We start from the raw sequence: 57,671 nt of genomic DNA, 5'->3' as shown, positions 1-57,671 counted from the left end.
TTGGTTTGCAGGCTATGCATGATCGGCTTGAGGGCCGGATACAGCTTCAGGTACTCGGCAAACGCCCGGTCATACGTCATGACATTCTCGCGCTTGGGCTGCGCCCGCAGTTCCAGCTGCACCCAGCCTTTGTCCATCTCGTCATCACTCACCAAGCCCACCGTATGCGCCGCCAGCAACGCTGCGCCCAAGGCCGCTTCCACCTCCTGCACAATGGTGTAGACCGGGTAGCGCGTGACATCGGCAATAATCTGCATCCACAAATCCGAATGGCTCGCGCCTCCCACCACAATCAAGCGCGGGTCCAGCGAATGCGCGCCCTGGGTACCGGCTTCAATGTTGTGGCGCAGGGCAAAACTCACCCCTTCAAGCACCGCGCGGTACAGGTGAATACGGCTGTGATACAGGTTCAGCCCGACAAAGCTGCCGCTGGCGCGGTCGTCCCATACCGGGCTGCGTTCGCCCATCAGGTACGGCAAAAACAACAAACCTTCGCTGCCCGCCGGAACCTGGGTGGCGCTCTGCTCCAGCAACACCAGGCTGTCCTGGCCGGTGGCCTGGGCCTGCTGTTCTTCGGCCTGGCAGAACTGTTCGCGAAACCAGCTGACCGACGCCCCGGCGGTGATCGCACCGCCAAAGATGTACAGGTCTCGATGGCCGTTGTAGACGTGAGGCATGCTCACCAGGCCGTGGTGTGCGTCCACGTGCTGGTTCAAATACCCCCAGCACATGCTGGTGCCGATCATCGCCACATGGTTACCCGGCTGCGTAACACCCGCTGCCAATGTCGCCATCGCCGCATCCACACCGCCGGCGAGGAGTGGCGTGCCTGCCTGCAAGCCCAGGCGCGTGGCCCAGCTTTCGAGCAAACCGCCCACCACCTCACCGGAATACACCAACCGCTCGGGCATCATGGCCTGAGGAATGCCCAGTGCATCGAGCATCTCGGCGGACCAGCCGCGCGCTTTCACGTCGTAAACCCCGCCAATATTGCCGGCGCTGCTATGGTCCACCGCCAATTCGCCGGTAAGGCACCAGTTGATATAGCTGTTGGGCGGCAGCAGGTAGCGCGTATCAGCCCACACCTGCGGCTGATGCTGCTTGAGCCAGAGCATCTTGGTGAAGCCGTAATAGCTGTCCACCGAGTTACCCGTTACTTCGAACAAGCGTTCCTGGTCCAGGTGCTCACGCACCCACGCCACCTGCTCGCCGGCGCGCCGGTCCATCCAGATAAGGCACGGGTGCAGCGGCGTCATCTGCGCGTCAACGGCAATCCCCGAACCGCCATACAGGCTGCTGATGCACAGCGCCTTGACCTGCCCGGCCGCCACGCCGGATTTGGCCATGCACTGCGCCACACACGCCTCGACGGCCTCCAGCCACACCTGCGGCCATTGCTCGGCCCAGCGCACTTTCGGGGTATCGACGCGATACCCCTGGCTGTGCTGGGCGATGATCGTACCTTGACCATCCACCAGCAGCGCCTTGGTGCTCTGGGTTCCTATATCGACACCCATTACGTAGTTCATAGATCAAATCACCGGCTTCAACAGCACCTTGATCGACTTGGTCGAGTTGGCCAACGCGAAGGCCTCGGCAAAATCATCCAGCGGGAAGTCATGGGTAACAATGCCCTTGGACGTCACCAGGCCGCGCTCAAACAGGTCGATAGCGATCGGGTAGCAATATGGGCCGAGGTGCGCGCCGCGTACGTCCAGCTCCTTGCGGTCGCCGATGATCGACCAGTCGACGCTGGTTTCGGCGCCGAACACACTGAACTCGACAAAACGCCCGAGCTTGCGGATCAGGTCCAGGCCTTGGGTCACTCCGGCGGGCACGCCCGTGGTTTCGATGTACACGTCGCAGCCATAGTTATCGGTGAGGCCATTGATAATCTCGCGGGCATTGTCGCGGGACGGGTTGATCACCACGTCGGCGCCAAACTGCTTGGCCAGTTCCAGGCGCTCGTCGACCATGTCGATCACCACCAGTTTTTTCGGGGTTTTCAGCGCCGCCACCTGGACCATGCACAGCCCCAGCGTACCGGCACCGGCGATCACCACCACGTCATCGAGCTGGATTTCGCCACGGTTGACGGTGTGGATCGAACACGCCATCGGCTCCACCAATGCGGAGTCTTCCAGCGACACCGACTCGGGAATCTTGTGCACGATGGCGGTCTTGGGAATGCGCATGAACTGGGCCATGCCGCCTTCGGCGACTTCACGCTGGAAGCCGAAGATATTGTGCACTTCACACATCCAGTACTTGCCCGACTTGCAGAAGCGGCACTTGCCGCACGGCACGATCTGCTCGGCGATCACCTTGTCGCCCACCGCGACTTCAAAGTGTTCCTCGGCGCCCTCACCCACCTCTTCCACGTAACCGAAAAACTCATGGCCCGGCACCACCGGTGCCTTGACCCACGGGTTATCGCCACCCCAGAACATGGCCGCGCCGGAATGGCACTTGCAGTCACTGGCGCAGATGCCGCAGGCGGCGATACGGATCACCAGTTCATTGGGGCGCGCCTTGGGTTTGCCGATTCGCTCCAGGCGGTAGTCTTTCGGGCCGTGGCAAACGACGGCTTGCATCTCGGTGTGCTTGTCCATGTGTTCGGTCCTTTCTTGTCAGGTGTTTATTTATGGCGCTGACGGCTGATGAAAATCGCCAGCAAAATGATCCCGCCCTTGATCACGCTCTGGACGTAGGGCGAGACCCCGAGCATGTTCAATCCGTTATTGAGTACGCCCAGCAGCATCGCGCCGAGCAAGGTGCCGACAATGACCCCGCGCCCGCCGGCAATCGACGCACCGCCAAGGACCACCGCCGCAATCGCATCCAATTCGAACGACACACCGGCATTCGGCTGGCCGCTCATCAAGCGTGAGGTGAGCACCAGCCCGGCAATCGCTGCGGTCAGGCCGCTGATGCCGTACACCAGCAACTTGAAGCGCGCCGCCCGCACGCCCGACAAACGCACCGCTTCTTCATTGCCGCCGATGGCGTAGATGTAGCGGCCGATGCGCGTGTGTTGCAGCAACACATAGGCGGCAAAGTAGGTGACCAGCATGATCAGGATCGGCACGTCGACGCCGAACAGGCTCTGGCGGCCGAAGAAACCGAACCACTCCGGCAACCCCGAAATCGGGTAGCCGTCGGTGTACATCAGGCCCAGGCCACGGGCGATGCCCATGGTCGCCAGGGTGACGATGATCGGCGGCATGTGCAGGTAGGCGACGAACACGCCATTGCCGATGCCGAAGGCTACGCCGATCAGCAGGCCGGCGCCAATCGCCAGGCCCGGCGGCAGGCCCGCGACCATCAGCCCTGCGGTCAAGGTGCCCGACAGCGCCATCACCGGGCCTACCGACAGGTCGATGCCACCGGTGAGAATCACGCAGGTCATGCCCACCGCGATAATCGCGTTGATCGACACCTGGCGCGCAATGTTCGACAGGTTGCTGGTGGTGAGGAAGTTATCGCTGGCGAAGATCATCACCAGGGTCACCACCACCAACCCGACGAAGGGATAAAACGCCGGCGAGCGCACCAGCCGTGCCAGGTTCAGGCGCAGTCGGCGGGTGTCGCCGGTATTAATGGACATATTCACTTGAGCCCCCTGTTGCATGGCGCATGACCTCTTGTGGGTTGACGGCGGCCGCTTCCAGCAGCTTGACGATGGCGCCCTTGTGGAACACGGCGACGCGGTCGCACATGCCAATGACTTCGGGCAGTTCGGAAGAAATCATGATGATCGCGTAGCCTTGTTCGGTGAGGCTGCGCATCAGGGCGTAGATCTGCGCCTTGGCGCCGACGTCGATGCCGCGTGTGGGTTCATCGAACACCAGCACGTCGCAGTGGTGGTTGATCCAGCGTGCGATCACAACCTTTTGCTGGTTGCCGCCGCTGAGGTTGAACACCCGGCTTTCGCCGCTGGGCGCCTTGATCGACAGCTGGCGCATCAGCGCGTCGACGCTGGCGCACTCTTTGCTCTTGTCGATCAGGCCCGTGGCGTTCTGATATTTGGGCAGGTTGTTCAGGGAGATGTTTTCGCGAATGCTGAAATCGGTGATCAGCCCTTCGCTCTTGCGGCTTTCCGGGAGCAGCCCGATGCCGTGGGCCAAGGCTTGCGCCGGGTCATCCAGGCTGACTTTCTCGCCGCGCAACCACACGTCTTTGCTCACCGACGGCAGCGCACCCATCATGCCCAGCGCCAGTTCGGTACGACCGGAGCCGACCAGCCCGGCAAAGCCGAGGATCTCGCCCTTGTGCAACTGAAAGCTGTTGCGCGGGCCATTGCGTACCAACTGGATGTCCTTGACCTCCAGCAACAACGGACCACGGTCTTTCGTGGGTTTGGGTGGAAAGCTGTTTTCCAGGCGGCGGCCGACCATCATTTCGACGAGCCGGTCGATATCGCTGTCGGCCACATCGGTCACGCCTACGTTACCGCCATCGCGCAGCACGCTGATGCGGTCGCACACCTGGAAAATCTCCTCCAGGTGGTGAGAGATAAAGATCACCGCCACACCCTGACGCTTGAGTTCGCGCATGATCTCGAACAACAGTTCGGCTTCGCTGGGCGTGAGCGTAGCGGTCGGTTCATCGAGTACCAACAGGCGCGCATCCAGGGCCAGGGCCTTGGCGATTTCGACGAATTGCTGCTCGGCCACGCTCAGGTGCTTGACCGCGCATTGCAGGTTGATACTCACGCCCAAGCGCTTGAACAACGCCTGACTGGCCTCGACCATTTCACGTTTGCGCAGCAGGCCGAAGCGGTTGCTCAACTCATGCCCGAGGAAGATGTTTTCCACCGCCGTGAGATAGGGAATCAGGCTGAATTCCTGGAACACAATGCCGATACCGGCGGCGATCGCATCGCGGTAAGTGGCAAACTTTTGCACCTGGCCATCGATTAAAATCTGCCCTTCGTCCTGATGCTCGACGCCGCCGAGGATCTTCATCAGGGTCGACTTGCCCGCGCCATTTTCACCCAGCAACGCATGGATTTCGCCGCGTTCGACCTGCAGGTTGATGGACTTGAGGGCTTGTACGCCCGGATAGCGCTTACAGATATTTTCCAGCTTCAGAAGACTGCTCATGCCGCCGACCTCGTATTCAGAAGGAGACCTCAAGCCCCACGGTTCACGTGGGGCCGGGGCGATTTACCAGCTGAAGTCCTTGGCCTTGGCCTGGTCGATCAAGGTGATGTCGACGGGAATGGTGGCCGGCACTTGCGAGCCCCACTTCTTGGCCAGGGCGATGCCCAGAGCCAGGCGGATCTGATCGCGCGGGTATTGCGCCGAGGTGGCGATGAACTTGCTACCGGGCTTCTGGATCGCCTTGATGGCTTCCGGTGCGCCGTCGACGCTGACCAGTTTTACGTCCAGGCCGCTGGCTTCGATGGCCGACAGTGCGCCGAGGGAGCCGTTGTCATTCACGCTGAAGATGCCCTTGAGGCCCGGCTGGGCCTGCAGCATGTTTTCGGTGACGGTCAGCGCCTGGTCACGTTCCTGCTTGCCATTCTGGATGCTCACGATCTTGATGTCCGGGTGCTTGGCCACCGCTTCTTTGCAGCCGCGCACACGCTCAAGGATCGGCACCACGGCGATGCCGTCGAGGATCGCAATATTGCCTTTGTCGCCGATGTTCTTGGCCAGGTATTCACAGGCCTGGAAGCCGGCGTCGAAGTTTTTTGAACCGACGAAGGAGTCCAACGGGCCGTCGGCCTGGGCGTCCACCGCGACCACGACCACACCCGCGGCGTGGGCGGACTTCACCGCCGATTGCACGCCAACCGAGTCGGTGGGGTTGATCAGCAGGATATCGATGCCCTTTTGCAGCATGTCTTCGACATCGCTGACCTGCTTGGACACGTCGTGACGGGCATCGGTGATGATCAGCTTCGCACCGATGGTTGCGCCGGCTTCTTCCAGGGCGTTTTTCATGGTGACGAAATAGGGGTTGTTGATTTCCTGGAAGGAAGCGCCGATGCGGATCGGTTTGGCGGCGTCGGCAAACGCTGCGCTGGTTGCGCCGAGGGTGATGCTGACAGCCAGTAAACACAGGGTTTTCGGGAGCATTTTCATGGCGTGGTTCTCTGTTTTGTTTTTATTTTTAGAGCAAATGTTATCGATAACATTTTGCGAGAAGCTAGCAAGTAAATCAGGCCTGTGCAAGCCCCCGTCGGTCGCCCGCGGTTCAAGTGTGGGAGCTGGCTTGCCTGCGATAGCATCTACTCGCTCTACCTGACACACCGAGGTGTCTGCATCCCAGGCAAGCCAGCTCCCACAAAAGCCTGTTTCCACACAAGCCAGCTCCCACACTTGAACCGCGTACTGCGCAAAAACTCGCACTATCTCGCGTACCAACTAAGCTCAGGCTCCAACAAAAAAACCAGAGCTTGCCGCCATGGCCCATCCCACCGAGACCTTCCGCGCCGGCTACCGCGCCGCCGTGAGCGCCCGATACAACCCCTGGCTGCACGCCAGTTTCGTGCTCGGCTACGGCATCGTCTGCATCGCCCTGGCCTGGTCCTCCACCACGCACATCACCGCGCTGCAGTGGCTGACCGTGCCGCTGACGCTGGTGTTTTTCAACCTGTGCATCTACCTCGTACACCGCCACCTGGGTCATCACAAACACAGCCTGGCCCGGCTGTTCTATGCGCGCCACACGGGTGACCACCACAGTTTCTTTACTCCAGGCCACATGACCTATGACAGCCCGCGAGACTGGCGTGTGATTCTATTCCCGGCCTGGCTGATCGTGCTGCACAGCCTGACGATCACCCTGCCCGCCTGGTGGCTGCTCAAACAATTGAGCCCCAACGTCGCCGGGTTGTTTGCCGGGTGCATGATCCTTGGGTATTTACTTTACGAAGTGTTTCACGCCTGCGAACACCTGCCCGCCGAGCACCCGGTGGCGCGCTTGCCATGGATTCGCCAGATGCACCAATTGCATGCCCTGCACCACCGCCGTGAGCTGATGCAGGGGCGCAACTTCAATATCGTCCTCCCCCTGATGGATTACCTGTTCGGCACCCTGCACTGGGAGCCGAACGCCCACGACAACCAGGAATAGTCATGAGTACCCGCCCCAAAAAACTGCGCCATTTGCTGTTCGTACTGCTGCTTGCAGTCATCGCTTTTCTGCTGCTGATGCCCACCAAGGTGCAACCGGTGAACTGGTCGCCGCCCAAGGCGCCCTCGCTCAAAGACGGCGCCTACGCCGAAAACCAGCGGCTCAAGGGTATTGAAAAAATCGGCGCGCAGAACATCGCCGGCCCCGAAGCCTTGCTGCTCGACCCCCAGGGCTTTCTGATCAGCGGCCTGCAAGACGGGCGCATCATCCGCACCTCGCCGGACAGCCACACCCTGGAAGTACTCGCCAACACCGGCGGCCGCCCGCTCGGCCTGGCGTTGCACCCAGATGGGCGCTTGATCATTGCCGATGGGGTCAAGGGGTTGCTTGCCCTGGATGCCAATCGCCAGCTCAAGCCATTGAGCAGCAGCGCTGACGGCGTACCCTTTGGCCTCACTGACGATGTGACCGTCGATGCCAGCGGGCGCTATGCCTACTTCAGCGACGCATCAAGCCGCTGGGGCTATGGCCAGGACGGCACAGCAGTGATTGAGCATGGTGGCGACGGCCGGTTGCTGCGCTATGACTTCAGCAACGGCACCACAGAGGTGTTGCTGGACCGGCTGCAATTTGCCAATGGCGTGACCCTGGGGCCGGATGAAAACTACGTACTGGTGAATGAAACCGGCGCCTACCGTATCAGCCGCTACTGGCTCAAGGGCGAGCGCAGCGGCACCCATGACCTGTTTATCGACAACCTGCCCGGCCTGCCGGACAACCTCAGTTTCAATGGCCGCGATCGCTTCTGGGTTGCCCTGTATTCGCCGCGCAACCCGTTGCTGGACGGTTTCGCCGGCTACCCGCTGTTGCGCAAGGTGATGGTGCGCGCACTGATGGTGATGCCCAAGCCCATCGAGCGCAAAGCCTTTGTGCTGGGGCTGGACATCGATGGCAAGGTCATCGCCAACTTGCAGGATGGCAGTGCGGGCAATTACTCGCCGGTCACTACCGCGCGCGAATACGGCGACTGGTTGTACCTGGGCTCGCTCACGAGCACCAGCATGGCGCGCCTGCCGTTGAAGCTGGCGCTGGCCGGCGAATAACCAAAAGGGGCAGCCTGTTCAGGCTGCCCCTTCTGATTTACATCACGGTATCAATGGATGATGTCCTGGGTGCAGATGTGCCCAAAGGTCACATACTGCACGTTATCACCGCCGACACCCACGCCCGGGAACTCGTCCAGCTCGATACGCCAGCCGCCGAAGTTGAAGGTGGTGTCCCAGGTGTACTGCACGCCGGTGCTGCTGTCCGGGTACTGCACACGGTTATCGCCAAAGCAGGTACCGAGCGCAGCACTGGCCTGGGATGTGCCGGCACTGTTGGTGGTGGCCTTGAAGTCGGTCCAATGAAACTCGGTGCCCTCAAAGCGCTTGTCGACACGCAGCACAGGTGTGACGCCCAGCAGCGGCGCGCCCGTGGAATCGGACCAGTTGGTGGTCCAGTTCAATGTGCGCCCCGCCTGAGTCGCCATCCAGAATATCGATGCCGGCACCCGCACGATGTTGTCACCGGTTACCTGCGAGGTGTTCAGCCGTGGCGCAGAACCGAGGCTCAACTTGTAATATTTGCTTGGATCCTGCGTCACGGCCGGGTTGGCCCGCACACGCACCTTGACCGTCGTACCCGGCGTGACGCTCGGGTAGGTGGACGTAGAGCCGGCCGGTACGACGATCCAGTTGACGCCATCAAAGCGCTCGAAGATCCACTGGTTACGGCTGCCACTGTCATCGCCTGCCAGGTACATGCTCACGGCCTGGCCACGCACGGCCTTGAAGTCGAAGTAATCGACGTCGTTGGCGTTGTCCAGGTTGCCGCTCACCTTGTTCATGGTGTCCGGCAGCGCAAAGGCGTCCTGCGGCGTGTCGTTGGGCTCGAAGGCGTCGATGTTGGTGTCTGCCGCTACGCCAAAACTGAACTGCGCATTGGTTGCGGTCTTGGCCACCATGTACCAGTAGTAGTCACCGGCCGGCAGCACGCCGTCGATGTATTCATCGGCATTGCCGGCGTTATCAGCGGTGGCCAGCAGTTGCAGGTTGCCTTGGCCGTCGTCGCGGAACAGGCTCAGCGACATGTCGGCGCCGGCACTCTGGTTGATCAACTGCACCAGCACCCGCGCGCTTTTTGGCAGGTTGAAGTGGTAAGGGAAATCCTGGCCCGTTTGCACTTCGCTGATGGTGTAGAGGGTGTTGATATCCAGGGTCGGAAACAGCGGAACAAAGTCGGCGACCGCTGCACTTTTCAGCTCGCTCTGATTCGGCTTTTTCAACGTGCCGATGACGGTGTTGAACGGTGCGGACCTGGCCGCTTTAGTGACCGCCTTGGTCTTGCGGTCCCGCGCCTCCAGCAGCTTTTGCCGCAGCGCCTCCGAAATCGGCACCGCAGTGAGCGTGCCGCCAGGTTTGAGCGCGTCAATCTCGCCTTGGCTGACTGTGCCGGGGGTGAGTTTGGGAAGGTTCAGGTCGGCCAGGGCAGAGGCCGAGATAAAGCAGGAGGCCATCATGGCCGCGCCCAGCATAAGGGCTTTGGTTGGTTTCATTTTTTATCCATCCATAGTTAAAAAATTGAAGCTCAGGTGATCGGTGACATCCGGTCACCTGGGATGGAATGTAGAACAATACTGTATGCATGAACAGTATTTTTTAGAAAAAATTAACCTCCTTCAAATAGGTAAGTCACCCCACCTGCGCCAAACGGACCAGACCACGGTTGTGATCAGCCAGGTAAACCCCAGGTAATAAGGCCATAACACCCAGCGTTTGAGCGCTAAAGGCACAGACGCCAGTTCGGCCTCGGTCACAACACCGGCTTTCACGTGGCGCTTTGAATCGGACAGAAACTCAAAAATCAGCAACATGCGGTACTGCCTGTCAATCCACTCCTTTCGTCTCCAAAAACGTTTGTTGCCACGAACCCGCTCGTTGTGACTGAAGTAACTTTCCACCTCATCGAGTTTTGTATATTCGGCAAAAAGCATCAGCCCCAGAACGACGAACATCCAAACAAACCACACAATTGAGTAGACCAGAAAAAAATCCATGGTTACGCGCCCTCTGGCTCGAAGATCAAATCACCATTGACCTCCAGGATTTTCCCACCCAGAAGCGCTCCATAATCACCACCTTCATTGCCTACGCCATACCCTCCAGCGGCGCCTCCAATAACGCCACAGGCAAGCGCACCATTCCCCTTCATAGAAATACCCAACACGATGTTGCATGCACGACGAGCGATGGCTGCACCATATTTTCCGCCCACAGCGGCACCTGCCACCGCCCCCACCAACCTTCCCGTTTCCACATACCTCGCCCTTCTACATTGCGCCTCCCTTCCCATCCCGCACGCCTCCTTGATCTCTAATCCTGCTGCTCCCACATCCAATGCCAACCCCACATAAGTGCCCTTCCCCAACCACTTCGACACCTGCGCCACGTCCCCGACCCGCTGCGCATACCCCGCAATCTCACCCTTATGCAGAAAGCTTTTGGTCGATATCCCTAGCACCTTCTTCAACGACTGATTGCCCCGCAACCCCGTGCCAAACCGCGCCGCGCCTTGCAGTTGCGCGTCCAACTGCCGAAACAGCCCTTGGCGCTGACGAGCAAACTCTCCCCGCTCCAACCCACCGCCCTTCAACCGCTGATGCAAGCGCTCAATCGCTTCCAGGGTCTGCGCCACCTCATCCAGATGCCGTGCCCACGCCGACGTGGCGCTGCCGATACCAATCGACCCGTTCGCCAGCAAGCTCTGCAGCAAATCGTAGTTATTGATTACCGCCGAACCGGCCGATGGCTCCAGCCCCCAGCGAATCTGCTCGCCATAACGCATCAACCAAGCTTCTTCACTGCGACAGCTGAAGCTGAAGTCGTCAGGGATAATTACCAGTTGCCCCGGTGTTACCAGGCCAGCACGTAAGTGCCGGTTCAACACGTCAAAGTGATCAGAACGCTGACGATTTGGCGCCCCGCCCATCGCCCTGGATTTCAAACTGCCGTAGTCCGTTGTGCGGTCATTGATGAACCCCTGCGCCATGCCTTCCATCCCGGATGCAATGAAGATGGCGTCGGAATATAGGCAAGCACAGGCGGCCCGCACACAAGGGCGGGCGCGGGAAATCACATTTGGGAAGTTGCCTACTCGGCAGAGAAAAATCGCCTACAAAAACCCGCGATTAATACCCGGTCATCTCCAGATACCCCACACCACCTTCAAACTGCACCGGCCCTTCCCAGTACGGGATGCTCAGGTTCATCCACGCCTTCGGGTTGACGGCCTGGGGCGTGATATCCAGTTGCTTGCCGGGAATTTTCAGTGACCAGCGCGTAGGAACAGTGCGCCCGTCAACCTCGGTGGTGGCCAGCGGTGTGAGTTGAATATCGGCGTTATGCAGGGTCTGGGTGTGCCCTTGCTGGTCGATCCAGGTGCCGGTCAGGTAACCCGCGCCGTCCTTTTGCCGCACGCGAAACAGCATCAACTGCTCGCCACGGTCCAGGTGCAGGGAGAACCAGTCCCAGCCGGTCTGGCTCGCGGCCAGGGGCTGGCTGCTCCATTCGCGGTCGAGCCAGGCCGGGCCGCTGACCTGGTAGGTGGTGCCGTCGAGCGTGACATTGCCTGCTGCGGTAAAAAACGGCTGGCTGTAGTAGTAGGACGCCTGGCCTTGATCGGATTTGCGGCTGTAGCCGTTATCACCTTGCAGCACCAGCGGGCGGCTGGAAGTCAGGTGCAAGTCGTAGGCAAACTGTGGGCCTGTGGCCTTGAGTTGCATATCGGCCAAGGCGCTGGCGGCATCGGGCCGGGTGGCAAAACTCCAATCGTCGAGCCAGGCAGTGAATGGCGCTGCCTGGGCGCCGGCCTGGCCAACACCGCCACGGGCGTAGCGCTCGGCGGCGTAATGCCGGGTGGCGGAGGTGACGGCGGCGTGGCCCAGCCAGATCGTCGAGTCACGCCAGCCCGCATGTACCGGCCCGGCCTTGAGCGCGTTGCGAAACAACGTCCATTGCACGCCGAACACATGGCCTTGGGCATCCTTGAGGTTGGCGGTGACGTACCACCATTCGATGCGAAAGCCGGGGTGCGGGCCGTGGTCTTCGGGAAAGCTGAAGACCTTGCCAGGCACCACCTGGGCGAAATCCGCCGCTTCACTGCCAAGGCCGGCGAAGCTTTCCTGCGGCGCGGGGGCTTTGTCGCAGGCGGTCAATAGCAACACGGCGGCCCAGCACCAGGCGTTAATCTTCATGGGCAAAGGTCCTCAGCAAATCCGCCGGGCGGCTGCGGTACAACTGCCACAGTGGCCAGGCCGAGGCCAGCAGCGTGGCAAGCATCGCCAGCCCCAGCAATTGCGCCAGCTGCCATGGGAACACTTGCAGGGGCAAGCGCCAGCCGAATGCCTGCACATTGATCACCGCGTCCAGGCACCACGCCAGCAGCAGGCCCAAGGGTAAGGCCAACACCAGCGTCAACACCGCCAGCAGCCAGGTTTGGCCGAGGTTGAGCAGCATCAATTGCCGGCGCGTCACGCCCAGCGCCCACAGCGGTGCGAGTTGGCCAAGGCGGCTTTGGCTCTGGGTCAGCAGGCTGATAAACAGCGCCACACCGGCGACACCCAGGGTCAGGCTGTTGAGTGCCGCGGTGGCGGCGAAGGTGCGTTCGAACACCTGGCTCGACCAGCCTTTGAGCTGCTGCTGATCGACGATGCGGCTGTCCTCCAGGGCAAAGGCGCGCCGCACCTCCTGCACCAGCGCCGGCACATTGCCGGGCAGTACGCGCAGGTTGAAGCGCGCCGGTGCCAGGCCCGGCCAGTGCGCCAGCAGGTGTTGCGAATTGACCAGCAGATGGCCCTTGGGGTTGCCGTAGTCAGCGTAAACCCCCACCACTTTTGGCGACCACACGCCTTGCGGCGTGGGGAGCTTGATGGCGTCGCCCAGGCCCACCTTCAAGCGGCGCGCCAATTGCTCGCTGAGCATCACGCTATCGCCCTGCAACAGTTGATCCCAGGGTGTGCTGGCGGCTTGCAGCAGCGGCCAGTGCTGGCGATAGGTCGGATCGTCGACCACCCCGAACACATCCGCCGGCCAGCCCTGCAATTGCACCGCCACCTGCCAGGTGGGCAGCACCGCCTGCACCAGCGGTTGCCGCGCCAACCAGGTGGAAAGCTGCTCGGCCTGGGCCGGGTTTTGCGGGTTGAGGTACAGCTCGGCGGTAAGGCGTTGTTCCAGCCAGTTATTGAACGTCTGGCGAAACCCCGAAGTCATGGAGCCCGCACCAATGTTCGCCGCCAGGGCCAACAGCAACGCCATCAGCGCCAGGCTCAAGGCCGGCAACTGCTGGCGGCAGTCGGCAAGAAACCACTGGCCCAACACCGAACGGCTACCTCCAAGCACCGCCGTCAACAGGCCATTGAGCACCACCGGCAGGCCGAGCGCCGCGCCCAGCAGCAAGGCTGCCATCAGCACAAACCCGGCGGCGAGGCTGTTACCCCACCACAGCGCCAGCACTGCAATCGCCAACGCAGTAGCCGCCACCCAACCCTGACGTCGCAGCCAGCGCCCGTGTGCCTCATGCCAGGCCTGGGCATTGGCCAGCGCCAGCAAGGGCAAACGCGACGCGCGCCACAGGCTGCTGGCGCCCGCCAGCAGCGCGCCGAGCAGGCTCAAGCCCAAGCCGGCCAGCCACCACCACGGGCTGAGGTTTAATTGGCCCGCCACCTCGGCGCCATACAGCCCGCGCAGGCTGGCGGCCACATCCGGGAGCAACAGGCTGGCCAGCAGGTAACCACTGATCACACCCAACACGCCACCCAGCAACGACAACACGCCCAGCTCAACCGCCAGGCTTACGATCAGCAGGCGCGCGCTGACCCCACAGGCACGCAAGGTACGCAGCAAGCCACGGCGTTGCTCCAGGGCCAGGCCGATGGCGGCGTGGACAATAAACAGGCCGACTACAAAGGATAAAAAACCCAAGGCATCGAGGTTCAGGTGAAAGCTCTCGGTGAGGCGCGAGAGGTTGTTGTCCTCGCCTTGCTTGAGTTGCAGCGCGGCGGGAGGCGTCGGGTGGGTGGCGGCAAATGCCTTGTCCACCAGCAGGCGCGACAGACGCCCCGGCATGTCCAATAACGGTTGGGCGAAGCCGATATCGGTCAGCAACAGGCCGGGAGCCATGTCAGGCTGAACCTGCAATGGTGGCAACCGTTGGCCGTTCGCCGTCAACGGTCGCGCACCGGCCTGCAACCCCAACGCCTGTAAAGTTTGCGCGGCGATCCAGGTTTGCCCAGGCGGGTTGAAAAACCCGAGCATCTGCGCCTGGCTCAAGCGCTGCCCCGCCACCGCACCGCCAGCGGGCAAGGACAACGGCTCGATGCCCATCAATTGCAGGCGCAGATCTTCATGCCCCTTGAGCTGCAGCCGCCCCTGCACCACCGGCGACACCGGCCAGCCGGCGCGGCGCAGCTCGGCAAACAGTGCTTGCGGGAAGCTCGCGCTGTCCGGCGCAGTCAGGCTGGCTTGGGGCTCACCGCCGATCAATTGGCTGGCACGTGCATAGCTGTCGCGCGCATGGCTGTTAAGGGCTTGCACGCCGGTCAACAACGCGGTGGCCAGCCACAAGCCGGTGAGCACGCTGAAGAACTGCACCGGGTGTCGTCGCCAATGGCTCAACAATGCGCGCAGTGCCCAATAAAATACCCTCATCTCATGCGACCACACGACCACGCCGCAACACCACCTGGCGGTCCAGGCGCGCGGCGATGCGCGGGCTGTGGGTGACCATCAACAGGCTGGTGGGGCTGTCTCGCAGCAGGTCCAGCAGCAATTGCAGCACGTCATCGCTGGTGGCCTCGTCGAGATTGCCGGTGGGTTCATCCGCCAGCAACAAGCCGGGGCGCGAGGCCAACGCACGGCCCACCGCAACCCGCTGCTGTTGGCCGCCGGAGAGTTGTTCGGGATAACGCTTGAGCAAATCGCCCAGGCCCAGGCGCTCAACCAGTTGCGCCTGCCATTGCGGGTCGAAGCGCCCGGCCAGACGTGCCTGGAACGCCAGGTTGTCGTCGACACGCAAACTGCCGATCAGGTTGAACTGCTGGAACACCAGGCCGATTTCGGTACGCCGCCAATGCGCCAGTTGCGCCTCGCTCAGTTGGTCCAGGCGCTGCTCGCCCACCTGAACAGTGCCACTGTCCACACGGTCGAGCCCGGCGACCAGATGCAGCAACGTACTTTTTCCGCTGCCGGACTCGCCCATCAGCGCCAGGCTGCTACGCTCTCCCAGGTACAGGTCGACACCCGCCAGCACCGGCAGTGGACCTTGCGGGGTGGCGTAGCTTTTAACAACACCTTGCACCTGCAACATAAACACGCTCGTTTAAAGGACTGCAAACGAGCATAACGGCTGGTTGACGGCCCCACGCAAATTTTTCACATGGATTTCACCGCTTGCCCACCCTCGCCCCTCTAAATTGCCCGCCATGCGTCGCTAGACGGCAACTTGTTAGTTACCGCCCACGGCAACTTTTAACCGTCGGATGTTCAGCCAAAAGACAGCAGCGCTATGACACGCTCCGCTTCAACTACGGGCATCCGTCAGTGCGTTGCGCCTATTTGAATAAAACACTGAAGACAGTGCCCATGGTGAATGATGTGGTTGACCTTACCCTGACCAAACCGCGCTCACGCCGGGGCTATCTCAAGCGCCTGCGAAAGTGGTGGGCGGGCCTTGCCGTTATCGGCTTGCTGCTCGCCGGTTTCCTGGTGTGGCCGTTCTCGCCGCGCGACCTGAGCGTCGGCAATCGCCTGCTGACCTCGCAAGTGCTGCCGGCCTGGCGTAATGGCGACCTGATCGTGCTGGTGCGTCACGAAGAGCGCTGCGACCGCTCGCCCAATGCCTGCTTCGGCGCACCTGAAGGCCTGACGACCGTCGGCACCCAACGCGCTGAAGAAGTGGGCAAGGCCTTCAAACTACTGGGCCTGGAAAACAGCGACATCGTTGCCAGCCCGGCCTTGCGCACGGTACAGACCTCGCACTTCATGTTCGGCAAAGCCGAGCTGACCGCTGGGGAAAAGACCATCTGTGGCGAGGACATCGATGAAGAACTGCTCAGCCGCAAACGACCTGGTCGTAACCTCGTCTTTGTCACCCACAGCGGCTGTATTGCCGACTTCGAAAGCGCCCTGGGCTACCCCCATGCGACGTTCTCCGAGTACGGCAGTGCCCTGTTCGTGCGCGTACTGGCCAACGGCAAATTCGAGACGCTTGGCATCATGAAAGGCCCCGCCTGGGCCGCCGTACTTAAAAAGCTATAGACACTTTTTTACCTATAACTTTCTTCATGTTCAGCAAAACGACAGCCCTGTTCTGGCATGTTCAACTGCGCCCGCTACTATTGGACGTCATGAATACTTTCATCGACTTAGTGAACTTAGTGATTCTTCCTACAAACTTTTACACATCTGCTTACTTCGCCATTAAACGTCAAGGAGCGACGTTTTCATGACTCGACTGCTTAAACCCTTACCTCTATTGCTATTGGCCTTCGCGGTATTCTATCTACTGCCCATGGGCCTGCACGGTTTGTGGATCCCGGATGAAACCCGCTACGCCCAGATCAGCCAGGAAATGCTCCAGAGCGGCAATTGGGTCGCACCGCACTTCATGGGTGTGCGCTATTTCGAAAAACCCGCCGCCGGCTATTGGCTGATCGCCCTCGGGCAGGCGGTGTTCGGCGAAAACCTGTTCGGTGTGCGTGTGGCTTCGGCCTTGACCACCGGCCTGAGCGTGGTGCTGGCCTACCTTATCGCTCGCCGCCTGTGGAACGACCCGCGCAAAAGCTTCGCCTGCGCCCTGCTCTACATGAGCTTCGGGCTGGTGGCTGGGCAAGCAGGTTATTCCAACCTCGATCCGCAATTCACCTTCTGGGTCAACCTCAGCCTGGTAGCGCTGTGGTTTGCCCTCGACAGCCGCACGCCGCGCAGCCGTCTGGGTGCCTGGGCAGTGTTGGGCGTGGCCTGCGGCATGGGCTTTATGACCAAGGGCTTTCTGGCCTGGCTGTTGCCCGTGCTGATCGCCGTGCCCTATATCCTCTGGCAGCGCCGCCTGGGCGAATTGTTGCGCTACGGCCCGCTGGCCATTGTGGTCGCCGCGATCTTGTGTGTGCCGTGGGCCTTGGCCATTCACTTGCAGGAGCCTGACTACTGGCGTTTCTTCTTCTGGCACGAGCATATCCGTCGCTTCTCTGCCGACAATGCCCAGCATGCGCGGGCCTGGTGGTTCTTCCTGCCGATCATGGTGGTCGCCTGCCTGCCCTGGGCGGCGTTGCTGCCAGCCACACTGATCAAAACCTGGAAAGACAAAGCCCAGCCGGCCATCGTGTTCCTGGCCCTGTGGTTGCTGTTGCCCCTGGCCTTCTTCAGCATGAGCCGCGGCAAATTGCCGACCTACATCATGCCGTGCCTGCTGCCACTGGCCTTGTTGATGGGCCACGCGCTGATCGACTTGATCCAGCAAGGCAAGGCCCGCGCGATCCTGATCAACGGGCTGGTAAACGCCGTGATTGGCCTGGCGGCGATGGTGGCATTGATCTACCTGCAAATCAGCAACCCGATGTACGGCAACAGCCACGCGGAGATGTTCAGCCTGTCCCTGGCGTTTATCGTATTGCTGGCCTGGATCCTCGCCAACCTGCTGCAAGCGCTGCGCCCGCTGACCCTGTGGGCAATGCCGGCACTGGGCATCGGTTTGCTGGTGGCGTTGCTGCCGGCGGGCATGCCGGAAATGATCACCGATACCGAAATGCCCGACCAGTTCGTGCTTGAGCATCTGGACGAATTGCAACAAACCCATGCTTTGATCAGCAACGAGTTGGGCTCGGCGTCGGCCTTGTCCTGGCGCCTGGGTCGCACGGAAGTGGCGTTTTACGACACCGAAGGCGAGCTGCGTTATGGCCTCAAGTACGCCGACTCGGTGCACCGCAAGGTCGACCTGGACAGCGTGCAGACCTGGCTTGCGCAGGCGCGCCAGCAAGGTTCGGTCGGTGTGCTGATGCGCGTGCGCAGCACCAGCGAACACCGCGAAGAAGGGCAACTGCCACCGGGTGGCAAGCGCTATCGCAAAGGCGCCCTGCTCTTGATTATTTATCCGCAGCTTCCTTAACGTTACGTCTGCCTTGAGAGCCGCCCATGAGTGTCTTCAAAACCGAACGCGGCGCCCTGGTGCTGCTGCTGGGCGTCTCGGCGCTGCTCCTGCTGCTGGGCCTGGGCAGTCGCGACCTGTGGGGGCCGGAAACCCGCTGGGCCAACATCGCGTTGCAGATGCTGCAAAGCGGTGATTACTTCGACCCCTACCTCAAGGGCGCGCCCTACTACGACAAACCCCTGCCCTCCTACTGGCTGATCACCGGCTTCGCCAACCTGATGGGCGGGCTTGGCCCCTGGTCGCTGCGTTTGTCGTCGGTGATTGCGGCGTGGCTGAGCATCTGGCTGGTGTACCTGATCGGCGAACGCCTGTTTCGCAAAGGCACCGGGCTGATTGCCGGTTGGATGCTCGCCACCACCTTCTACTTTCTGTTCTGGGCGCGCGTGGCCACGGCCGATATCCTCACCGTGTGCGGCGTGCTGGCGGCGGTGTGGTGGTATTGGCGCGGGCCGGACGACACGCGGCTGGGGCGCTACACGGTGTTTTTCCTGCTGCTGGCGGCCACCTCGCTGTTCAAAGGTTTGATCGGTTTTGTGCTGCCGGGCCTGGTGCTGCTGCCGCACCTGCTCAGCGAGCACCGCTACAAGCGCCACCTCAACCTGCGCCTGCTGCTGGCCATGCTGATTGCAGCGGCGTTTTATGCGATTCCCTTCGTGCTGTCCCACCTCTACGGCGCGCCGACTTACGGCGAGAGTGGCCTTGAACTGGTGTTCAAGGAAAACGTCGTGCGTTTCTTCGACCCGTTCGACCACATGGGGCCGATCTACACCTACCTGATCTACCTGCCCGCCTACACCTTGCCCTGGGCACCGTGCTGGTTGCTGGGCCTGTGGCTGGCGCTGCGCAACTGGCGCCACACGCCACCGAACGTGCGCTGGCTGGTGTGGGGCCTGGGCCTGCTGTTTGTATTCTTCACCGCCAGTGGCAGCCGGCGCAGCTACTACGTGCTGCCGCTGGTGCCTTTTGCCCAGTTGTTGGCGGCCTGGTGGTTGAGTGAACGCCTGGAGCAAAAAACCGCCAGCTGGCCGCGTTGGCAAAAAGGCTTCGGTTTCACCGCAGGCCTGCTGTTGCTGGTGCTCGGAGGGATCTATCCCTGGGTCAACGGCAATGGCGGCGTGACCCGCTTCGCCGACGACGTACAGGCCGAGGCGGTCAAAAGTGCGCCGTGGGCTCACTGGCAGATGGTGATGGTAGAAGTCGACAACAAGGTGCCGATGTACCTGCAAAATGGCGGCAAACCGTTCTACTACGTCAGCGAGACCCAGGACTTCCCGCGCCAGGGCGACAGCGCCGCCTTGATGGCCTGGCTGGAAAAAACCAGCGGCCAGGGCTTCGACCCGCAGCACACCATTATCGTCGCGCAGTATTCCAAGGAAGACCCGACGCCGCTGGCCTACCTGGGCGCGGATCACACGGTGATCACCACTCAGCCGGATAATGGCGAGCGGTTGTTCCAGAAGCGCTCGGGTGGCAGCGTGGCGTTTGTTCCCATAGGTAAATAACGTCGCGCGGCAAAGTCTGACTTAATTTGTTGGCAAGCTTGCCGCGTGAATAAAGGCCTCATCCAGGCTTTTGGCGTCATACGCCCCCATGAACCCTCCTGCGTCAGTAAAGCGGTTAAAGCGTTGCTGACTCAGCATGTAAAAGTCATCGCAATGATTGACGATTTCGTCAACGTTATGTGACGAGACGAGAACAGCAACACCCTGCTGCGCAGCGCCTTCCAAACACCTCCAAATATGATAACGAAACTCCGGATCCACGCCCGCTGTAGGCTCATCCAGAATGACCAGATCGGCCCCTACAGCGAGCAGAGACAGCGTAAAAAACCAACGCTTTTCTCCATAACTGCAAAGCGAGGATTTTTTGTTCCAGATGTCGCAATAGCGCTCGGCAACCCCCGGGCTCCACATTTCGATTTTTTCTAACGCATGCTTTTGAGTAACCGGCACATCAGCACAAAAAATCATCATCATTTTAAACACATCAAACATTCGAAGCACTGGAGGCGTAGTGATAACTTGAGACAAGTAAAGAAACGTTGAGAACGAATTGACTATCTCACCGGCCTCCATTTTCTTCAGACGGCAAATCACATCAAAAAAAGTAGTTTTTCCAGATCCGTTAGGCCCCAGTAAGCCTGAGATGGAGCCCGCTTCGACCACCATTGACGCCTTACTAAATACCGTATGGCGCTCATACCGGACGCCTAGCGAATTCACAATCAAGCGTTTCATCAGTAACGACTCCAAACCGGATTGACGAGCAAAAATTTATAGACCACAGCCAGCGACAAAACAAACAGAACTACAATGGTCATCACTACAGATAAAGATTCAAAGACACCCCACTGCATAATCTGGTTAGCCCACCACATCGGATTGAAAAACTTCACCACTTCGATCACCGGATGGGACGAGCTTATACTCACAATCCCCAGCGCTAACATCAGGAAAGACAACACTGAAAACACAGTATTCGCATTTTGAAACCCCAGCGGAACCAGCGTCAATAACAGTGACGGTATCGAAAACAGCAAAAAGCAAATGTAGAATCTTCCAGCGACAACAAGAAATTCAACAAAACTCATCTCACCAAAGTACACCCGCGTCAGAACATAGAACACCAAACAATAAACCATTGACATAATTGAATAGGCCAAAAACTGACCAACAAGAAAGACCCTCTTCGTGCGATTCGTATAGACAAACGATCGAAGAAAACCGCTCTCTCTTCTCCCCACTATATAAAACGCCAGCCCAAACATGGCGACACTCGACGATACGAAGGCATAGAACCATGAGGTCACCGAAATGTAATCAGCCGACATTTCCGCACGGGTCATCCGGGCATACATAATTAAGTAAAAGGTGACAACTGGGGAGAGGACGATCCAAAATAACGCAAGAGGCTCCTTCAATTGTTCTTTAATAAAAAGAGTCGCTAACGCACCCGACCTAATTAATAAATAGACGTTCATTAATCACCTCATGGAAAAGGCACCATCGCTTTCAAGCGCGAAGGCAGCATAGAAGTCTGACCCACCAAGTCTGCCGCCATATGATGTAAAACCAAACTCACCATAAAAAACCGACTCGCAAAACTCTTCAACAGTTTTCATCTTCTTTCTCCAGAGTAGTTATGAATGGGTTGTTTTTCAATCTTCTATTAAAATTAACAAAGCCAATTTAGCTCTACTGCAAAAAAATGCAAACCTCTCACGCCGCAGACGTAGGAGAATTCGGACCAAACAATAGGAAATATCTTTCAATCAAATCAGATGACTAATAATTGCGCACTACCAATAACAGGCAACCAACCTTCAACGCCAAGTTATTATCCGTACAGAATTAATACCTTATAAACTATCAATCTACAAACACCCTCAGCCCCTCATTCAAAAAGACGCGTACAACAGAAGATATCCCTCTCAAAAACAGTGCACTCATCCGATAAACGGTATTACTTGCCTCTCACACGTGTTCCACTTCAAACATCCCGGCGATGCCCCTTGCAACACAACACACCAGACATGCGCTGGTGTTAATTTGCGCAGTGATGCAACAGGATATTGAACGCCAGCAGTACGTGCCCGTCGGCAACACGGCTAGCGCTTCTCAAACACGGCATAACCGACATAAGCAAAATCCGACAGCCGCCGCGCTTCAGAACCGGGGTAAGTGAAATGCTCACGTGTCAGGTAAGACGCAGGAAGGTCAGGAACGTCCTCCACCCTTCCGTCTATTTCGCCGTTACTGGCCGTGGAATGGGCGCCGCCTTGCTGATCAATGAATTCAAGGAGGTGTTCAGCATTCGCGGCACTGGCTGCACGAACATCGGCGGGTAACCGGGGGTCGTTCCAGTCACCGCCTACGAGCACTTTGAAGGCGAGCCGTTCGTTCGCGTCGAGCACGTTATCAAGTGCCTTGAACAAGGGATTCACAGTGATTGCCTGCACCGCGCGTCGGTCACCTGCTGCGCGGCCGTGGGGGGCAGGCTTTGGCCAGACGACCCCACGACCGCCCTCCACCAGTACGCGGTAGCCTTGCTCGGCGAACTGAGTCAGGCGGTCCACCTCGGACGCAAACCCTTTTATACCCTGCACGTCCAGGCGCCCATCCCCTGGATAACTGCCTTTGACCCGGCGCAGACAGGGGTCGTTGTCGATGTGGTGGATCACCCGCGCCAGGCGATACATGGCGTCGGCGCGCGACACGGGGTCTGGGTTGGCGGCGGTAAAGTCGCCCACCTGTCGCTTCAAGTGGGTGATCAATCGGGTTTGGCGCTCACGCCTTTGTGGGTTCCAGCCATAGGCGCGTGACATGATGCCCGTGCCCAGCATGGGGTTGTCCTTGTAGATTTGCGTCGCTGAGCGTTGATCATCCGCCGGCCGTGTTTGCGCGCGCGTCGGCAGGCTGGAGGTGTCGGCCTCAGTGCGAGGGGCAGGCAACGTCGGCGCGCGCGTCTGTATGAAAGGCTGAAAGTGTCCAAGCGTTGGGGTCATGAGCCAGGTTGTCCATCAAAATCCAACGGCGTCGAAACGCTGACGCCGACGTTTCAGGCGAAACTGCACAGTGTGTTGGTGGTGACGGCAAAAAAGGTTCCATCGGAACCTGCGGTTGATGGCGATCGTTCCCACGCGCAGCAAAGGAACGCCTCTTGGGACGCGCTGCGTCTCTCCACCATTGCGCACTTGCGACGCGGAGCGTCGCGGGCTGCATTCCCACGCGGAGCGTGGGAACGATCAAATCGGAACCTGCGGTTGATGGCGTTTGGTCATGGTTTGTAAAGGGCCAGCAAGGCGTGTCTCTTTTAATTGCAGGACGTTTCCTAGACAATCCCTGCCGCCTTGTGCCCGTTGGAATCGGTGGCTAGTCTGCGATCCGTCACTGCTTATCAGTGATCGGGTTTAGTCGCCCGACCTTCCAACGCGTGCATGGTCCTCCATGAGGTTTTATGGTGGCTGTGCGCAGGGCACCTTCGGGTGCGCCGGATTTTGCGTGTTGGGCCGGTCGACTAACCTGCGTACAGCCGCCACCCTCGTTTAGTCGCGAAGGGTGTCCGTCCCTTATCTAACGCGAAGGTACACCATGAAAAAAGTCGTCCCCGACCCACCCCGCAACGCCGCCAAAGACCGCGCCGCCTTCAATCGCGCCATCGACCATTACCTGCCCTCCAAGGGTGTTCAAATCGAAGACCTGAGCTTCGAAGACGCCCTGCTCTACACCGCCAGCTTGCTCGACAGCGCTTCAGCGACCGCGCTCAATTGCGGTGATCTGCTGGCCAGTCCCCAGCGGGCGAAGATTCTGGCGGTGTGGCATTTGCTTGAGGTGGCCAAGACCACGGTGGACCGCTCTATCGAGTGCCTGAATCCTTCAAAAACAACTGCCTGACTGTGATCTAAAAGTGTGGGAGCTGGCTTGCCTGCGATAGCCATAGGTATCCACACAACCGGTTAGAGCTGTTGTGGCGAGCAGGCTTGTCCTGCGTTGGGCTGCGAAGCGGCCCCAGTAAAGGCACTGCAGTTTTCCTGAAAGAACTCAGCGTCTGGGTTAGGGGCTGCTTCGCAGCCCAACGCAGGACAAGCCTGCTCGCCACAGGTGAAATTGGCTGCCTTCAAACGTTGTGTAGATACCCATGCTGCGATAGCGGCGTATCAGCAACAGAGGCGTTGCCTGAACTACCGCTATCGCGGCGATGCGGCGACCCGACAAGCCCGGCTCCCACATCGCCCGCCTCCAGGCTTCAGATCCGGCGGCGGCGGTTGAGTTGGGGGATCGCGGTTTGCGGCACTTCTACGCGCTGTACCTGAGCAGTGGTGCAGGCCGCCAATTGCGCCAACGTCGGCTGGCTGAACAAGGTGCGCGCATCCACCTCTAACCCGGCCTTGCGCATCCGCGCCACCAGGTTCACGGCCAACAACGAATGCCCACCCAGCTCGAAGAAGTGGTCGTGACGCCCTACCCGAGCAAGTTTCAACACGTCGGCCCAGATGCCCGCCATCAGGGTTTCCACCTCACCCTGCGGCGGCTCATACGCGCGACTCACCACCGCCTCCAACCCAGGCTCCGGCAAGGCCTTGCGGTCGAGTTTGCCAGCCGGGTTAAGCGGCCATTCATCAAGCTGCACAAAGGCCGCCGGCACCATGTATTCAGGCAACTGTTCCAACACGTACGCACGCAAGGCTTCCAGGCTTGGCGCTTGCCCGCGCAGGGTAAAGTACGCCACCAAACGCTCATCACGAATCAGCACCGCCACGTCCCGCAGCGCCGGGTGCGCGGCCAGGCGCGATTCGATTTCGCCCAGCTCCAGGCGCACGCCCCGCAGCTTGACCTGAAAGTCATTGCGCCCCAGGAACTCAAGGTTACCATCGGGCAAGTAACGCACCAGATCGCCGGTGCGATACAGCCGATCACCGGCCACAAACGGGCTGTCGATAAAGCGCTCGGCGGTCATCTGTTCCAGGCCCAAATAGCCCCGCGCAACGCCGACGCCGCCGATATGCAGTTGGCCGCTGACGCCAATGGGCACCGGCGTATCATGTTCATCCAGCACATACAGGCGGGTGTTGTTGATCGCCCGACCAATCGGCAGTTGCAGGGCCGGCACGGCGGCGCCGGGTTCCAGGGTCCAGGCGCTGCTGTCCACCGTGGCTTCGGTGGGGCCGTAGACGTTATGCAAGCGCACGTTGGGCAAGCGTGCCTGCACGCCTCGGGCCAGGGCTTCAGTGAGCTCACCGCCGCCGCAGAGCACGTCGGTGAGGCTGGTGCACAGCGCGGACTCTTCCAGTTCCAGAAACTGCTGCAACATCGCCGGCACGAACTTGATCACGCTGATCTGTTGCTCGCGGATCACCTGGGCCAGGTACGCCGGTTCACGGTGCCCATCGGGCCGTGCAAGCACCAGGCGCATGCCATTGGTCAGCGGCCAGAACAGCTCCCACACCGAGCCATCGAAGCTGAACGGCGCACGTTGCAACAAGGCGCCGCCCTGGGCATTCGGGCACAACCGGGAGCCCCAGTGCATCAGGTTGCTTAAGCCCCGATGCTCGATCATCACGCCTTTGGGCGTGCCGGTGGAACCGGAGGTGTACATCACGTAGGCCAGGTTGGCGACGCTCAAACCGGGCACCAACGGGTTGCCGCCAGGTGCCTGGCTCCAGGCGCAGCGGTCGAAGTCGATTACCGGCATCGACACCTCGCCGGGCAAGTCACGGGTGGCCGCGTGCACCAGTAACGCGACGGGCTGACTGTCGCTGAGCATGTAGGCCAGGCGTTCGCGCGGGTAGCCAGGGTCCAGCGGCACATAGGCGCCGCCCGCCTTGAGGATCGCCAGCAACCCCACCACCAGTTCCAGCCCGCGCTCGACGCACAGGGCCACACGCGAATCCGGCTGGACGCCGCGCTCGCGCAGGTGAAAGGCAAGCTGGTTGGCACGCTCGTTGAGCTCGAGGTAGGTCAACTGCCGTTCGCCGGCCTGCACCGCAATGGCATTGGGAATCTGCCGCGCATGGGCTTCGAACAGGGCTTGGACGGTGAGGGTTTCGGGGTAGTCGGTGTGGGTCGCATTAAAGTCCAGCAACTGCGTTTTCAGTTCGCTGGCCGGCAGCACCTGTACCTCGCGCAGGGGTGTGGTCGGCGCGTGTTCAAGGGCTTCCGCCAGGCCGCACAACACCGTCTCGATATAATCCAGCAAGCGCTCGGCACCGACCTTGCGCGGCGCCTTGGCCGTGAGGCGAAAGCCGCTGGCGACGTCGTCGACCGTCAGCATCAGCGGGTAGCTGAGGATGTCTTCGCTGCTGAGCAGCGCAATGCCCGGCACCAGGTTCAGGTCCCTGTCCGCCGCCGTGTGCCGATAGTTGAGCAGGCTGTTGAACAGCGGCGATGCACCGCTGCAACGCTGGGCCAGGGCCAGCGATGCCTGTTCATGGGCGACCAGCGCGCTCAGTTGCGCATGGGTGTCTGCCAGCGCAGCGACCACGCTTTGCCCGGCCAGGCGCACGCGCAGCGGCAAGGTGTTGATGAACATGCCCAAGGCACGGTCGGCGCCCTCGCCGGCTTGCAAACGGCCGAGCAACACGGTGCCGAACACCACATCATCGCGGCCCGCGACCCGGCTGAGTACCTGGGCCCAGGCCAGGTGAAACAGGCTCGCGGCACTCACCCCAAGCGCTCGCGCCTGGGCGCGCAGGCGCAGGTTGAGGGCGTCTGCCAGGGGCCGTTCGGCCGCTTCGATGTCGGCGCGATTGGCCTGGCGCTCCTGCAAGCCGAACGCCAGGGTCGGCTCGTCAACGTCGGCCAGGCGCTCGCGAAAGAACGCCTCATGGGCCGCCTGGCGCGCTGCCGAGCGGGCCTGCGCGACCACGTTGCGGTAAGGCACCGGTTCCGGCAATTGCGCCTGCTGGCCCAGCAAGTGGGCGCGAATTTCATCCACCAGCACAGTGGTCGAAGTGGCGTCATTGACCAGGTGATGGAAGCGCAACTTGGCGACCCAGCGCTGGTTGTGCGGCTCCTCGGCGTAATCCAGTGCCATCAGCGGCGCCTGGCGCAGATCCAGCGGTGCGTGCTGATCGTGCAGCGGTTCGACGCGCAACTGCGCCTGGCGCCACACCACTTGCATCGGTTGTTCAAGCGCATCCCACACCAGGCTGGTGCGCAGAATATCGTGACGGTTGATCACCTGCTGCAACGCTTGGGCAAACGCCTCCAACTGGTCGCGACGGACAAAACTGAACAGCGCATGTTGCTGGTAGGGGTCGCGCGCGTCCGTGAGGTGGTGGTACAGCAAGCCCTCCTGCAACGGCGCCAGCGGGTAGATTTCCTGCACATTGGCAGCCCCACCGGGGATGCCGGCGACGATACGATCCAGGCTCGGCTGGTCGAGTTCGGCCAGTGCGAGCATGTCCGGGGTGATGTGGCTGCAACCTGGCGCAATACGATTGCCCGGCACCTGTACCTCACTGCCTCCACTGACCGCCGCCAGCGCGGCGAGCGTCGGCTGGCCGAACAACACCTGCACATCGGCATGCAAGCCGGCCTGGCGCATGCGCTGCACCAACTGCACCGCCAACAGCGAATGGCCGCCCAGTTCAAAGAAATGGTCATGGCGCCCCACTTGCTGCACCTGCAATAGCTCAGCCCAGATCTGCGCCAGAAGGGTTTCCGCGCCTTCGTACGGTGCTTCGAACTGGCGCGTGACAAAGGCTTGCTGGGTGGGCGCAGGAAGCGCCTTGCGGTCGAGCTTGCCGTTGGCGGTCAGCGGCATCGCCTCCAACTGCACATAGGCCGCCGGCAGCATGTAATCGGGCAGCGAGGCTTGCAAATGGGCGCGCAACGCTTCGATTTCGACGTTGTGCCGGGCCACAAACCAGGCCAGCAGTTGGCCTTCGCGACACTGCACCACGGCTTCCTGGACCGCCGGATGGCTGGCCAGCGCGGACTCGATTTCCCCCAGTTCGATGCGCACGCCACGGATTTTCACCTGGTCGTCATTGCGGCCCAGGTACTCAAGGTTGCCGTCGGGCAGCCAGCGCACCAGATCACCGGTGCGGTACATCCGGCCCGCGGTGAACGGGTCATCCACAAAGCGCTCGGCGCTCAGTTCAGGCTGGTTCAGGTAACCCCGCGCCACACCCTTGCCGCCGATATACAGCTCCCCCGCCACGCCAATCGGCACCGGGCGCCGCTGTTCATCCAGCACGTACACCGTGGCATTGTCGATCGGCGCGCCGATGTGCAGCGCATGGCCCGCCTCGACGCGCCCGGAGGTGGCGACCACCGTGGCTTCAGTGGGGCCGTAGTTGTTGATCACGTCGAAGGTTTGTGCGCGGCTGAAACTGCGCAGGCGGTCGCCGCCGATCAGCAGGGTGCGCAGGGTCGGGTGTTGCAGGCGCTGGCTGAAGGCGTACTCGGCCACCGGCGTCGGCAAAAAGCACACGTCCAACGGCTGCGCACGCCACCAGTTGAGCAGCGCATCAATGTCCTGGGCGTCGTCCTGTGCCGGCGGCAAGTGCAAGGTCGCGCCCACGCACAACGCCGGCCACACTTCCCAGGCCATTGCGTCAAAACCGAAGCCGGCCACGCTGGCCGTCTGGCTGCCCGCGTGCAGGTTGAAGGCGCGGCAGTGCCAGTCCACCAGGTTCGACACGGTGTGGTGCTCAACCATCACGCCTTTGGGCAAACCGGTGGAGCCTGAGGTGTAGATCACATACGCGAGGTTCGACGGCGTGACCGCCACCGGTGGGCTGTCACTGCGGCCATGCGTCGGCAGGTCCAAACGGATTATCGGCACGTCGAGCATCGGCAGGCGCGCCAGCACGTTGTGCTGGGCCAGCACCGCCACCGGGGAACTGTCGTGCAGCAGGTAGCTCAGGCGCTCGGCCGGGTGAGCCGGGTCCACCGGTACGTAGCAGGCGCCGGCCTTGAGGATCGCCAGCAACCCGGCCACGGTGTCCAACCCGCGCCGCGCCACAATCGCCACACGGTCATCCGGCTGCACGCCATGTTCGAGCAATTGGTGGGCCAGGGCATTGGCCTGTTGATCGAGCTGGGCGTAGGTCAATTGCCGGTCCTGATGCACCACCGCAATGGCGTCAGGCGTGCGCGCTGCTTGCGCCTCGATGCGCCGATGCAGTGTTTGCGCGCTGGCAGGCGCTTGTGCGGTGGCATTCCACTGCTGCAACCGGAGCTGTTCGGCCGGCGTCACCAAGGCAAACTCAGCCAGCGTCAACGCGGTATTTGCCAACCCCTGCTCCAGCAGCCAGGTAAAGCGCTGCGCCAACGCCTGCACCTCGTCCTCGCGAAACCACGCCTCGTTGTACACGCAGTGCAGGCAAGCAGTGTCCTGGTAACGGTTGCTGCGCAGGTGGAAGGCAATCGGCAGCGGCTCGTGGTAGTTGGATACCTTGACCGCGCGGGCCTGGACCTGGCCGAAGCGCAGGTCGTGATCGTCCTGCTCAAAGGACACCGACAAATCAAACAACTGGCCGCGATCGGTACGGCGCAGGCCTAGTTCACGGTTCATCTCGCTCAGGGGAAAACGCTGGTGGCGAAAGTCCTGCTTGAGCTGGTCACGCACACCGCGCACTACCGCGCTGAACGGCAATTGCGCATCGAACTGGAAACGCACTGCACTGACCTGGGTGAACAAGCCCACGGTGGAACGAAAACGCGCGTTGGAACGGTTGAGAATTGGCAGCCCCACCACCCACTCTTCACGCTGGCTGGTGCGGGTGAAATACACGTACAGCGCCGCCAGCAACACATGGAAGGCCGAGGCCTGGTAACGGTTGGCGACTTGCTCCATGCGGTTGAGCAGCACCACCGGGAACGGCTCCACCCAGGTGTTGCTCGACGCCGGGGCATTGTGGCGCGGCGTCAGCAACGGCTCGGGCAGCACCTGGTATTTGTCCAGCCAGTACGCGCGGTCACGGGCGTAACGGGCCGATGCCTGGTAACGCAGGTCCGTGTCGATAAAGTCGATATAGGACGGGGCGTACGGCTCCGGTTGCCGCCCCTGTTCAAGGTCCGTGTACAGCCGGGCCAGGGATTGCAGCACCTGGCCAAAGCCCCAGCCATCGAGAATCAGGTGATGGGCCTGGATGCCGAGGCGGTAGTGGTCGTCATCGAGCTTGACCAGGACAAACCGCAATAACGGTTCACCACTCATCGCATAGGGCCGGGCCATTTGCGCTTGCATCAGCGCCTGGCTCGCGGCCTGCGGGTCTTGCAGCGCGCAGAAGTCGTGCCGTTGTACCTGCACCGTCAGCGCAGCGTCGAAGGTCTGTCGAGGCAAGCCGTCGGTATCGGTGTGCAACTGGGTGCGCAAGGCATCGTGCTTGGCCACCAGCAGCTCGGCGGCGCGCTGGATCAGTTCCGGCACCAAGGGGCCGGCGAAATCCATATAGCCGCCAATGTTGTACAGCGGCGAGTCGCCTGCTCGCAGTTGGTCGAGCCAGATGTCCTGCTGGGCGGCAGTCAGGGGGAAGCTTGGGGAATGCTTCATAAGATCCTTCTCAATAGGAGTCCGGCACGGCCGCACACGGGCCCATTTCGCCAAAATTGCCGGATTTGAGCATGGCGACCCGAAGGTGTCTGTCACCCGAAACCCGGACATTCATATGGATGGAAACGGGCTTGGCTGATGGTTGACTGCTGAAACGATTAAAGCGCTGTAGGAAATTGACTACACATGGCCGCAGTCAGTTTTTCTCAACACGCCCCAATTACTTATTTTTACTATAAATATCAATTGGTTAATCAGCTCTAATTTTTAGCCATGGTTTTTCGTTGGCGGAATTCTCCGTCTGAAACGTCGAATTAATGACGTAGTTTTTATGGCAGCTTGTGTCCCTCGTTTCCGCTACATACGTAGGACAAATCGCTATGGCTAAATAAAATCTCGAACGCCGAATGACGCTGAAGAAGAGTCACGTTCAAGGAGTACGGGCCGCCCCACACAGACCCAGGGCACCCGTTGACGGTTTTCGACATCAAGGATGAGATGGCTATGAGTCTGACTTCTAGTATTGGCGGCGCCCACAGCCCGCAGTTCTACGCCGAAATGGGTGAATTGATTTCAAACAGCGGCCAGGAAAATTTCGCCGCCAACATGCTGCATCTGGTGGATAAATGGGTGCCGATTCACTTGGTCGACCTGAGTGAATGGACACTCGACGAACTGCGTGACAGCGCGATCGATATTCAGCTGCTGGGCAGCGCCGGGTTGAAAAAACACCTGCTGGCGCCCCAGCCCGTACATGCGTTGAACGACCACCCGCTGCTACGGGAAATGCTGCGCATGCAAGACCCGTTGCTGATCCAGATGAAGGCCAAGGCCAACAGCGCACACCCACGCGGCACCTCGCACCAGTGCAACCTGGTCTCGCGCCAGGGCAACCGACGCTGCGTGATTTCGTTCTACCGCCCGCCGACCCAACAAGGCTTTTCCCTGGCAGAACTGTCGTTTCTCAAGTGCTTGTCGGACACCCTGTTGCCGTTGATGGAACGGCATGCGCGGATTTTGCGCCAGGCCCCTCACAGCCAGGCCGAACCAGCCCACAGCCAGCTGGAACAGTCACAGTTGCAGCGCGAGTTCTACAAGCGCCTGTCCCTCAGCGATATCACCCTGTCGGCGCGTGAGCAGGAGGTGTGCCTGGGCCTGTTGACCGGCGGCACCGTGCCGCAAATGGCGGAAAAACTCAGCGTGAAAAACAGCTCGATCGAAACCTACCTCAAGCGTGCCGCCGCCAAACTGGGCGTCAGCGGGCGCCATGGCCTGGCCAAATGGATGGTTGGCGCCTGATGAAAAAATTCACCCTCACCACCGTTGGCATGGCCTGGGTGCTCGGCGGTTGCTCGCTGATCCCCGAGTATCAGCGGCCCGCTGCGCCGGTGCCGGCGCAGTACCCACAAGGCGGGGTCTACAGCCTGGCGCAAGCCGGCACTGTGGCGGTCGAGCCGGGCTGGCAGCAGTTGTTCCACGACCCGGCGCTGCAACAGCTGATTGGCGCAGCACTGGCCAATAACCGCGACCTGCGGGTAGCGGCGCTGAATGTGCAGGCGTTTCAGGCGCAGTACCGCATCCAGCGAGCGGACCTGTTCCCGGCGATATCGGCCAGCGGCGCCGGCAAACGCCAGAAAGTACCGGGCGATCTGACCGGCACCGGCAAGTCGGCGATCACTTCCAACTATTCGGCCACCCTGGGCCTGAGTGCCTATGAGCTGGATCTGTTCGGACGGGTGCGCAGCCTCAGCGAGCAGGCGATGCTCACGTATCTGGGCACCGAAGAGGCGCGGCGCAGCGCGCAACTGAGCCTGGTGGCCAACGTCGCCAATGCCTACCTGACCTGGCGCGCCGACCAGGAGCTGCTGACCCTGGCGCAGCAAACCCTGACCGCCAACGACCACAGCTGGCAGCTCACCAGCCGCAGCAAAACCGCGGGCAAGGCCTCGGCACTGGATGTGGTGCAAGCCCGCACGGCAGTAGAAAGCACCCGCGCCAGCGTGGCCCGCTATAAGCGCCAGGTCGCCCAGGATGTCAACAACCTGGCCCTGCTGGTGGGCGGCCCGGTGGATGAAAACCTGCCGTCGCGCCCGCTCGCTGATGACCTGGTGGCGCGCCTGCCCGCAGGCTTGCCCTCCGACCTGCTGCAACGGCGCCCGGATATCCTCCAGGCCGAATACCAACTGCAAGCCGCCAACGCCAATATCGGCGCGGCGCGGGCAGCATTTTTTCCGTCGGTGACGCTCACCGCCAACGCCGGCAGCACCAGCAAGGAGCTGTCGGGGCTGTTCAAGGGCGGCGCGGGCACCTGGACCTTCCAGCCGCAAATCAACCTGCCGATCTTCAACGCCGGCAGCCTGCGCGCCAGCCTCGACTACGCCAAACTGCAGAAAGACATTACGGTGGCGCAGTACGAAAAATCCATTCAAACGGCGTTTCAGGAAGTCGCCGACGGCCTCGCCGCCCGGCAAACCTTTAACGACCAGTTGGACGCGCAACGGGATTTCGTCGCCGCCAACCAGGCCTATTACGACCTGGCCCAGCACCGCTACCGCAGCGGTGTGGACAGCAACCTGACGTTCCTCGATGCGCAGCGTTCCTTGTTCAGTTCGCAGCAGGCGCTGATTGTCGATCGGCTGGCGCAACTGGTCGCGGAGGTGAACCTGTACACGGCTCTGGGCGGCGCCTGGAGCGTCAACCCATTGATTTCGCTGACTGATCGTTCCCACGCTCCGCGTGGGAACGCATCCCGTGACGCTCCGCGTCGCAGCTCACAAGGCTCACATAAGCGCTGACATCGGGACGCGAAGCGTCCGGGGCGGCATTCCCACGCAGAGCGTGGGAACGATCAGTTCTGCCAGCGCAACGCCAATGCTGCCGGGCGGCGTATGACCTGCTCCACCGTTACTGTCCACAGCCGTTGGGCGCCCTCGAACCTGGCCACTTCAGGCCCGTCGAGGATCAGCGAAGTGCGCCCGGCAACCTGCAACACATCGCCCGACTCAAAATCAATAAACAGCAACCCCGCCACCGGGTTGAGCTGCAAATTGCCCAGGGTATTGAAGAACAGGTTGCCGGCAAAATCCGGGATGGTCAGCACGTCACCCTCAACCCGCACAAACCCCGTATTACCGCCTCTGTGTGAAACGTCCACCGAGCGTGCGCCATCCACGTCGGCGTAGCTGGCGACGAAGAAAGTGTCGGCGCTGCGGATCAACATTTGTGCCGCAGCGTCCAGGCCGTTGAGGCGCTCGACCGTGGTGCCGGGCTTGCGGGCGATGCCGTCGACGGGCCGCAACTGGATGTATTTGGGGCAGTTGCCATAGGTGTGCACCACATCGACCGAAAAACCTTCGTGGTCCAAACCACCGATGCGGCCGTTCATGCGGTTGCGGCGCCGGGTGTTGAGGTCAATGCCGAGCAAACCCACGCTGGCACCTAAGTGCAAGGCGCCAAGCGCCGGGTCGCTTTTGGACGGCAAACTGTCGATCTGCAAGGTGTGTGGGTCGGGTGAATGCGCAAAGCCCGGCGCGCCTTCAAGCATGGTCGCCCAGGGAATGCCCTGGGGATCCACTACGCCGAGCATCAGGTAGGGCAACAGCGGGTAGAAGTCGCGATGCTGCTCCGGCAAGTGATCGCGAATCACCTTGAGCCCGACCACGGCCATGCGCTCAGCCGCGCCAGCGCTTGCTTGCAGGTGCCGTTCGCCGGCATGCCAGGGAGATTGTTCGACTGGGTTCATGTTGAGCACCTCAGGTTGGATGCGCCCATGCTGCGCCCCACCTGCCAACGTGAGAATGCCCACACTTGGCAATCCACTATTTCACCGACTGAAATGCCGGATGCTCACGCAGCGCCGCCACACAGTGGTCGACAAAACTGCGTACGCGCATCGGTGCGTTGCGGCCCTCGCGGTACACCACATGCACCGGCAACGGTGGCTGTTCAAAGTCAGGCAACACACGGCGCAACTGACCGCTCTGCAGGTGCTGGTGCAGCGGGTAACTCACGCAACGAATCACCCCCGCACCCTGCACCGCCGCATTGATTGCACCTTGCACGCTGGCACAGCTCAAGCGCGCGCGGGCCTTGAGCTGCAAGCCTTGGAAATCCCAGGCCACCGGGTCGGCACTGGCAATCAGCCGATGCTTTTTAAGCTCGCTCGGATGTCGGGGTTCGCCATGGGCGGCGAGGTAATCGGGGCTGGCGCAGAGGATATGCCGCACCTGCCCCACCGGCCGAGCGATCAGCGATGAATTGGGCAATTCGCCGACCAGGATCGCCACATCCAGCCCCTCTTCGTGCAGGTTCGGGTAGTAGTCGTGGTAGCGCGCCACCAGGCGGACGTCGGGGTAGTTGTCCATATAGCTGGCCAATACCGGCGCCATCACATAACGGCTGAACAGAAACGGCAAGAACACCTGCAAATTGCCCTGGGCCTGCACGTGCAGCCCCTTGGCCGAAGCCTCGGCGGTATCGACGGCTGCCAGCAACCGCACGCAATCGGCCAGATAGGCGCTGCCCGCTTCGGTCAGGCTCACGCCGCGTGTGCTGCGTTGCAACAACGGCACCCGCAGGCGGGCTTCCAGGCGAGCAACCGCACGGATCAGGGTCGGGCCGGAAACCTGGGCCTGGCGCGCCGCCGAAGCCAGGCTGGGCTGATCAGCCAGCGCTGCAAACAGCTGCATGTCGCGATAGCGTTCCATCAGCCGCGGCGCTTCATCGCCGGGTTCAGGGCAGCGTCCTGCCCGAGGCGATGGGTGAGGAAGTCCACAAAGGTGTGGACCTTGGCCGGTACGCGGCCGCTTTTCTGGAACACCACCTGGATCGGCAGCGGTGGCGGTTCAAAAGCCTCCAGCACAACCTCCAACTCCCCCGCCGCCACCGCTGCCGCGACCTGATAAGACAGCACCCGCGTCATGCCCCAACCCAGGCGCGCCAGGTTGATCGCCGCATTATTTGCCGTGACCACCAGACGCGGCTCGATGGGTACCGTCAACGGCTGCCCGGCGTCGACGAACGCCCATTCACTTACCAGCTGGCTGGAGGATGACGTGACGATCTTGGCTTCACGCAACTGCTCAGGCCGTTGCGGCCGACCGTGCTGGTCGAGGTAACCGGGCGATGCACACACCACCCGGCGCACTTCCCCGACCTTTATGGCCTGCTGTCCAAGTTCTTGCAGATGACCGATACGCACGGCCACATCGACGCCTTCGTCGGTCATGTTAACCACACGGTCGACCAGTAAGGCGGTGATATTTACCAAGGGAAAGCGGTCCAGGTAATCCCCCAGCACCGGCGCCACATACAGCTCGCCGAACAGCACCGGCGCGGTCACCGTCAGGTGGCCGCCGGGGATGGAGTAGCTGCCCGCCGCCGCTTCCTCGGCTTCATCGAGCTCGGCCAGGATGCGTCGGCAATCTTCCAGGTAACGTTGGCCGGCTTCGGTCAGGTGCAGGCTGCGGGTGGTGCGTGCCAGCAACTGCGTGCCGATACGCTGTTCCATGGCGGCAATCGCTCGGGTCACGCTGGGCGGCGAGGTTTTCAGGCGCCGCGCAGCGGCAGCGAAGCCCTCCTCCTCGGCCACCGCCAGGAATACCTGCATCTCATGAAATCGATCCATCGGCACGCCTTCTCATTAGCTGAAAACTACTCACCCGTGGCGAGGGAGCTTGCTCCCGCTGGGGCGCGCAGCGGCCCCCAAAAAAATGACCGCGTATTGCCTGAATTAACGCGCTGCCCTTATTGGGGCTGCTGCGCAGCCCAGCGGGAGCAAGCTCCCTCGCCACAGGGGGTTCACATTACTTTGCTTGCAGACCCACGGCGCTGCGCGGCATGCCGACAAACCCCGGCAACGCCTCGATGCGAGCAAGCCAGGCACGCACTTGAGGGTAGTCGGCCAACGACACATTGCCTTCCGGCGCGTGGGCCACGTAGGTGTAGAACGCCACATCGGCGATGCTCGGCTGCTCACCAACCAAAAAGCGGCTTTGGCTCAGTTGTTCGTCCACCAGCTTGAGCAGCGCATGGGAACGGCTGATGGCCGCGACGGTATCGACTTCGGCACCAAACACCACCGCCAACCGCGCAGCAGCGGGTCCGGCGTGCAGTTGGCCGGCAGCCGCCGACAACCAGCGCTGCACGCGAGCCTGGCCGACAGGGTCGCTCGGCAGCCACTGGCCGTTGCCATATTGGTTGGCGAGGTACACCAGAATCGCGTTGGAGTCGGCCAACACCGTGCCGTTATCGTCAATCACCGGCACCTGGCCAAAGCGGTTGAGGTGGGCGATAAAGTCCGGCGCTTTTTGCGCGCCTTGCTTGAGGTCGACCAGGATAAATTCACTGGGCAAGCCCAGCAACGACAACATCAGCTCGACCCGGTGGGAGTGGCCGGACAAGGGGAAACCATAAAGCTTGATCGCAGGCTGGGACATGAGAGGCTCCAAAAGTGGGGGTGTTGACGCCACACATACTCCACCGCTGCCCTGATCGATGGAATCACCAGACTTTACAATCGAGCATTTCACTCGATGAAACAATCACTCGCCAAACAATTCCACGATCAGGTTGAACAAGGTGGTCTTCACCGCACTGTCCAACTCGGTCCAGGCCAACCCCGTGGTGGCCTGAAACCCACCCAATTGCAAAGGCCGCGACACGCAATTGACTGGCAACGCCCGCGCCGCCTGCTGCGGCAACACGCCGATACCCAACCCGGCGGAGACCAGCGCGAGCATGGTGGTGAACTCACCCAGTTCGCTGGCGATGTCCAAGGGTATGCCGACGGCCTGGATAAGCTCATCGTAGAACCCCGGCGCGTAACGCCTGGCGAGGATATACACCGGCCACGTGAGCAGGTCGGCAGGCTGGATGGACTCCAGGGCGGCCAAAGGGTGGTCCATCGGCAGCGCCACGCAGAAACTCTCACGCAAGACCGCACGGGTCTGCACGCCGGGGTGGGCGGCCGGCAGGCGCATCAGGCCGAAATCCAGCTGGCCATTCTTTAACGCGGCGGCTTGGTCGGGGCCGGGCATGTCCTTGAGTTCCAGTTCGATACGCGGGTAACGCTGATGCACCGCGCGGATCAGTTGCGGCAGCAATTGCGGCAATACCGATGACACAAACCCCAGGCGCACCCGGCCGATTTCACCGCGGCTGGACGCCCGCGCCGCCTCTGCCGCCCGAGCGGCCTGGTGCAAGGTGGCCTGGGCCTCAGGCAAGAACGCCCGCCCCGCTTCGGTGAGTGTGACCGAGTGGCGGTTACGATCCAGCAGGCGCACGCCCAAGCCGCTTTCCAGCAGCTTGATCTGCATGCTCAGCGCCGGTTGCACGATCGACAGCTGCGCCGCTGCCCGACCGAAATGCAGCTCCTGGGCGAGCACCACGAAGGCGCGCAAATGCTTCAACTCCATTAAATTCTCTCAGCCATTAGAAACGGTTATCACAAACGGTGATCACCCGATCACAAATGAAAATTGGACGCTGCCCAGCGCCTGGGGTGAAGTAAGCCCAATTCATACACGATATGACGGGGCGTGGCCTATAACAATCCGAACACGGACCCCACGTATCTGCTGCGGGTCGCGCTGATCACGATTATCGGATAGATATTGTTGATCACCCACCTCAAGGTCCATCCCTTTGTCGCCCTGGAGTTCATCATGCTGCTGTCGTTGGTAGTGTGAAGCGTTAGGAGAGGTAGCCATGCAAAGCGTTCTAGACAACTTCCGCCTTGATGGCCGGCTGGCGCTGGTCACCGGCTCCAGTGCCGGTATCGGCCTGGCAATTGCCCGTGGCCTGGCCCAGGCCGGGGCGCAGGTGGTGCTCAACGGGCGCAACCGCAGCACCTTGCGCGATGCGGCGGCGCTGCTGGCGGCCGAAGGGTTGACGGTGCACACCCAGGCGTTTGACGTGACCGACAGCACGGCGATCCAGGCCGCCGTGGCGGACATCGAAGCGCGCCTCGGCCCGCTGGAGATCCTGGTGAACAACGCCGGCATGCAACGGCGTGGGCCGCTGGAGGACTACAGCGAACAACACTGGCGCGAGTTGATCAGCACCAATCTGGACAGCGCCTTTCTGGTTGGCCAGGCCGTGGCGCGGGCGATGATCCCGCGCAAGCGTGGGCGCATCATCAATATCTGCTCGGTGCAAAGTGAGCTGGGCCGCCCCGGCATCGCGCCGTATGCGGCCAGCAAAGGCGCGCTGAAAATGCTCACCAAGGGCATGGCCATCGATTGGGGCCCGCATGGGTTGACGGTCAATGGCATCGGCCCCGGTTATTTCAAGACGGAACTGAATGCCAACCTGGTGGCCAACCCCGAGTTCAGCGACTGGCTGGTGCAACGCACGCCGAGTCGTCGTTGGGGCGACGTGGCCGAACTGGCCGGTGCCGCCGTGTTCCTTGCCAGCGATGCTGCCAGCTTCGTCAACGGCCATATTCTGTACGTCGACGGTGGTATCACCGCTTCGCTGTAATCCGGAGAATTGTATGCACGCTATCGTCTGTCACGCCTCCAAAGACCTGCGGGTCGACCCCCAGGACGAACCGCAATCCCTCGCCCCCGATCAACTGCGCGTGCGCATTGCGCGTGGCGGCATCTGCGGTTCGGACCTGCATTACTACCAGCACGGCGGCTTCGGCACCGTGCGCCTGCGCGAGCCGATGGTGCTCGGCCACGAAGTGTCAGCGGTGATTGATGCCGTGGGTGCGGACGCCGGGCTGTTCAAGGTCGGCCAGCGCATCAGCGTATCGCCCTCGCGCCCGTGCGGCGGTTGCCGCTACTGCCATCAAGGCCTGCCGAATCACTGCCTGAATATGCGTTTCTACGGCAGTGCGATGCCGTTTCCGCATATTCAGGGCGCGTTTCGCCAGAGCCTGGTGATCGAGACGCATCAGGCACATCGGCTGGCCGACCACGTGAGCCTGGCCGAAGGTGCGCTGGCCGAGCCGTTGTCCGTGGGTTTACACGCGATTCAACGCGCCGGCGCGGTGTTCGGCAAACGCGTGCTGGTGACCGGCTGCGGCCCGATCGGCAACCTGCTGATTGGCAGTTTGCGGGCTGCCGGGGCGGGTGAAATCGTCGCCGTGGACCTGTCTGCCAGCGCCCTCGCCTGCGCCGAAAAAATGGGCGCCACGCGCACTCACAACATTGCCGACGGCGCGGATGCGCTCAAGCGCTACACCGCCGAAAAAGGCTATTTCGAGGTAATGTTCGAAGTCTCCGGAAGCGCCCAGGCCTTGCGCAATGGCCTGGAATGCATCGCGCCACGGGGTGTGCTGGTGACGGTCGGACTCGGCGGCGATGTGTCGTTGCCATTGAACCTGCTGGTGAGCCGCGAGATCGACTTGCGCGGCACCTTCCGCTTTCACAGCGAGTTTGCCCAGGCGGTGGATTTGCTCAATCGCGGGATCATCGATGTGAAACCGGTGATCTCCCACACCGTGCCGTTTGAACAGGCGGTGCAGGCGTTTGAACTGGCGGCGGACAAGACCCAGGCGATGAAAGTGGTGCTGGATTTTGGTGTGGCTGACTGAGCTTGATTCACCGTTGTGGCGGCCTTCTGGCAGGACGGGGCCCGGTCAAATGTGGGAACTGGCTTGCCTGCGATTGCATCACCTCCGTGTACCTGATGTACCGAGGTGCCCGTATCGCAGGCAAGCCAGCTCCCACAGAAAAGCGTCATGTGGGTTGAGCAGCGGGCGTCAGGTGACGGGACGGCCAGACCAGCACCTGAGGCTCAAGCGCGTTCCTCTAGCCGATCGCGCAAAAACCGATGGCTGTTGGAAAACAACCGACGGTAGGTGAGCAGCACCGCACCTACCGTGCCCAAGGCCGAGGAGGCGGCGATCAGAAACATGATCACGATCTGGTAACGCACCGCGTCCACCGGGCTTTCGCCGGCCAGTACCTGGCCAGTCATCATGCCGGGCAGGCTGACGATGCCGACCACGGTCATCTGGTTCAGCGTCGGGATCATCCCGGCGCGCACGGCCTGGCGGATCGCCTCCTGGGCAGCCTCCCAGCGTGAACCGCCCAGTGCCAGGATCATCTCGATGGTGTTGCGCCCCGAGGTCAGTTCCTGGGTCATGCGCTCAATGCCCAAGGACACGCCGGTGAGGGTATTACCGAGGATCATGCCGAGGATCGGAATCGCATACTGCGGCTCGTACCACGGATGGATACGGATCACCGCAAACAACCCCACCGCCGTGACCAGCCACGAACTGCCCCACACCGACAGAATGCTGTCGACCCGTTGCCCACGGTAAGTGCGGCGCCCACGCCCCGCTGCGGATAACCCGGCGATCAAAGTCATCGCACACATCAGCGGCAGCACCACATACCAGTAGGCAAACTCGAACACCCAACCCAGCAGGTAACCGATGGCCAGCAATTGCACCACGGTACGCACGGCCGCCCACAGCAATTGGCGGCCCAGGCCCAGACGCAGCAACAGCGACAGCGCGCCGTTAATGAGGATCAGCGAGGCGGCGATGCCCATGTCCAATGCCGTGAGGTTTTGATAGTTCATGGCTGGGCGGCTCCGCTCAGGACACCGGCACTCATGTGCAGGTGAATGGCGCTCATGCGCCGGGCCTGGTCGAGGTCGTGGGATACCCAGATATAGGCGCGGGCATTGTCGGCGGCATACCAGGCGCTGATCAGTGCCTCGACATCGCGCGAGGACGTGGGGTCGAGGGCGGCCGTCGGTTCATCCAGCAACAGCACTTCGGGGTTCAGTTGCAAGGTGCGGATCAGTGACACCACCTGGGATTCACCACCGGACAGGTCGCCGGCGTTTTTGCCCAGGAAGTCCGGGCTTTTACCGGCATGTTCCAGCAGTTTGGTCACCGCTTGCAGGTCGAAGCTGCGCGTGCGCAGGGTCTTGAGGCTGAACGGGAAACGCAGGTTGTCCTCCACCGTGCCCTCCAGCAGCGCCGGGCGTTGCGACAGGTAGCTGATGTGGCTGCGATAGTGGGGAATCTGCGCATTTGCGATCGGCTGGTTGTTCCACAGGATCTGCCCCGACGTGGGCGCATCCAGCAACGCCAGCGCGCGCAGGAACACGCTTTTACCGGAGCCGGAGGAGCCGGTGATGGACACACGGTCGGCGCGTTTCAGGCTGAAATCCGTGGGTTGCAGCAACGCCACTTGGCGCCGCTCGTCCCTGCGCGTGAGGGCGCGGGTTTCGATCAATACGGTGTCTGTCATCAACTCGGTACTCGGCTCGACGGCTTGCAATCCACAACTCCACTGCCTATATTTCGTGCCTGGCGCACTCCACGCCACCTTCCGCGGAAAGGGCTGCGCCCAGGATCCTGACTGAATATCACATTTCTACGACTCCCAACCTGAAAGCGGAAAAGGTTTGTGCAAGGAGATCGTATGTCGCAACGCCTCTTATCCTCGACTACCGACGGCCGCCTCAACCTTGAGCAGCAGCGCAAGCGCGCCAAGGAACTGTTGCCACGTCTGAAAACCCTCGACCCGCACGCCACCTTGTCCCAGGCCCAATGGCAGGTCGCCAGGCAGCTGGGTTTCAGCAGTTGGCCCAAGCTCAAGGCGCATGTCGACGCCATCGACTTCGCCGCCCGCCACCCGGACTTTGCTGCCAGCGATGAAGCCCGCACCACCCACTGGCGCTGTGGCAGTGACATTGCCCACAGCCTGCAACTGGCCGGGTTCAAGGGGCAGTTCCGCATGCTCAGCGATCCGTTATGCATGGGGCCGGTGCGCGACCTGCCCAGTGAAGATTTCCGCGCGATGCGCAGTGCCTTTATCAGCCAGGCCTTTGCGCTGGACGCTGCTGAAGTCGCGCACCGCGTCAATGATGAATACGACCACCTGCAGGCCCTGGCCAGCGCCGATCACAGCGTGCTGTGGTGCGAAGCGGACGCCTATGATCAGCTGTTTCTGGTCCGCGCGCTGGCCGGTCTTGAGCGCGCGCCGAAAAAGCTCGAGCTGATCGAAGTCGACCGTATTCCGGGTGTCGAACGCTTTATCGGCATCGGCCAGCTGGCGCCCGATGTATTGGCGTGGTTGTGGCCCCAACGACGCTTGATCGATGACGCAGCGGTGCAACTGGCCCGACAGGCCTGGGCGGCTTACTGCGACAGCTCGCCGGTCAAGCTTGCGCAACTGGCTCACGGCAACCACCCGGCCCTGCCCTTTCTAGCCAACGCGTTGTTGCGCCAGTTGCAGGAGTTGCCCGGTATTGAGGATGGCCTGTCACTGACTGAACGCTTGTCGCTGCGCTACATCGCCGAGGCCGGGCCGGTGCCGTTCGGCCGGGTGTTCGCCGAACTGATGGCCAAGCGTGAGCCGCTGCCGTTCCTGGGCGACATGATGTTCCACTCGTTGTTGCGGCCATTGATCGACGGCCCGAACCCCTTGCTGGTCGAAACCGCGACCGAACGCGACTGGCCGCGCCGCGAACTGGCATTGACGCCACTGGCGCACCAAGTGCTGGGCGGCGAGGCTTATTGGTTGGACCACGCCGGGCATGAGCGCTGGGTCGGTGGTGTGTGCCTCAAGCCCGGCCAGCCGCATTGGGCGCTGGCCGAAGACCACCGTCCTGCCTGGCGCAACTGAGACCGGCTCAGCGCTTGGGCGATAAACCGACGGCGCACGCCATCACTGCCGGGTCGCCCAGGTAAACGCTACGCGCAGCCGTCGAGGGTGCAGCGACCCGGCTGTCGACAGCGCGCAACATCGGTCGCTCAACCGTCGGCAGACTATGCAGGGGGTCGACAATCTCCATGCAGCGGCGCAGGGAGTTGAAATCCGGCGACTGCGACAGTGACAGGTGCAAGGTCTGGCTCACCGACACCGACACCACCGAGCTCTGTGCGCATTGCCCGTCGTAGATCAGCGTATGGCGAATCAATGGGTTGTCATGGCAGTACTTCAACAGGTTGACCTGCCGCGAACGCACCAGCGCCGTATTGATGACCAACAGGTCGAATGCCACGCAACCGGAGCGCGTCAACGCCTGCAATTCGTCGAACGAACTCAAGGGGGCGATGCGGTGGTAGCCCAGCTGGTTGAGCATTTTCTCCAGCTTGATCCGCTGCAGCAGGTCTGCATCGGCAATCAGAAGGCGTAAGGCTTTATTGGACATAGGGTAAACCTGACAGTTGGGCATCAGCGTCGATCATTCAACGTCGAACACGGTAACTGTCGGGGCTCGAACATGCCTTTAAGGCGATTCTGAAACGGGCGCTGCACGCTTTTAAGAATCGCCTCAAAGCCCTCGCACTCACCCGCCCCTACCATGGCTGCGTTCCCACACGTTGCCATGGAATTTTTGTGTTCATGTTTTTACTCAGAATGATGCTGCTGGCCGGCGGGCTGCTGGTGCTCGCGCCACCGCCAGCCAGCGCGGCGCTGAAGATCGAAGGCACACGCCTGATTTATTACGGCCAGGACAAGGCCGCCGGCATCAGCGTGGTCAACCCGGCCTCACAGCAAGTGGTGGTGCAAACCTGGATCACCAGCGAGGACGAATCAGCCGACAGCCCCGTGCCGTTTGCTGCCACCGAGCCGTTGGTGCAATTGGGCGCCGGCGAGCATCACAGGCTGCGCATCCTGTATGCCGGTGAAGGCCTGCCCGCCGATCGCGAATCGCTGTTCTGGCTCAATATCATGGAGATTCCGCTCAAATCCGCCGACCCCAACAGCGTGCAGTTTGCGATACGCCAACGGCTCAAGCTGTTCTATCGGCCACCGGCGCTCAAGGGTGGCTCGGCCGAGGCGCTGCAGCAGTTGGTGTGGAGCCGCGATGATCACAGCGTCATCGCCCACAACCCAAGCGCATTCCACCTGTCGTTGATCAATGTGCAGACGGACACCCAGCAGCTCAGCGACTACCTGCTGCTCAAACCCCTTGAGAGCAAGCGCCTGAGTACAGCGACTGCTTTACCTACAGGATCCACCCTTCACTTCACCGACATCAACGATATCGGTTTGCAGGCCCGCCATAGCGCGGTGCTCAAGTGATCAATCGCGGGAAACTTGCATTTATGTCTCTCACCAAACGTTTACTGCCCCTTCTACTGTGCGGCTGCGCGGCCCTTCCTGCCACAAGCTATGCACTGTCGTGCGTGGAAGATGGCAGCGGCGCCTATGTCGATATCAACCCGCTTGGCACCTCATTGGCGGTTGCGGCTGATGCACCGGACGGTACGATCATCTGGGAGTCGGGCCCACGCTCCACGAATGTGTTGTGCAAGGACGACCGCAACCACGGCCGCGAAGAAGTGTATTTCTACGTCAACCCGGCCAACGTCAGCATCGGCCAAGGCATCCGCGTAGGCATCCGCTACAACAACGCACCCATCACCCAAAGCACCGGTAAGGTCGGCACCGGTTTTTACTCGGACCGCGGTTGCAACTGGTCCAATTGCACAGGCTGGGACAAAGCGCGCTTTACCCTGAACTTCAGTGTATTCATCGAAAAATACGGTAAGACACCGCCCAGCGGTCAAGCCAGCACCCTGGCTCAATATCGCGTGTTCCAACTCGACGGCGTACGCGGGCTCAACACCAACCCCAACAGCAACCTCAACTACATCGTCACCGGCATGAACGACATCCGCTTCGTGCCCTGCGCGCCCGAACTGACCATTACCCCCAGTGTCGTCAACTTCCCCACCCCATCACGCAAGGCGCAGGTCGGCGCCGTGGCCAGCACCGCGAACTTCAACCTCAGCCTGCGCAAAGTCTGTGACACGCCCTACACCGTCAATGCACGCTTCGCCACCACCCCGGGTGGCGGCAGTGTCATCAACGGCTTGCTGGTGCCGGCCAACAACAGCTCGGTGGGCATCTCATTGTCTCGCGCCGACAGCGATCAGCGCCTGCCCTTCAATGACTGGTTTACGTTGCAGACACTGATGGGCTCCGGCCAGGCACGCAATGATTTTCGCGCCGACCTGAGCTGGCGCACCCTGCCGATTCCGGGGGCTTTCGAAGCCGCAGTGGTGGTGGACATGTTTTACAAGTAGCCGACGACTTTAAGGATCGTCTTATGCCGTTGGCATTGATATGCCACTACTCTGCGCCGATGCGATTGAAAAGTTACCTGCTCCAGATCAACCCCGTCCTCTCCCGACCCGAAGCAGCCAGAAGGCTGCTTCGTATTTTTGCGAGCGTGCTGCTCGTGGGCATCCTGAGCGGGGTCTATACCTTTCTGCTGTCGACCTTCAACAACGACATCTCCCAGCGCCGCGGCTACATGAGCAGCGCCATCGCCGAAGCCCATACTTTTTTCACCAACCGCGAGGCGCTGCTGCAAAGCCTGAGCCTGTCGGCGGTGCGCAAACAGTCCAGGCTCTACCCCTCCTCCGAGGAAGAACAACACCTGGAACTGGGCAACACACCCGGCAACCAGTGGAGCATCTGGCTGACCGCACGCATGCGCGACTACCTCAAGGCCAAGCAGCTCAACCTGCTGTATGTGAACGCCGGCCCCAGCCCACAGGTGACGCGGCTGTACGACGCCACCGCGCAGGTACTGCCGATTTCCAAGTGCATGCTCAACCGCCTCAAGGCCCTGCAGCACAGCGACCCGGCCACACTTAACGAGTTGTGGCTGAGCGACAACACCGAAGGCCATTCGCACCTCTACATTTTCATCCGCCTCGACGAGCGCGACCCTGAGTCCGGCTGGCTGGGCCTTGAGATGGAAAGTCGTGAAGTGTCTTCAACCCTCAGCGACCAAAGTGCCGGTGAGTTCATGATGCTCAACTCCCAGGGCATGTTGGTGTTTACCAACAGCACCGACACCCAGCTCAAGCAACAACATTTGCGGCCCGGCGAAGAAAGCTTTTTCGGCTTTGTCGGCAACGGTTTGCTGCCCGACCACCTGGTGATTCGCAAGCACTTGAAGTCTTCGGAATGGCAACTGATGTATTCCATCGACCTGCGCGCGGTGGTCACCGGCCTGTGGAAACAGCTGCTCGGCTCGCTGCTGTTCTGCCTGATGAGCCTCACGCTGATCTGGCTGGTGATGCGCCGCGTCGACCAGCGTTTCATTATTCCGTCGATCCATCGCATCCAGGCGTTGATCGAAAGCGAAGCCTTTGGCCGCGATGTGATTCAGATCGCGCCCGTGGCCCTTTGCGTGCTGCGCCGCACCGACGGCCAGGTGGTGCTGGAAAACACCCTGGCCCAGCAATGGTTGGGCAACGGCCCGGAGCGCGAGGCACTGCGGGCCGGCTGGATCGAGCAAGCCTTCGCCCAAGGCCCGTGCGAACGCAGTGATTACTTTGAAACCATCGACGGCCGCCACCTGTACCTGAGCAGTGCCCCCACCCGCTATAAAGGCGAGGACGTGCTGTTTTGCGCGTTCAGCGATATCAGTGCGCGCAAGCAAGTCGAAGCAGCGCTGGAAGAAGCACGCCACTCGGCGGACGCTGCCAACGCCGCCAAGACCCTGTTCCTGGCAACCATGAGCCATGAAATCCGCACGCCGCTGTATGGCGTGCTCGGCACCCTCGAATTGCTGGCGCGCACGCAACTGGATGCCCAGCAAAGGGACTACCTGCACGCCATCGAAGGCTCGTCGTCGACCTTGTTGCAGTTGATCTGCGATGTGCTCGATGTGTCGAAGATCGAAGCCGGGCAGCTGGCGCTGGAAATGAGCGAGTTTTCACCGCTGGAGCTGGTGCATGAAATCATTCAGGGCTATGCCGCAGCCGCTCAAGGCAAAGGCTTGCAGCTGTATGCCTGCTTCGACCCGAAGCTGCCCGAACGGCTGATCGGCGACGTGACGCGCATTCGCCAGATTCTGAATAACCTGCTCAATAATGCGGTGAAGTTCACCGACTACGGCCGCGTGGTATTGCGGGTAAAGGTACTTGGCCGTGACGGTGAACGCTCCAGCCTGTTGTGGCAGGTCTCGGACACCGGCAAAGGCATCGCCCAGGAAGACCAGGCGATGATTTTCGAGCCGTTCTACCAGAGTGAAGGCAACACCAATGTGGTCGCCGGCACCGGCCTGGGCCTGCCGATCTGTCAACGCCTGACCGAATTGATGAACGGCAACATCCGCATGGTCAGCGAGCTGGGCCTGGGCAGCAGTTTCAGCCTGATCCTGCCGCTGGAAGAAGCGCCGACCACGCCGATGACCGCGCTGTTGGCCGAGACCATCTATGTAGCGTCGCCCATCCCGGAACTGGCCAACTCCGTCAGCGGCTGGCTGCGCCGCTGGGGTGCCAGGGCCCAGGCCGGCCTGCCGACGTTGCCGGACACGCATCTGCTGCTGCAAGTGCACCCCGGCAGCGTCGACCCATTGCTGGCGCCCGAATGGCCGGGGCCGGTGATTCACGTGAGCAGTAATGCCTGCACCGCCGTGGAAACCGAGGCCGGCGCCTGGCACGTCAACCTCAACCACCTGGGTGCGATTCATCAGGCCGTGAGCCAGGCGCAAGGGCTGTGGGTGGCCCGTGCCGATGAGCAAACACGCCAGCGCGACCTGAACAAACTCAACCTGCACTTGCTGGTAGCCGAGGACAACATCATCAACCAGCTGATTTTGCGTGACCAACTCGAAGAACTCGGCTGCACCGTGGAGCTCGCGGCCGATGGTCAGGAAGCGTTGCAGCTGTATACCGCCGGTAGCTTCGACGTGGTGTTGACGGACGTGAACATGCCCCACATCAACGGCTATGAACTGGCACGCGAACTGCGCCGCCAAGGCTGCCCGTTGCCGATTATCGGGGCCACCGCCAACGCCATGCGCGGCGAGGCCGACCTGTGCCTGGCCGCCGGCATGAACCATTGCCTGGTCAAACCCTTTGCGTTGCGGGCTCTATTCAACTCCCTGGCGCCTTATGCACGGATCACCCATGAAGCCCCTTAGTATTTTGATTGTTGAGGACCATCCCCTGCAGCACATCTACCTGCAGCACTTGCTCAGTGAGTTGGGGGATTTCAGGCTGGAAACCGCCGAGGACGGCAAAGAAGCGCTGGAGCGTTTACGCCAGCGCGATTTCGACCTGGTACTGACCGACCTGCTGATGCCCGGCATGGACGGCGTGCAATTTATCCAGTGCCTGGCCAACTTGCGCAGCAAGCCGGCCCTGGCGATCATGAGCGCCGCCTCGCGGCGCATGCTGATGGCAGCCAGCCTGGTGGCGAAAAACCTCGATGTGGAAGTGATCGGGCTGATCTCCAAGCCCGTTAACGCCGAGGCCTTACGCAATCTGGTCGATCAGTTGAGGAACACGGTGCGCAAGCCCTCCCCCGAACTGCCCGAGCACATGGACATCGACCGCCATACGCTGGTGCAGGCCATGAGCAGCGGCCAGTTGCAGGCCTGGTTCCAACCGAAAAAGTCCCTCGCCAACGGGCGTATCGTCGCCGCCGAAGCCCTGGTGCGCTGGATGCACCCCGAGCAAGGCGTGATGCTGCCGGCCGCGTTCCTGCCGGCGATCAAGGCCTTCGAGCTGGAAGAACGGCTGTTGTGGCTGGTACTCAAACAGGCGATTCACGCCCAGGAGCAGTGGCGCCAACGCGGCTATGAAATCCCGGTGGCGATCAACCTGCCCACCCATCTGCTCAACAGCCATGACCTGGCGGACCGCCTGCTGGAGTTTGTGCTGCACCACGACGGCATTCCCGGAATGATCTGCTTCGAGTTGATGGAATGCTCGGTGCCCCAAGACATCAGCAACTTCTACGCCGGGGCCTGCCGCTTGCGCATCAAAGGCTTCGGCTTGTCCCAGGATGATTTTGGCAAGGGCTACAGCTCATACCTCAACCTCGTCTCAACACCGTTTACCGAACTGAAGATCGACCAGGCATTGGTGCAAGGCAGCCATGACAACGAAGGCATCGCCCAGGCGCTGGCGAGCATCATCGCGCTGGGCCGCAAGCTCGGCCTGACAGTGGTCGCCGAAGGTGTGGAAACGCCAGCGCAATTGGCGCTGCTGCGCAAAATCGACTGCAATCAGGTGCAGGGTTTCCTGATCTCCCACGCGGTGTCTTCGGACCAATTTCAGCAACTACTGAACAATGATGGCCCCGCGACATCTCACTAGCTGGAGGCCCCGGATTATTTGCCCTTTATAAAGCGCAAGCTCCATCCAGTGCCGATTTGTCCTGCGCCTGCGGAAACCCCTGATGAAGCACAACAACGCGATACTCGAAGCCTTTACCCGCAGCTCCGTACGCTTGAACAAAGGCCTGATGGTGCTGATTGGAATCGCGTTGCTGCTGCTCCTCACCAACTACTGGTCATTGCAACGCGGGGTCGAAACCCGTTATGGCGCAACACGCTTTCATTTTGCGCGGCTAATGGAAAACCTCAGCGAGCAGCAAACCTATCTCAAGAGCTTGACGCACCCAGGCATCCAGGCCGAATTGCTGCGGGCGACCAGCGTGCAGGTCAGCCTCAAGAGCCGAATGGTCGAGAACCGCCGCACGTTATATGAAGGCCAGAAGTACTCGTTTTCGGTACCGTTCGACGTCAAGTTCGATGAGCAGCAGGTCGGCGTAGCTGCCCGGCCACCGATTTTTGCCCTGGGCGCACACCTGACCAGCTACTACAGCGCCTTCTGGTCTTCGTCACCGTACGAGGCACCGCAAACTTTTCTGTTCAATCGCCAGACCCACTACACCATCACCATTCCCTCCGTGGGCTATCAGCGTCGCGAAAGCACTGAAGAGACCGGCAACCAGGTGGCGCTGGTCAATGCTGTGCAGCAAAGCCTTGCGCAGACGCCACAGGTACTGGAGCAGGATTGGGTGTACTGGAAAGCAGGGCCGGAGCCCGAGCACTTGCTGGCCTACATTGGCCTGTCACTCGACGGCCAGGGCCAGACGGTGATCGGCACCCTGCTCGACCTGTCGCAGGTCGACGATGTGCAGCGCGCGCTGGATCACTCCGCGTTTGATCGCTTCACCTTGTTTGCGCCCGACGGCACCCGTTTGGTAGGGCCAGCCACCGAGCCGTCGCTCAGCAATGGCGTGCACTTCACGGCCCATGGCTTTGAATTCAAGATTACCCAGGCTGGCGACCGGCCCTGGAGCGCAGTCTATGGCCTGAACTACTCGCACTTCTTCCACTCGGCCTTATGGCCATTGAGCACCCTGGCGCTGCTGCTGGTCAGCCTGATAACCCTGGGCTGGGCCGGCAGCCGCTGGTACCGGCGCCAGGTGATCAGTCCGGCGCGCCTGGCCCACGAACGCATCGCCGAAAGCGTGGCGTTCAGCCGCGTGATCATCGACACCGCGCCCACCGGCTTGTGCGTGGTGCGGCGCAGCGACGGCAAGGTGCTGATCGAAAACCAGCGCGCCCAGCAGTGGCCGGGCACCGCACGTCTGGTGGCGGCCATGGCCGGTCAACACGACGGCGTCGAGAACGGCGAAAGCCACTTGGAGATCGAAGGCCGGCACCTGCAAATCGGCTTCGTGTCGACCCGTTATCAGGCCGAGGACGTGCGCCTGTATGCCTTCAACGACATCACCCGGCACATCGAAGACGCCCAGGCGCTGGAAGAGGCACGTCACGCCGCCGATACCGCCAACGAGGCCAAGACGTTGTTCCTGGCGACCATGAGCCATGAGATCCGCACCCCGTTGTATGGCGTGCTTGGCACCCTGGAATTGCTCGGCCTGACCGATCTGGATCCGCATCAGAAGACTTACCTGCACACCATTCAACGTTCGTCCGCCACGCTGTTCCAGCTGATCAGCGATGTGCTGGATGTGTCGAAGATCGAGTCCGGGCAAATGGCAATAGAAGCCGTGGACTTCTGCCCGCTGGACATGCTCGAAGACACCTTGCATACCTACGCCGCTTTCGCCCAGCGCAAGGGTTTGCAGCTCTACAGCTGCATCGATCCGCGCTTACCGGACTGCCTGATGGGCGACCCGATGCGCATTCGCCAGATCCTCAATAACCTGGTGAGCAATGCGATCAAGTTCACCGACATCGGGCGCGTGGTGATTCGTGCCCGGGTGATGGCGCTGGACGCCGAGCATGTCGACCTGGAATGGCAAGTCACCGACTCCGGCGTCGGCATTCCCGAAGCGCAGCAGGCCAAGCTGTTCGACCTGTTTTACCAGGCGCCGGACACCGCCAGCGAAGGCGGCGCCGGGCTGGGACTGCCCATTTGCCGCTGGCTGGCGCAGATGATGGACGGTGAGATACGGGTGGTCAGCGAGCCGGGGCTGGGCAGCAGCTTTACCCTGAAAATGCGCCTGCCGCTGTGCTGCGGCACGCTGACCAACCTGCCGCTGATCGAACCCAGCCCGACGCCGGTGTACGTGCAGGCGCCGGTGCGCGAACTGGCGCAGTCGATGAGTGACTGGCTCAATCGGCTAGGCATCGCAGCGGCCTTGGCGGCGACCACCCAGGAAAAAGACAGCCGCCACGCGGTGCTGGTGGACCTGCTGCCCAGCGAGCCCGCCAAGCCATGGGGCGGCCAACGCGTGCTGTGCCTGCCGGGCGCACACAGCCCGCCGCTGCACACGGCGCAAGGTTGGGTGGTCGACCTGCACGATGTGCGCAGCATCGCCAGCACCGTGTCCCTGGCGCAGCACGGCAAGCATGAGCAACCCGCAGCGGCCCGGCCACAAAGCATCGGGCAGTTGGGCTTGCGCATCCTGGTGGCCGAGGACAACCCGGTCAACCAGGCGATCATCAAGGAACAGCTCGAAGCGCTCGGCTGTTCGGTGAGCCTGGCCGCCAATGGCGAGCAGGCGCTGCAACAGTGGCAACCCCAGGCGTTTGACCTGGTGCTGACCGACGTGAATATGCCGTTGATGAATGGCTATGAACTGGCCAGGACCTTGCGTGAGCATGACCCGCACCTGCCGATTATCGGCGTGACCGCCAACGCCATGCGCGAGGAAGGCGTGCGCTGCCTGGCGGTGGGCATGAACGCCTGGATCGTCAAGCCGTTAAGCCTGCAAACCCTGCGCGGGCAGTTGATCAAGCTGTGCAAGGTCAAGCCGGCGCCGGAGCCTGCCACTGCGTCCTGCGACGACAGCGTGCAGCTGTCGGACAAGATGCGCCCGTTGTTCATCAGCAGCGTGCAGCAGGACTTGCAGCGTATCGATACCGCCCTGACGCAACGTGATGCCCACGGCCTGGGCCAATTGCTGCATTCGGTCGCCGGCGCCCTGGGCGCAGTCCAGGCGCTGAACCTGGCCCAAGCGTGCATCGAACTGGAAAGCGCACTTAACCGCGGCAGCCTCGACACGGCACTTGAACTCAAGGTGAAGGCGGTGATGCAGCGTCTGTCGGCCGTTCTGGAAACTCTCCAGCCCGGGCACTCTTCACTCACTTGAACTGGCACTACGGACGGCCCTTTATGAAAAAATTCAACGTGGTAATCGCGGACGATCACCCGATCGTATTGCTGGGTGTTCGCGAGTTGGTAGAGCGCGACACACGCTTCCAGGTGGTCGGCGAGGCCGTGTGCTCGGCCGGCCTGATCGCGCTGTTGCAGCACCAGGGCGCCGACATTGTGATCACCGACTACAACATGCCGGGCGACTCGCCCTACGGCGACGGCCTCAAATTGGTGGAGTACCTCAAGCGGCATTTTCCGCAGGTGCAGATCCTGATCCTGACGATGATTTCCAACCACCTGATCCTCACCCGCCTGCAAGAGCTGGGTGTGGTCGGCATCATCCAGAAAAGCCAGTTGCACACCGAGATTCAATTGGCGCTCAAGGCGATCGCCCAGCAGAGCGCCTATCGCAGCCTGGAACCGCCAAAAACCTCGGTGATCGAGACCCTTACGGCGATTGACGAGCGCTTTACCAGTTTGTCGCCCAAAGAGTTCGAGATCCTGCGCTTATTTATTTCCGGCATGAGCGTCAGTGATATTGCGCGCAGCCAGAATCGCAGTTCAAAGACCATCAGCGCGCAAAAGATCTCGGCCATGCGCAAACTTGAAGTGAGCAGTGACCAGGACCTGCTCGCTTATTGCCTGGCACGTAACATTTTCAACTAACCCACAACTAGCAAGCCATTTAAAACAATGGCTTCGCCCTTTATTTTCTGAGTATTCACACGCCCTTGCACCGCTCTAAACCGTCCGTTTCCTGACTTATAAGAATCGTCTTATTCGCTCGCTTGCCCTCGCCGCTTATTCTCCTCTCGCAGTTCAACAACAGCATTTTCCAACTAACACTAACGGACATCATCATGAAGAAGTTTTCCCTGGCTGTTATCGCCTCGGCCATTATCGCCGCTTCCGGCAGCGCATTTGCCGTCGACCCGGCACCGACGCCGACCCTGGGCGGCAGCGGTAAAATCACCTTCACCGGCGTGATCAACAACGATGCCTGCTCGGTCGACGGCGCCAACTCCGACCGCACCATTTCGGTGGACATGGGCAACGTGTCGATCAAGGACATGGGCACCGCCGAAAACCCAACCGCAGGCCGTGTCACCGCCAAAGACTTCAACCTGAACGTCAACTGCAACCAGGGCACCAAAGTCGCGATGATCTTTGACGCCAACAACGGCGGTTCGGGCCTGGTCACCGGCAAAAAAGTCCTGGCCCTGAACCCGGGTTCGGCCACTGCACAAAACGTCGGTATCGCCCTGCTCGACAGCAAAGGCAGCCTGATCGACCTCAGCTCTTCCAGCACCGCGCGCATCGAAAGCACCATGCACGGCGCCGGCACTACTGGCGGCGACGCCACCCTGAGCTTCGCGGCCGCCTACGTCACCACCGCAGCCGCCGGTTCGTCCACCGCCGGTCGCGGTGATGCCACCCTGCCGTTCATCCTGCAATACGAATAACTCGGCGCCCCAGGCACCGAACGCGCGAGGCCCTGCGGCCTCGCCATTGTCTTTTGATTACACCGGATAACCCTCATGCCGCCTCGTTCTATCGCCGCATGCTTGGGGCTACTGGGCTTGCTTATGGCTGCCCAGGCCGCCGCCAGCATTTCATTGAATGCCACCCGCATCGTGTTTGATGGCGACCACAAGGAAGCCAATATCACCGTGCGCAACGGCAACCAGGATGTGTTGATTCAATCCTGGGTCGACATGAACGATGCCAGCGCCAGTCGCGCACCGTTTGCCGTCACCCCGCCATTGGCGCGGGTATTCGCCAAGGAACAACAATTGCTGCGCATTCTGTACGAAGGCAAAGGCATGCCCACGGACCGCGAGTCGGTGGTGTGGCTCAACGTGCAGGAAATCCCCAAGGCCAGCGCCGCCGAGAACACCTTGCAGTTGGCCATCCGCCAGCGCATCAAGATTTTTTACCGCCCTGCCGGCCTTACCGGCAGCGCGCTGCAAGCGCCTGCGCAACTTGAATGGACACTGGCCAAACACGGCGGCCAGACCCTGCTGCAGGTGAAAAACCCGACGCTGTATCACGTGTCCATGGCCGACATCAAAGTACAGTCGGTGCTGGCCAGCGACTCCACCATGATTGCGCCTGGCGAGCAAAAACAGTTCCCGATCGCAGCAGCCATCGCCAACGGCCCGGTGCAGCTGTCGTTTTCCAGCATCAATGACTATGGCGCGCAGAACCACTACAGCGCGCCCCTGTCGAGCGGCGCTGCGCTACCTGCGCACGCGACTGAATCGCGCCTCAAACCCTAAGTAGCTTCTCTAACCCACAGGCTCACTTCGCGTGCGTGTTTGCGTGCCCGGCTGTCCGTCAATCAGGGATGTCATAGGTCTTCGCATGTCTTTTCTTTCCAGCAACAGGCCCGCACGTGGCGTACTGAAGTTGAAGACGCTGTCGCTCGCGATGGCTGCCAGCCTGCCGACCTGGGCGGTGGCCGATGACGCAGCGCAAAGCTTCAACACCACGTTCCTGCAGGGCTCGCAGTCGCCAGTCGATTTGCAGCAACTACTCTCAGCCAACAGCGTGCTGCCGGGCAATTACCGGGTCGACCTGTACAGCAACGAAGTGCTGGTGGGCCGGCGTGATATCGACTTCAAGCGCAACCCGAAAAACGGCCGGGTCGAAGCCTGCCTGACCCTCGACCTGCTCAAGCAATTGGGCGTCGACATGGGCCGATTGCAGGCCGAAGGCAAACTCGACCCGCAACAACCGCAAGAGTGTTATGCCCTCGCGGACATGATCGAAGACGCCAGCGTGCGTTACGACAGCAGCCGCCTGCGCCTGTTGGCAAGTATTCCGCAAGTGGCCATGCAGCGCGGCTTGCGCGGGTATGTCGACCCAGAGTTGTGGGACGACGGCGTGCCGGCCGCGTTCATCAACTACCAGCTCAACAGCAGCCGCACCGCCGGCGACTATAAAACCCGCATCGCCAATAACCTCGGGCTGCGCAACGGCATCAACCTGGGCGCCTGGCGCCTGCGCAACGAATCGAACATGAGCAGCGGCACCGACCGCTCGAACACCTTCACCAGCAACCGCACCTACGTGCAGCACGACGTGACCGCGATCAAGGGCCAGTTCAGCGCCGGCGAGATTTTCTCCGACACCGACCTGTTCGACAGTGTGCGCTATCGCGGCCTCAAACTGGCCTCCGATGACGGCATGCGTGCCGACAGCGAACGCGGCTATGCGCCGGTGATCCGTGGCGTGGCGCAGACCAACGCGACCGTAGAGATCCGCCAGAACGACTACATCCTCTACACCGCCAACGTTGCGCCCGGCCCGTTCGAGATCAACGACATCTACCCCAGCGGCTCCAACGGCGACTTGCAAATCACCGTGATCGAAGCCGACGGCAGCCGGCGGGTGACGATGCAGGCATTTTCCAGTTTGCCGATCATGGTGCGTGAAGGCCAGGTCAAGTACAGCCTCTCGGCGGGCACGTTCAAAAGCAATGCCGACGGACTGGGCAGCCCGCGTTTTCTGAGCGGCACGCTGGCGTATGGCTTGACCAGTAACCTCAGCGGCATCGTCGGCCTGCAAGCCAGCGAGGACTACAGCGCGCTGTCGATCGGCGCTGGCAGGAACACTGCGTTCGGCGCCTTCTCCCTGGATACCACGCACTCGTCCAGCAAAGCGCGCGGGCAAACCCATCAGGGCAGCAGCGTGCGGGCGTTGTACGCGAAGACCTTTGCCGGCACCGACACCAACTTCACCCTGGCCGCCTACCGTTACTCCACCGAGGGCTACCGCACCCTCACCGACCACGTGGAAGACAACAGTGAAGACGTGCGCGTGCGCACCGGCCACTCGAAAACCCGTACCGACCTGACCATCAACCAGAGCCTGGGGCGTAACAGCCAGTTCGGCAGCCTGTACGTCAATGCCAGTGACCAGCGCTACTGGAACCGTGGCGGTTCGCGCAGTTTGTCCGCCGGCTACACCGGCAATTGGGGCGACCTGAGCTACAACCTTGGCGTGACGCGCACCCAGCAGATCGTCACCTATGGTGAGCCCAGCAGCGACACCCAAGTGAACCTGTCCGTCTCATTCCCACTGGGCAGCCAGGCCCGTGCGCCGCGAGCCTTTGTCACTACCAGCCATCAGCGCGGCGACACCACCACGCAAGCGGGTATCAACGGTTACGTCGCCGATACCAGTGACACCTTCTATTCGGTGCAGGCGGGCCATAGCGATACCAGCGGCGACTCCGGCTCGGTGAATATCAACAGCCGCACCTCTATGGCGGATGTGAGCCTGGGTTACAGCCAGGGTCAGGGCTACAACTCGCAGAACCTCAACCTCGCCGGCTCCGTGGTTGCCCACGCAGGTGGCGTCAACCTGGGGCAAACCGTCAGCGAAACCTTCGCCCTGGCTGAAGTGCCGGGTATCTCGGGGGCTAAAATCGGCAGCTACAGCGGCGTCGAGACCGGCTACAACGGCTATGCGGTGATCCCCACGGCGCAACCTTACCGGGTGAACTGGATCAGCCTGGACACCCGCGACCTGGGCGGCGATGTGGAAATCACCAACGCCACCCAGCAACTGGTGCCGCGCCGTGGCGCTATTGTAGTTGCGCGTTACAGCGGCACCACCGGGCGACGGGTGTTGTTCGAGCTGTTTGATGCGCAGCACAAGCCATTGTCGTTCGGGGCTTCGCTGGAAGACTCGGCGGGTAAGCAACTGGCGATTGCGGACCCGAATGGGAATGCGCTGGCGTTGGTGGAGCAGGATCAGGGCACGCTGATCATCAAGTGGGGCGAGCAGCGCTGCAGTGCAAGCTATGCGCTACCGCCGCAGAACAAGGCGTTGAACTATGAGCGGCAGGCGTTGGTGTGTGGGCCTTGAGGGGTGGTGGCTCGTCTGCTTTTCTGTGGGAGCTGGCTTGCCTGCGATGCAGACACCTCGGTGTATCAGGTAAACCGAGTTGATGCCATCGCAGGCAAGCCAGCTCCCACCTTTGACCGAGTATGGCTCTGTTGTTGCTGTCGCTGTTGCTCCG

General features: G+C 61.3%; 44 protein-coding genes (1 of these 44 only partly in view). 20 read left to right on the top strand and 24 right to left on the bottom strand.

Going from position 1 to position 57,671, the window contains the following annotated elements; genetic code table 11:
* From HX790_RS18285 to HX790_RS18265, 5 genes are all read right to left on the bottom strand, one after another.
* A protein-coding gene (locus tag HX790_RS18285) for an FGGY-family carbohydrate kinase (RefSeq protein ID WP_017139551.1) crosses the window boundary here: on the bottom strand, positions 1–1,529 show its 5' portion. 4 nt of this gene lie to the left of the window's left edge; the window shows 1,529 of its 1,533 coding nt (coding positions 1–1,529); the start codon lies at positions 1,527–1,529; the stop codon falls past the left edge of the window.
* 3 nt (positions 1,530–1,532) lie between these two features.
* Positions 1,533–2,612 (bottom strand): erythritol/L-threitol dehydrogenase, encoded by a 1,080-nt coding sequence (locus tag HX790_RS18280; RefSeq protein ID WP_017139552.1) that lies wholly within the window; start codon positions 2,610–2,612, stop codon positions 1,533–1,535.
* Between the two features lie 26 nt (positions 2,613–2,638).
* Positions 2,639–3,631 (bottom strand): ABC transporter permease, encoded by a 993-nt coding sequence (locus tag HX790_RS18275; protein ID WP_099549997.1) that lies wholly within the window; start codon positions 3,629–3,631, stop codon positions 2,639–2,641.
* On the bottom strand, positions 3,597–5,105 hold the full coding sequence (locus HX790_RS18270; protein ID WP_099549976.1) for a sugar ABC transporter ATP-binding protein: 1,509 nt from the start codon (positions 5,103–5,105) through the stop codon (positions 3,597–3,599). The genes HX790_RS18275 and HX790_RS18270 overlap by 35 nt, the downstream gene beginning before the upstream one ends.
* 63 nt (positions 5,106–5,168) lie before the next feature.
* A complete protein-coding gene (locus tag HX790_RS18265) occupies positions 5,169–6,092 on the bottom strand; it encodes a substrate-binding domain-containing protein (RefSeq protein ID WP_099549975.1) in 924 nt (307 codons plus the stop codon).
* Between the two features lie 322 nt (positions 6,093–6,414).
* Between HX790_RS18265 and HX790_RS18260 the strand changes: the two genes are divergently transcribed.
* Together HX790_RS18260 and HX790_RS18255 are read left to right on the top strand one after the other, a co-directional pair.
* Entirely contained in the window at positions 6,415–7,086 is a 672-nt protein-coding gene (locus tag HX790_RS18260) for a sterol desaturase family protein (protein WP_017139555.1), read from the top strand.
* Positions 7,087–7,088: 2 nt separating this feature from the next.
* Entirely contained in the window at positions 7,089–8,189 is a 1,101-nt protein-coding gene (locus HX790_RS18255; RefSeq protein ID WP_017139556.1) for an SMP-30/gluconolactonase/LRE family protein, read from the top strand.
* 50 nt (positions 8,190–8,239) lie between these two features.
* Here HX790_RS18255 and HX790_RS18250 read toward each other — a convergent pair whose 3' ends face one another.
* From HX790_RS18250 to HX790_RS18225, 6 genes are all read right to left on the bottom strand, one after another.
* Positions 8,240–9,682, bottom strand: a complete 1,443-nt coding sequence (locus tag HX790_RS18250; RefSeq protein WP_176991874.1) for a hypothetical protein — start codon at positions 9,680–9,682, stop codon at positions 8,240–8,242.
* A gap of 123 nt (positions 9,683–9,805) precedes the next feature.
* Complete coding sequence (locus HX790_RS18245; RefSeq protein WP_017139558.1) at positions 9,806–10,183, bottom strand: hypothetical protein; 378 nt, start codon at positions 10,181–10,183, stop codon at positions 9,806–9,808.
* 2 nt (positions 10,184–10,185) lie between these two features.
* Entirely contained in the window at positions 10,186–11,175 is a 990-nt protein-coding gene (locus HX790_RS18240) for a hypothetical protein (protein ID WP_176991873.1), read from the bottom strand.
* Between the two features lie 139 nt (positions 11,176–11,314).
* Entirely contained in the window at positions 11,315–12,379 is a 1,065-nt protein-coding gene (locus tag HX790_RS18235) for a lipocalin-like domain-containing protein (protein WP_170040448.1), read from the bottom strand.
* Positions 12,369–14,831 (bottom strand): FtsX-like permease family protein, encoded by a 2,463-nt coding sequence (locus HX790_RS18230; protein ID WP_017139561.1) that lies wholly within the window; start codon positions 14,829–14,831, stop codon positions 12,369–12,371. Before HX790_RS18230 ends, HX790_RS18235 begins: the two co-directional genes overlap by 11 nt.
* Before the next feature lies 1 nt (position 14,832).
* The gene (locus HX790_RS18225; RefSeq protein ID WP_017139562.1) at positions 14,833–15,489 is read right to left on the bottom strand and encodes an ABC transporter ATP-binding protein; all 657 of its coding nucleotides are present in this window, start codon (positions 15,487–15,489) and stop codon (positions 14,833–14,835) included.
* A 275-nt stretch (positions 15,490–15,764) separates the two neighbouring features.
* On the opposite strand from HX790_RS18225, the gene HX790_RS18220 reads away from it, so the two are divergent.
* The 3 genes from HX790_RS18220 (at position 15,765) to HX790_RS18210 (ending at position 19,829) form a co-directional block, all read left to right on the top strand.
* Positions 15,765–16,439, top strand: coding sequence for a histidine phosphatase family protein (locus HX790_RS18220; RefSeq protein ID WP_026013879.1), 675 nt, complete (start codon positions 15,765–15,767; stop codon positions 16,437–16,439).
* Between the two features lie 187 nt (positions 16,440–16,626).
* Complete coding sequence (gene arnT, locus HX790_RS18215) at positions 16,627–18,285, top strand: lipid IV(A) 4-amino-4-deoxy-L-arabinosyltransferase (RefSeq protein WP_017139564.1); 1,659 nt, start codon at positions 16,627–16,629, stop codon at positions 18,283–18,285.
* Positions 18,286–18,311: 26 nt separating this feature from the next.
* Entirely contained in the window at positions 18,312–19,829 is a 1,518-nt protein-coding gene (locus HX790_RS18210) for a glycosyltransferase family 39 protein (RefSeq protein ID WP_169988687.1), read from the top strand.
* Positions 19,830–19,850: 21 nt separating this feature from the next.
* Here HX790_RS18210 and HX790_RS18205 read toward each other — a convergent pair whose 3' ends face one another.
* The 4 genes from HX790_RS18205 to HX790_RS18190 form a co-directional block, all read right to left on the bottom strand.
* Complete coding sequence (locus HX790_RS18205; protein ID WP_176991872.1) at positions 19,851–20,564, bottom strand: AAA family ATPase; 714 nt, start codon at positions 20,562–20,564, stop codon at positions 19,851–19,853.
* Positions 20,564–21,307 carry an ABC transporter permease gene (locus HX790_RS18200; protein WP_176991871.1) on the bottom strand — a complete coding sequence of 248 codons (744 nt, stop codon included), beginning with the start codon at positions 21,305–21,307 and terminating at the stop codon, positions 20,564–20,566. Before HX790_RS18200 ends, HX790_RS18205 begins: the two co-directional genes overlap by 1 nt.
* A gap of 3 nt (positions 21,308–21,310) precedes the next feature.
* A complete protein-coding gene (locus HX790_RS18195; RefSeq protein WP_176991870.1) occupies positions 21,311–21,448 on the bottom strand; it encodes a hypothetical protein in 138 nt (45 codons plus the stop codon).
* 486 nt (positions 21,449–21,934) lie between these two features.
* Complete coding sequence (locus HX790_RS18190) at positions 21,935–22,777, bottom strand: hypothetical protein (protein ID WP_176991869.1); 843 nt, start codon at positions 22,775–22,777, stop codon at positions 21,935–21,937.
* Between the two features lie 640 nt (positions 22,778–23,417).
* Between HX790_RS18190 and HX790_RS18185 the strand changes: the two genes are divergently transcribed.
* Positions 23,418–23,720, top strand: a complete 303-nt coding sequence (locus HX790_RS18185; RefSeq protein WP_176991868.1) for a DUF6124 family protein — start codon at positions 23,418–23,420, stop codon at positions 23,718–23,720.
* Between the two features lie 352 nt (positions 23,721–24,072).
* Here the strand turns inward: HX790_RS18185 and HX790_RS18180 are convergent, their stop codons facing one another.
* Entirely contained in the window at positions 24,073–30,330 is a 6,258-nt protein-coding gene (locus HX790_RS18180) for a non-ribosomal peptide synthetase (RefSeq protein ID WP_176991867.1), read from the bottom strand.
* 504 nt (positions 30,331–30,834) lie between these two features.
* On the opposite strand from HX790_RS18180, the gene HX790_RS18175 reads away from it, so the two are divergent.
* Both HX790_RS18175 and adeC read left to right on the top strand, forming a co-directional pair.
* Complete coding sequence (locus HX790_RS18175) at positions 30,835–31,629, top strand: helix-turn-helix transcriptional regulator (protein WP_026013880.1); 795 nt, start codon at positions 30,835–30,837, stop codon at positions 31,627–31,629.
* Positions 31,629–33,125: an AdeC/AdeK/OprM family multidrug efflux complex outer membrane factor gene (gene adeC, locus HX790_RS18170; RefSeq protein WP_256349346.1), complete on the top strand. Its 1,497-nt coding sequence runs from the start codon at positions 31,629–31,631 to the stop codon at positions 33,123–33,125. Before HX790_RS18175 ends, adeC begins: the two co-directional genes overlap by 1 nt.
* Before the next feature lie 53 nt (positions 33,126–33,178).
* On the opposite strand, the gene HX790_RS18165 is transcribed toward adeC, so the two are convergent.
* The 5 genes from HX790_RS18165 to HX790_RS18145 all read right to left on the bottom strand — a co-directional run bounded on the left by HX790_RS18165 (position 33,179) and on the right by HX790_RS18145 (position 37,745).
* Positions 33,179–34,072, bottom strand: coding sequence for a pyridoxamine 5'-phosphate oxidase family protein (locus HX790_RS18165; RefSeq protein WP_176991866.1), 894 nt, complete (start codon positions 34,070–34,072; stop codon positions 33,179–33,181).
* A gap of 76 nt (positions 34,073–34,148) precedes the next feature.
* Complete coding sequence (locus tag HX790_RS18160) at positions 34,149–35,036, bottom strand: LysR family transcriptional regulator (RefSeq protein WP_017139574.1); 888 nt, start codon at positions 35,034–35,036, stop codon at positions 34,149–34,151.
* Positions 35,036–35,956 carry a LysR family transcriptional regulator gene (locus HX790_RS18155; RefSeq protein WP_017139575.1) on the bottom strand — a complete coding sequence of 307 codons (921 nt, stop codon included), beginning with the start codon at positions 35,954–35,956 and terminating at the stop codon, positions 35,036–35,038. Before HX790_RS18155 ends, HX790_RS18160 begins: the two co-directional genes overlap by 1 nt.
* Before the next feature lie 178 nt (positions 35,957–36,134).
* Positions 36,135–36,767, bottom strand: coding sequence for a glutathione S-transferase family protein (locus HX790_RS18150; protein WP_017139576.1), 633 nt, complete (start codon positions 36,765–36,767; stop codon positions 36,135–36,137).
* Positions 36,768–36,872: 105 nt separating this feature from the next.
* Positions 36,873–37,745, bottom strand: coding sequence for a LysR family transcriptional regulator (locus tag HX790_RS18145; protein WP_176991865.1), 873 nt, complete (start codon positions 37,743–37,745; stop codon positions 36,873–36,875).
* Positions 37,746–38,037: 292 nt separating this feature from the next.
* Here HX790_RS18145 and HX790_RS18140 point away from each other — a divergent pair, with 292 nt between their 5' ends.
* Both HX790_RS18140 and HX790_RS18135 read left to right on the top strand, forming a co-directional pair.
* Positions 38,038–38,811 carry a glucose 1-dehydrogenase gene (locus HX790_RS18140; RefSeq protein ID WP_099549962.1) on the top strand — a complete coding sequence of 258 codons (774 nt, stop codon included), beginning with the start codon at positions 38,038–38,040 and terminating at the stop codon, positions 38,809–38,811.
* Positions 38,812–38,824: 13 nt separating this feature from the next.
* Positions 38,825–39,871, top strand: coding sequence for an L-idonate 5-dehydrogenase (locus HX790_RS18135; protein WP_170040408.1), 1,047 nt, complete (start codon positions 38,825–38,827; stop codon positions 39,869–39,871).
* 203 nt (positions 39,872–40,074) lie between these two features.
* Here the strand turns inward: HX790_RS18135 and fetB are convergent, their stop codons facing one another.
* Together fetB and HX790_RS18125 are read right to left on the bottom strand one after the other, a co-directional pair.
* The gene (fetB, locus tag HX790_RS18130) at positions 40,075–40,869 is read right to left on the bottom strand and encodes an iron export ABC transporter permease subunit FetB (protein ID WP_017139579.1); all 795 of its coding nucleotides are present in this window, start codon (positions 40,867–40,869) and stop codon (positions 40,075–40,077) included.
* Complete coding sequence (locus HX790_RS18125; protein ID WP_169988666.1) at positions 40,866–41,549, bottom strand: ATP-binding cassette domain-containing protein; 684 nt, start codon at positions 41,547–41,549, stop codon at positions 40,866–40,868. Before HX790_RS18125 ends, fetB begins: the two co-directional genes overlap by 4 nt.
* Positions 41,550–41,723: 174 nt before the next feature.
* Between HX790_RS18125 and HX790_RS18120 the strand changes: the two genes are divergently transcribed.
* Positions 41,724–42,929 carry a DUF1835 domain-containing protein gene (locus HX790_RS18120; protein WP_176991864.1) on the top strand — a complete coding sequence of 402 codons (1,206 nt, stop codon included), beginning with the start codon at positions 41,724–41,726 and terminating at the stop codon, positions 42,927–42,929.
* 7 nt (positions 42,930–42,936) lie between these two features.
* On the opposite strand, the gene HX790_RS18115 is transcribed toward HX790_RS18120, so the two are convergent.
* Entirely contained in the window at positions 42,937–43,458 is a 522-nt protein-coding gene (locus tag HX790_RS18115; RefSeq protein WP_017139582.1) for a hypothetical protein, read from the bottom strand.
* A 194-nt stretch (positions 43,459–43,652) separates the two neighbouring features.
* On the opposite strand from HX790_RS18115, the gene HX790_RS18110 reads away from it, so the two are divergent.
* From HX790_RS18110 to HX790_RS18070, 9 genes are all read left to right on the top strand, one after another.
* Positions 43,653–44,336 carry a molecular chaperone gene (locus HX790_RS18110; protein ID WP_178111066.1) on the top strand — a complete coding sequence of 228 codons (684 nt, stop codon included), beginning with the start codon at positions 43,653–43,655 and terminating at the stop codon, positions 44,334–44,336.
* A gap of 23 nt (positions 44,337–44,359) precedes the next feature.
* Complete coding sequence (locus HX790_RS18105) at positions 44,360–45,343, top strand: fimbrial protein (protein ID WP_026013883.1); 984 nt, start codon at positions 44,360–44,362, stop codon at positions 45,341–45,343.
* Positions 45,344–45,402: 59 nt separating this feature from the next.
* Positions 45,403–48,201, top strand: a complete 2,799-nt coding sequence (locus HX790_RS18100; protein ID WP_176991882.1) for an ATP-binding protein — start codon at positions 45,403–45,405, stop codon at positions 48,199–48,201.
* On the top strand, positions 48,188–49,381 hold the full coding sequence (locus HX790_RS18095) for an EAL domain-containing protein (protein WP_017139586.1): 1,194 nt from the start codon (positions 48,188–48,190) through the stop codon (positions 49,379–49,381). The genes HX790_RS18100 and HX790_RS18095 overlap by 14 nt, the downstream gene beginning before the upstream one ends.
* Before the next feature lie 82 nt (positions 49,382–49,463).
* Positions 49,464–52,637, top strand: coding sequence for a hybrid sensor histidine kinase/response regulator (locus tag HX790_RS18090; RefSeq protein ID WP_176991863.1), 3,174 nt, complete (start codon positions 49,464–49,466; stop codon positions 52,635–52,637).
* Between the two features lie 23 nt (positions 52,638–52,660).
* Positions 52,661–53,308 carry a response regulator gene (locus tag HX790_RS18085; protein ID WP_099549954.1) on the top strand — a complete coding sequence of 216 codons (648 nt, stop codon included), beginning with the start codon at positions 52,661–52,663 and terminating at the stop codon, positions 53,306–53,308.
* A gap of 194 nt (positions 53,309–53,502) precedes the next feature.
* Positions 53,503–54,105 (top strand): fimbrial protein, encoded by a 603-nt coding sequence (locus HX790_RS18080; RefSeq protein ID WP_017139590.1) that lies wholly within the window; start codon positions 53,503–53,505, stop codon positions 54,103–54,105.
* A 75-nt stretch (positions 54,106–54,180) separates the two neighbouring features.
* Positions 54,181–54,921 (top strand): molecular chaperone, encoded by a 741-nt coding sequence (locus HX790_RS18075; RefSeq protein ID WP_017139591.1) that lies wholly within the window; start codon positions 54,181–54,183, stop codon positions 54,919–54,921.
* An 85-nt stretch (positions 54,922–55,006) separates the two neighbouring features.
* Entirely contained in the window at positions 55,007–57,517 is a 2,511-nt protein-coding gene (locus HX790_RS18070; RefSeq protein WP_176991862.1) for a fimbria/pilus outer membrane usher protein, read from the top strand.
* Positions 57,518–57,671 lie beyond the last annotated feature (154 nt).

The sequence above is a fragment of the Pseudomonas sp. IPO3747 genome (assembly GCF_013385245.1).
GTDB classification, from domain to species: domain Bacteria; phylum Pseudomonadota; class Gammaproteobacteria; order Pseudomonadales; family Pseudomonadaceae; genus Aquipseudomonas; species Aquipseudomonas edaphica.
The sequence above is the reverse complement of the archived record's forward strand: the minus strand, read 5'-3'. Positions and strand labels throughout refer to the sequence as shown.

Excerpts from the sequence above, each read along its gene's own strand:
- HX790_RS18280 (WP_017139552.1), bottom strand. The coding sequence starts at position 2,612 with ATGGACAAGCACACCGAGATGCAAGCCGTCGTTTGCCACGGCCCGAAA.
- HX790_RS18275 (WP_099549997.1), bottom strand. The coding sequence starts at position 3,631 with ATGCAACAGGGGGCTCAAGTGAATATGTCCATTAATACCGGCGACACC.
- HX790_RS18270 (WP_099549976.1), bottom strand. The coding sequence starts at position 5,105 with ATGAGCAGTCTTCTGAAGCTGGAAAATATCTGTAAGCGCTATCCGGGC.
- HX790_RS18265 (WP_099549975.1), bottom strand. The coding sequence starts at position 6,092 with ATGAAAATGCTCCCGAAAACCCTGTGTTTACTGGCTGTCAGCATCACC.
- HX790_RS18260 (WP_017139555.1), top strand. The coding sequence starts at position 6,415 with ATGGCCCATCCCACCGAGACCTTCCGCGCCGGCTACCGCGCCGCCGTG.
- HX790_RS18255 (WP_017139556.1), top strand. The coding sequence starts at position 7,089 with ATGAGTACCCGCCCCAAAAAACTGCGCCATTTGCTGTTCGTACTGCTG.
- HX790_RS18250 (WP_176991874.1), bottom strand. The coding sequence starts at position 9,682 with ATGAAACCAACCAAAGCCCTTATGCTGGGCGCGGCCATGATGGCCTCC.
- HX790_RS18245 (WP_017139558.1), bottom strand. The coding sequence starts at position 10,183 with ATGGATTTTTTTCTGGTCTACTCAATTGTGTGGTTTGTTTGGATGTTC.
- HX790_RS18240 (WP_176991873.1), bottom strand. The coding sequence starts at position 11,175 with ATGGCGCAGGGGTTCATCAATGACCGCACAACGGACTACGGCAGTTTG.
- HX790_RS18235 (WP_170040448.1), bottom strand. The coding sequence starts at position 12,379 with ATGAAGATTAACGCCTGGTGCTGGGCCGCCGTGTTGCTATTGACCGCC.
- HX790_RS18230 (WP_017139561.1), bottom strand. The coding sequence starts at position 14,831 with ATGAGGGTATTTTATTGGGCACTGCGCGCATTGTTGAGCCATTGGCGA.
- HX790_RS18225 (WP_017139562.1), bottom strand. The coding sequence starts at position 15,489 with ATGTTGCAGGTGCAAGGTGTTGTTAAAAGCTACGCCACCCCGCAAGGT.
- HX790_RS18220 (WP_026013879.1), top strand. The coding sequence starts at position 15,765 with ATGGTGAATGATGTGGTTGACCTTACCCTGACCAAACCGCGCTCACGC.
- arnT (WP_017139564.1), top strand. The coding sequence starts at position 16,627 with ATGACTCGACTGCTTAAACCCTTACCTCTATTGCTATTGGCCTTCGCG.
- HX790_RS18210 (WP_169988687.1), top strand. The coding sequence starts at position 18,312 with ATGAGTGTCTTCAAAACCGAACGCGGCGCCCTGGTGCTGCTGCTGGGC.
- HX790_RS18205 (WP_176991872.1), bottom strand. The coding sequence starts at position 20,564 with ATGAAACGCTTGATTGTGAATTCGCTAGGCGTCCGGTATGAGCGCCAT.
- HX790_RS18200 (WP_176991871.1), bottom strand. The coding sequence starts at position 21,307 with ATGAACGTCTATTTATTAATTAGGTCGGGTGCGTTAGCGACTCTTTTT.
- HX790_RS18195 (WP_176991870.1), bottom strand. The coding sequence starts at position 21,448 with ATGAAAACTGTTGAAGAGTTTTGCGAGTCGGTTTTTTATGGTGAGTTT.
- HX790_RS18185 (WP_176991868.1), top strand. The coding sequence starts at position 23,418 with ATGAAAAAAGTCGTCCCCGACCCACCCCGCAACGCCGCCAAAGACCGC.
- HX790_RS18180 (WP_176991867.1), bottom strand. The coding sequence starts at position 30,330 with ATGAAGCATTCCCCAAGCTTCCCCCTGACTGCCGCCCAGCAGGACATC.
- HX790_RS18175 (WP_026013880.1), top strand. The coding sequence starts at position 30,835 with ATGAGTCTGACTTCTAGTATTGGCGGCGCCCACAGCCCGCAGTTCTAC.
- adeC (WP_256349346.1), top strand. The coding sequence starts at position 31,629 with ATGAAAAAATTCACCCTCACCACCGTTGGCATGGCCTGGGTGCTCGGC.
- HX790_RS18165 (WP_176991866.1), bottom strand. The coding sequence starts at position 34,072 with ATGAACCCAGTCGAACAATCTCCCTGGCATGCCGGCGAACGGCACCTG.
- HX790_RS18160 (WP_017139574.1), bottom strand. The coding sequence starts at position 35,036 with ATGGAACGCTATCGCGACATGCAGCTGTTTGCAGCGCTGGCTGATCAG.
- HX790_RS18155 (WP_017139575.1), bottom strand. The coding sequence starts at position 35,956 with ATGGATCGATTTCATGAGATGCAGGTATTCCTGGCGGTGGCCGAGGAG.
- HX790_RS18150 (WP_017139576.1), bottom strand. The coding sequence starts at position 36,767 with ATGTCCCAGCCTGCGATCAAGCTTTATGGTTTCCCCTTGTCCGGCCAC.
- HX790_RS18145 (WP_176991865.1), bottom strand. The coding sequence starts at position 37,745 with ATGGAGTTGAAGCATTTGCGCGCCTTCGTGGTGCTCGCCCAGGAGCTG.
- HX790_RS18140 (WP_099549962.1), top strand. The coding sequence starts at position 38,038 with ATGCAAAGCGTTCTAGACAACTTCCGCCTTGATGGCCGGCTGGCGCTG.
- HX790_RS18135 (WP_170040408.1), top strand. The coding sequence starts at position 38,825 with ATGCACGCTATCGTCTGTCACGCCTCCAAAGACCTGCGGGTCGACCCC.
- fetB (WP_017139579.1), bottom strand. The coding sequence starts at position 40,869 with ATGAACTATCAAAACCTCACGGCATTGGACATGGGCATCGCCGCCTCG.
- HX790_RS18125 (WP_169988666.1), bottom strand. The coding sequence starts at position 41,549 with ATGACAGACACCGTATTGATCGAAACCCGCGCCCTCACGCGCAGGGAC.
- HX790_RS18120 (WP_176991864.1), top strand. The coding sequence starts at position 41,724 with ATGTCGCAACGCCTCTTATCCTCGACTACCGACGGCCGCCTCAACCTT.
- HX790_RS18115 (WP_017139582.1), bottom strand. The coding sequence starts at position 43,458 with ATGTCCAATAAAGCCTTACGCCTTCTGATTGCCGATGCAGACCTGCTG.
- HX790_RS18110 (WP_178111066.1), top strand. The coding sequence starts at position 43,653 with ATGTTTTTACTCAGAATGATGCTGCTGGCCGGCGGGCTGCTGGTGCTC.
- HX790_RS18105 (WP_026013883.1), top strand. The coding sequence starts at position 44,360 with ATGTCTCTCACCAAACGTTTACTGCCCCTTCTACTGTGCGGCTGCGCG.
- HX790_RS18100 (WP_176991882.1), top strand. The coding sequence starts at position 45,403 with ATGCGATTGAAAAGTTACCTGCTCCAGATCAACCCCGTCCTCTCCCGA.
- HX790_RS18095 (WP_017139586.1), top strand. The coding sequence starts at position 48,188 with ATGAAGCCCCTTAGTATTTTGATTGTTGAGGACCATCCCCTGCAGCAC.
- HX790_RS18090 (WP_176991863.1), top strand. The coding sequence starts at position 49,464 with ATGAAGCACAACAACGCGATACTCGAAGCCTTTACCCGCAGCTCCGTA.
- HX790_RS18085 (WP_099549954.1), top strand. The coding sequence starts at position 52,661 with ATGAAAAAATTCAACGTGGTAATCGCGGACGATCACCCGATCGTATTG.
- HX790_RS18080 (WP_017139590.1), top strand. The coding sequence starts at position 53,503 with ATGAAGAAGTTTTCCCTGGCTGTTATCGCCTCGGCCATTATCGCCGCT.
- HX790_RS18075 (WP_017139591.1), top strand. The coding sequence starts at position 54,181 with ATGCCGCCTCGTTCTATCGCCGCATGCTTGGGGCTACTGGGCTTGCTT.
- HX790_RS18070 (WP_176991862.1), top strand. The coding sequence starts at position 55,007 with ATGTCTTTTCTTTCCAGCAACAGGCCCGCACGTGGCGTACTGAAGTTG.